This is a genomic window from Thermincola ferriacetica (assembly GCF_001263415.1).
Lineage (GTDB): Bacteria > Bacillota > Thermincolia > Thermincolales > Thermincolaceae > Thermincola > Thermincola ferriacetica.
Genome location: NZ_LGTE01000004.1, coordinates 113,764 through 156,513, shown reverse-complemented (window position 1 = coordinate 156,513; position 42,750 = coordinate 113,764). Strand labels below are relative to the sequence as shown.

The 42,750-nt window shown below is 45.0% G+C and carries 42 protein-coding genes and 2 pseudogenes (1 of these 44 only partly in view); 40 read left to right on the top strand and 4 right to left on the bottom strand.

Annotated features, from left to right (window positions below; translation table 11 throughout):
* The first annotated feature begins 367 nt into the window (after positions 1–367).
* From larE to Tfer_RS15905, 15 genes and pseudogenes are all read left to right on the top strand, one after another.
* Positions 368–1,174 carry an ATP-dependent sacrificial sulfur transferase LarE gene (gene larE, locus Tfer_RS04870; RefSeq protein ID WP_052217142.1) on the top strand — a complete coding sequence of 269 codons (807 nt, stop codon included), beginning with the start codon at positions 368–370 and terminating at the stop codon, positions 1,172–1,174.
* A gap of 19 nt (positions 1,175–1,193) precedes the next feature.
* A pseudogene (gene larB, locus Tfer_RS04865) lies at positions 1,194–1,795 on the top strand (nickel pincer cofactor biosynthesis protein LarB); the annotation flags it as partial.
* Positions 1,796–2,025: 230 nt separating this feature from the next.
* Positions 2,026–2,412, top strand: coding sequence for a MerR family transcriptional regulator (locus Tfer_RS04860; protein WP_052217138.1), 387 nt, complete (start codon positions 2,026–2,028; stop codon positions 2,410–2,412).
* A 117-nt stretch (positions 2,413–2,529) separates the two neighbouring features.
* Positions 2,530–3,381, top strand: coding sequence for an aldo/keto reductase (locus Tfer_RS04855; protein WP_052217137.1), 852 nt, complete (start codon positions 2,530–2,532; stop codon positions 3,379–3,381).
* Between the two features lie 46 nt (positions 3,382–3,427).
* A complete protein-coding gene (locus Tfer_RS04850; protein ID WP_052217136.1) occupies positions 3,428–3,958 on the top strand; it encodes a flavodoxin in 531 nt (176 codons plus the stop codon).
* A 132-nt stretch (positions 3,959–4,090) separates the two neighbouring features.
* Positions 4,091–4,589: pseudogene (locus Tfer_RS15910) on the top strand (PEP-utilizing enzyme); the annotation flags it as partial.
* 263 nt (positions 4,590–4,852) lie between these two features.
* Positions 4,853–5,332: a DUF2975 domain-containing protein gene (locus tag Tfer_RS04845; RefSeq protein WP_052217141.1), complete on the top strand. Its 480-nt coding sequence runs from the start codon at positions 4,853–4,855 to the stop codon at positions 5,330–5,332.
* Between the two features lie 10 nt (positions 5,333–5,342).
* The gene (locus tag Tfer_RS04840) at positions 5,343–5,549 is read left to right on the top strand and encodes a helix-turn-helix domain-containing protein (protein ID WP_052217135.1); all 207 of its coding nucleotides are present in this window, start codon (positions 5,343–5,345) and stop codon (positions 5,547–5,549) included.
* Positions 5,550–5,632: 83 nt separating this feature from the next.
* Positions 5,633–6,877 (top strand): hypothetical protein, encoded by a 1,245-nt coding sequence (locus Tfer_RS04835; protein WP_052217134.1) that lies wholly within the window; start codon positions 5,633–5,635, stop codon positions 6,875–6,877.
* 336 nt (positions 6,878–7,213) lie between these two features.
* Complete coding sequence (locus tag Tfer_RS16880) at positions 7,214–7,525, top strand: AbrB/MazE/SpoVT family DNA-binding domain-containing protein (protein WP_242843551.1); 312 nt, start codon at positions 7,214–7,216, stop codon at positions 7,523–7,525.
* A 162-nt stretch (positions 7,526–7,687) separates the two neighbouring features.
* On the top strand, positions 7,688–7,882 hold the full coding sequence (locus tag Tfer_RS04825; RefSeq protein WP_052217133.1) for a hypothetical protein: 195 nt from the start codon (positions 7,688–7,690) through the stop codon (positions 7,880–7,882).
* Between the two features lie 61 nt (positions 7,883–7,943).
* Complete coding sequence (locus Tfer_RS04820) at positions 7,944–8,273, top strand: nucleotidyltransferase domain-containing protein (protein ID WP_052217132.1); 330 nt, start codon at positions 7,944–7,946, stop codon at positions 8,271–8,273.
* Positions 8,263–8,676, top strand: a complete 414-nt coding sequence (locus Tfer_RS04815) for a HEPN domain-containing protein (RefSeq protein WP_052217131.1) — start codon at positions 8,263–8,265, stop codon at positions 8,674–8,676. Before Tfer_RS04820 ends, Tfer_RS04815 begins: the two co-directional genes overlap by 11 nt.
* A gap of 206 nt (positions 8,677–8,882) precedes the next feature.
* Positions 8,883–9,002 carry a DUF6431 domain-containing protein gene (locus Tfer_RS17265; protein WP_427916552.1) on the top strand — a complete coding sequence of 40 codons (120 nt, stop codon included), beginning with the start codon at positions 8,883–8,885 and terminating at the stop codon, positions 9,000–9,002.
* 73 nt (positions 9,003–9,075) lie between these two features.
* The gene (locus Tfer_RS15905) at positions 9,076–9,321 is read left to right on the top strand and encodes a nucleotidyltransferase family protein (protein WP_083436787.1); all 246 of its coding nucleotides are present in this window, start codon (positions 9,076–9,078) and stop codon (positions 9,319–9,321) included.
* Here Tfer_RS15905 and Tfer_RS04810 read toward each other — a convergent pair.
* Positions 9,270–10,529 (bottom strand): stalk domain-containing protein, encoded by a 1,260-nt coding sequence (locus Tfer_RS04810; protein ID WP_083436786.1) that lies wholly within the window; start codon positions 10,527–10,529, stop codon positions 9,270–9,272. The two genes, Tfer_RS15905 and Tfer_RS04810, sit on opposite strands and share 52 nt — an antisense overlap.
* Before the next feature lie 382 nt (positions 10,530–10,911).
* Between Tfer_RS04810 and rfbB the strand changes: the two genes are divergently transcribed.
* The gene (gene rfbB / locus Tfer_RS04805) at positions 10,912–11,955 is read left to right on the top strand and encodes a dTDP-glucose 4,6-dehydratase (RefSeq protein ID WP_052217129.1); all 1,044 of its coding nucleotides are present in this window, start codon (positions 10,912–10,914) and stop codon (positions 11,953–11,955) included.
* A gap of 89 nt (positions 11,956–12,044) precedes the next feature.
* Positions 12,045–12,179 (top strand): hypothetical protein, encoded by a 135-nt coding sequence (locus Tfer_RS17095; protein ID WP_282432053.1) that lies wholly within the window; start codon positions 12,045–12,047, stop codon positions 12,177–12,179.
* 216 nt (positions 12,180–12,395) lie between these two features.
* Here Tfer_RS17095 and Tfer_RS04800 read toward each other — a convergent pair whose 3' ends face one another.
* Both Tfer_RS04800 and cls read right to left on the bottom strand, forming a co-directional pair.
* Positions 12,396–14,834, bottom strand: a complete 2,439-nt coding sequence (locus tag Tfer_RS04800; protein ID WP_052217128.1) for a glycogen/starch/alpha-glucan phosphorylase — start codon at positions 14,832–14,834, stop codon at positions 12,396–12,398.
* A gap of 94 nt (positions 14,835–14,928) precedes the next feature.
* Positions 14,929–16,413: a cardiolipin synthase gene (gene cls, locus Tfer_RS04795; RefSeq protein WP_052217127.1), complete on the bottom strand. Its 1,485-nt coding sequence runs from the start codon at positions 16,411–16,413 to the stop codon at positions 14,929–14,931.
* A gap of 328 nt (positions 16,414–16,741) precedes the next feature.
* Here cls and Tfer_RS04790 point away from each other — a divergent pair, with 328 nt between their 5' ends.
* Positions 16,742–17,188: an Hsp20/alpha crystallin family protein gene (locus Tfer_RS04790; protein ID WP_052217126.1), complete on the top strand. Its 447-nt coding sequence runs from the start codon at positions 16,742–16,744 to the stop codon at positions 17,186–17,188.
* 200 nt (positions 17,189–17,388) lie between these two features.
* Complete coding sequence (locus Tfer_RS04785; protein ID WP_052217125.1) at positions 17,389–17,814, top strand: universal stress protein; 426 nt, start codon at positions 17,389–17,391, stop codon at positions 17,812–17,814.
* Positions 17,815–17,826: 12 nt separating this feature from the next.
* On the opposite strand, the gene Tfer_RS04780 is transcribed toward Tfer_RS04785, so the two are convergent.
* Entirely contained in the window at positions 17,827–19,017 is a 1,191-nt protein-coding gene (locus Tfer_RS04780; protein ID WP_052217124.1) for a M24 family metallopeptidase, read from the bottom strand.
* A gap of 440 nt (positions 19,018–19,457) precedes the next feature.
* On the opposite strand from Tfer_RS04780, the gene Tfer_RS04775 reads away from it, so the two are divergent.
* The 21 genes from Tfer_RS04775 to Tfer_RS04680 all read left to right on the top strand — a co-directional run.
* Positions 19,458–20,168, top strand: a complete 711-nt coding sequence (locus Tfer_RS04775) for a type 1 glutamine amidotransferase (RefSeq protein ID WP_052217123.1) — start codon at positions 19,458–19,460, stop codon at positions 20,166–20,168.
* A 134-nt stretch (positions 20,169–20,302) separates the two neighbouring features.
* Positions 20,303–20,455 (top strand): hypothetical protein, encoded by a 153-nt coding sequence (locus tag Tfer_RS16495; protein WP_013119799.1) that lies wholly within the window; start codon positions 20,303–20,305, stop codon positions 20,453–20,455.
* Entirely contained in the window at positions 20,424–20,900 is a 477-nt protein-coding gene (locus Tfer_RS04770; RefSeq protein ID WP_242843550.1) for a putative toxin-antitoxin system toxin component, PIN family, read from the top strand. Before Tfer_RS16495 ends, Tfer_RS04770 begins: the two co-directional genes overlap by 32 nt.
* 200 nt (positions 20,901–21,100) lie before the next feature.
* The gene (locus Tfer_RS04765) at positions 21,101–21,754 is read left to right on the top strand and encodes an HlyD family secretion protein (protein ID WP_052217121.1); all 654 of its coding nucleotides are present in this window, start codon (positions 21,101–21,103) and stop codon (positions 21,752–21,754) included.
* A gap of 10 nt (positions 21,755–21,764) precedes the next feature.
* A complete protein-coding gene (locus Tfer_RS04760; RefSeq protein WP_052217120.1) occupies positions 21,765–23,345 on the top strand; it encodes a DHA2 family efflux MFS transporter permease subunit in 1,581 nt (526 codons plus the stop codon).
* Between the two features lie 14 nt (positions 23,346–23,359).
* The gene (locus Tfer_RS04755) at positions 23,360–23,836 is read left to right on the top strand and encodes a MarR family winged helix-turn-helix transcriptional regulator (RefSeq protein WP_052217119.1); all 477 of its coding nucleotides are present in this window, start codon (positions 23,360–23,362) and stop codon (positions 23,834–23,836) included.
* Between the two features lie 70 nt (positions 23,837–23,906).
* Positions 23,907–24,599: an AzlC family ABC transporter permease gene (locus Tfer_RS04750; protein ID WP_052217118.1), complete on the top strand. Its 693-nt coding sequence runs from the start codon at positions 23,907–23,909 to the stop codon at positions 24,597–24,599.
* Complete coding sequence (locus Tfer_RS04745) at positions 24,569–24,889, top strand: AzlD domain-containing protein (protein WP_052217117.1); 321 nt, start codon at positions 24,569–24,571, stop codon at positions 24,887–24,889. Before Tfer_RS04750 ends, Tfer_RS04745 begins: the two co-directional genes overlap by 31 nt.
* A 127-nt stretch (positions 24,890–25,016) precedes the next feature.
* Entirely contained in the window at positions 25,017–25,325 is a 309-nt protein-coding gene (locus Tfer_RS04740; protein ID WP_152908972.1) for a phasin family protein, read from the top strand.
* Positions 25,326–25,364: 39 nt separating this feature from the next.
* Positions 25,365–26,939: an ABC1 kinase family protein gene (locus tag Tfer_RS04735; protein ID WP_242843549.1), complete on the top strand. Its 1,575-nt coding sequence runs from the start codon at positions 25,365–25,367 to the stop codon at positions 26,937–26,939.
* A 186-nt stretch (positions 26,940–27,125) separates the two neighbouring features.
* Positions 27,126–27,872, top strand: a complete 747-nt coding sequence (locus tag Tfer_RS04730) for an ABC transporter ATP-binding protein (RefSeq protein WP_052217114.1) — start codon at positions 27,126–27,128, stop codon at positions 27,870–27,872.
* Entirely contained in the window at positions 27,856–28,773 is a 918-nt protein-coding gene (locus tag Tfer_RS04725) for a SufB/SufD family protein (protein ID WP_052217113.1), read from the top strand. The genes Tfer_RS04730 and Tfer_RS04725 overlap by 17 nt, the downstream gene beginning before the upstream one ends.
* A 376-nt stretch (positions 28,774–29,149) precedes the next feature.
* Positions 29,150–31,042 (top strand): molecular chaperone DnaK, encoded by a 1,893-nt coding sequence (gene dnaK, locus Tfer_RS04720; RefSeq protein ID WP_052217112.1) that lies wholly within the window; start codon positions 29,150–29,152, stop codon positions 31,040–31,042.
* 92 nt (positions 31,043–31,134) lie between these two features.
* Complete coding sequence (locus Tfer_RS04715) at positions 31,135–32,127, top strand: DnaJ C-terminal domain-containing protein (RefSeq protein WP_052217111.1); 993 nt, start codon at positions 31,135–31,137, stop codon at positions 32,125–32,127.
* Entirely contained in the window at positions 32,120–32,416 is a 297-nt protein-coding gene (locus Tfer_RS04710; RefSeq protein ID WP_052217110.1) for a chaperone modulator CbpM, read from the top strand. Before Tfer_RS04715 ends, Tfer_RS04710 begins: the two co-directional genes overlap by 8 nt.
* Before the next feature lie 36 nt (positions 32,417–32,452).
* A complete protein-coding gene (clpB, locus tag Tfer_RS04705; protein WP_052217109.1) occupies positions 32,453–35,059 on the top strand; it encodes an ATP-dependent chaperone ClpB in 2,607 nt (868 codons plus the stop codon).
* A gap of 275 nt (positions 35,060–35,334) precedes the next feature.
* Entirely contained in the window at positions 35,335–36,012 is a 678-nt protein-coding gene (uppS, locus tag Tfer_RS04700) for a polyprenyl diphosphate synthase (RefSeq protein ID WP_052217108.1), read from the top strand.
* Positions 36,013–36,121: 109 nt separating this feature from the next.
* Positions 36,122–36,772, top strand: a complete 651-nt coding sequence (locus Tfer_RS04695; protein ID WP_052217107.1) for a cytochrome c3 family protein — start codon at positions 36,122–36,124, stop codon at positions 36,770–36,772.
* Positions 36,773–36,914: 142 nt separating this feature from the next.
* A complete protein-coding gene (locus Tfer_RS04690) occupies positions 36,915–38,591 on the top strand; it encodes an FAD-dependent oxidoreductase (protein ID WP_052217106.1) in 1,677 nt (558 codons plus the stop codon).
* 435 nt (positions 38,592–39,026) lie between these two features.
* The gene (locus Tfer_RS04685) at positions 39,027–39,671 is read left to right on the top strand and encodes a TetR/AcrR family transcriptional regulator (protein WP_242843553.1); all 645 of its coding nucleotides are present in this window, start codon (positions 39,027–39,029) and stop codon (positions 39,669–39,671) included.
* Positions 39,672–39,718: 47 nt separating this feature from the next.
* On the top strand, positions 39,719–42,750 hold the 5' portion of the coding sequence (locus Tfer_RS04680) for an efflux RND transporter permease subunit (protein ID WP_052217104.1). Its footprint extends 100 nt past the window's final position; only the first 3,032 of its 3,132 coding nucleotides appear in the window; it begins with the start codon at positions 39,719–39,721; its stop codon lies beyond the right edge, outside the window.

Sequence of the window (42,750 nt, the reverse complement as noted above, 5' to 3'; positions counted from 1 at the left end):
AACATCTGCAGCGGTTTTAAGATTACGTTCCTTAATCAACTGCCTGATTTGGTCATCTGTAAAAAAATCCATTTACTAACTCCCCATTGAAAAAATTATATTATGCTCAGGGGGTTTACACAAAATATTTTACACCCTCGTAAATTTAGGAAGTGGTGCTTACCACTTCCTTTATTCTGCCAAACTTTTCTTGCACAGCTATTTTCAAAAAGGGCCAAAAGAGTGTTGACATGGAGTTAACTCCATGTGCGATCCTCTACTCGGGAGGTTAAGGGGAAGGTAAAGTTATTAAATTAGGAAAGAGGAAGACTTAGTGAGGCAAAATATGTTAAGCAGGCTGGCAATTGAAAAGGAAAGGGAGATTAAAATGAATCTTACTGAAAAATTAGATATCTTAAAAGAAAACCTTAGAAATATGGAAAGTCTGGTTGTTGCCTTTTCAGGTGGTGTAGACAGTACATTTCTCCTCAAGGTTGCCTATGATGAACTCAAGGAAAATGTTTTGGCAGTGACTGCCCGCTCATCTACGTATCCTGAAAGGGAATACAGGGAAGCTGTCAGCTTTATTGAAAAGCTAGGTGCCAGACATATGGTCATCATGCCTGAGGAGCTGGACATTGACGGCTTCTCCAAAAATCCCGTAAACCGCTGTTATTACTGCAAGAAAGAACTGTTTTCTAAGATACGGGATATTGCTATGGAAAACGGCATTAAATATATCGCTGACGGTTCTAATGTAGATGACATGGGAGATTATAGGCCCGGTATAATGGCTGTGAAGGAACTGGAAGTAGTAAGCCCCTTGAGAGAAGCCGGAATGACTAAGGAGGATATACGTATACTTTCGAAAGAGATGAATCTTCCAACCTGGGACAAACCGGCCTTTGCATGCTTGTCATCAAGGTTTTCATATGGACAGGAAATAACAAGAGAGAAGCTTGAAATGGTGGATAAAGCAGAACAATTCTTGCTGGATGAAGGCTTTAAACAGGTGAGGGTGCGTCATCATGGAGAAATAGCCAGAATAGAGGTTGCTGCAGGAGAGCGTATAAAATTCTTTAATGAGGAGCTTATGGACAGGGTTTATGCTGAATTCAGGAAGATAGGCTTTAGCTATACGGCTCTTGATTTGAAGGGCTACAGGACCGGAAGTATGAATGAAACAATACTCTAATATAAGAGAGGTGCTTATTATGGATGGAGATGCCCTTAAGAAACTTCTCGAAAATGTGAAAGAAGGCCGTATGGGTTGGATTTGCAAAAGTTGACCATCACAGAAATATCCGTAACGGTTACCCCGAAGTCATATTCTGCGAGGATAAAACCTGTTGATCAGATAAAGTCAATTGTTCTAAAGCTCATGGAGCGCAATAACAATATACTTGCCACCAGGGCCGGGAAGGAAGTATATGAAGGTATACTGGAAGTGACCAGTGATGCGGTTTATTATGAAGCCGCCAGGATTGTTGTAGTAAAAAGAAGGGATATAGTTGTTACCGATAAAATTATAGCGGTTGTAACTGCCGGAACCTCGGATATTCCTGTGGCGGAAGAGGCTGCAATCACTGCCGAGACCCTCGGCAACAGAGTGGACAGGCTCTACGATGTTGGAGTTGCGGGTATACACCGCCTGCTTACCAATACCGACCACCTTATGCGGGCAAATGTGCTTATTGTTGTGGCCGGAATGGAGGGCGCCTTGGCCAGCGTTGTCGGTGGACTGGTAGACAAGCCTGTTATTGCCGTGCCAACCAGTGTGGGATATGGAGCGAATTTCGGAGGGCTTTCGGCACTTCCATGCTCAACAGCTATGCCTGTACCGGCAGTGATGGAGATGATGATCAAAAAGATTTTGATAACATTGTTAATGGAGAAATAAATATGCAAAAAAAATTCAAAAATGAAACAGGCAGTTAAATTTTTTGGCAATTAAACAATGTGCAGGGCACAGCTACTTATTTAATAACTCTTGACTTGGAGCTAACTCCAGGTGTTATGATATCGGTTGTCAGGAGGTGAAATCACATGACGATTGCAGAAGTAAGTGAAAAATTTGGTATTTCACAGGATACACTCCGCTATTATGAACGCATCGGACTAATTCCACGTGTGAACCGCAATAAAAGCGGAATCAGGGATTATACTGAAGAAGACTGTAAGTGGGTCGAGTTTATCATATGTATGCGGAATGCAGGTCTTCCAATTGAAGTATTGATTGAGTATGTCGAGCTGTTTCAACAGGGTGATGCGACCATTGAGGCCAGAAAAGAACTCTTAATCGAGCAGCGTAAGCTGTTAATTGCAAGAATGGAAGATATGCAGAAAACACTGGAACGCCTGAATTATAAAATTGCAGTATATGAACAGGTAGTAGTTGAAAAAGAAAAAGAACTAAAGAGATCGGAAAATTAATTTTATGGGCAAAAAGTATTGGCGCTGTCTGCCAGTCCGAGGGAAGGCGGAAATTCTGAGTAAAGTGGGTAATGAGCATCAAGCTATGCAGCTTGTAAAATCAAAGGAGGATTTTTAATGCAAAACGTAATTTTGAACAATGGTGTCGCGATGCCTATTTTGGGCTTTGGCGTTTATCAGATCAACGACGCAAAGGAATGCGAACAGTGTGTTTATGACGCGCTCATGGCAGGCTATCGTTTGATTGATACCGCTGCCGCTTATCTAAACGAAGAAGCGGTTGGCAGAGCAATCAAACGGAGCGGCGTACCGAGAGAGGAACTGTTTATTACGACTAAGCTCTGGATTCAGGACGCCGGTTGTGAAAGAACGAAGAAAGCTTTTGAGAAATCGCTGAAAAGATTGCAATTGGATTATTTGGATTTGTATTTAATTCATCAGCCGTTTGGCGATGTATATGGTTCTTGGCGTGCTATGGAGGAACTGTATCGTGAGGGGAAAATTAGGGCGATTGGGGTTAGTAACTTTCCGATGGATCGTTTGGTGGATTTGATTGTTCATAATGAAGTGGTTCCTGCCGTAAATCAGGTTGAAACAAATCCATTCTGTCAGCAAATAGAAAGTGCTAAACTGATGAAAGAGTACAATGTACAAATCGAGTCCTGGGCTCCTTTTGCGGAAGGAAGAAATAATTTGTTCCAGAACGAAGTTTTGGTATCACTGTCGGAAAAGTATAACAAATCAGTTGCCCAGGTGGTTTTACGCTGGTTGACGCAAAGAGGAGTGGTTGCGATTCCAAAGTCTGTTCACAAAGAAAGAATTATTGAAAACTTCAATATTTTTGACTTTGAGTTAAGCCAGGACGATATGGAAAGAATTGCAACATTGGATACGAAAAAAAGCTGCTTCTTTTCACATAACGATCCGGAAATCGTGAAATGGCTTAGTAACGTTAAATTTGATATTTAATAGGAAGAATAAAAAAGATGCTTGATTAGAAAGGAAGGGATTAGAAATGGCAAATTCAAAAAGCCTTATCGCTTATTTTTCACGCAAAGGAAATAATTATGTGGGAGGTAGTATTGTAAACCTGCCAATTGGAAACACAGAAGTAATAGCAAAGAAAATACAGGAATTAACAGGAAGCGACATGTTCCAAATTAAAACAGTAAAATCTTATCCGGAAGATTATACGGAAACAACAAATGTAGCACAGGAAGAAAAGAGGGAAAACGCCAGACCTGAGCTTAAAGAAATAGTAGAAGATATGGATTCTTATGATGTGATTTATATCGGGTATCCGAATTGGTGGGGAACGATGCCGATGGCGGTATTTACGTTTTTAGAGTCCTATGATTTTTCAGGAAAGACTATTGTTCCATTTTGCACACATGAAGGTAGTGGAATGGGAAGTAGTGAGCGCGATATCAAGAAAATTTGTCCGAATGCAAAGGTGCTGCCTGGTTTAGCGATTCGAGGCGGCAGTGTTAACAGAGCAGACAAGGATGTTGCAAACTGGCTTAAAAAACTTGATTTGATACCATAAACGAAAAGGGGAAATAGAATTGGAAAAACGTAAATTGGGAAACAGCGGCCTTGAGGTTTGTAGCCCCAAAAAAGTTCTCCCCAAATAAAAAATTTCTTCCAGAATAAGAATTATAGGAGAACAACGAACAGAGATGTATACTATTTCACTTTTGAAGAACTTCGCGAAGTTGTACGCACAATTAAACTGGACTACCAGATCATAAGCCTTCGAAAAGACGAATACAAATTATATGAAAAACTAACTCCCCCGCGTGTTATCACATCTGATGGTGAAATCATTTCAGGTGAGTACAAACGAGAAAATCTCCCAGCTGAAGCTATTGTAGGTCTACCTGTTTCTTCCGGAATTATAGAGGGACGAGCACGTGTCATCTTAAACATGGAAGATGCTGATCTAGAAGCTGTAGATATATTAGTCACATCTTTTACTGACCCTAGCTGGACGCCATTGTTTGTATTCATAAAAGGCCTGGTTACTGAAGTTGGTGGACTGATGACCCCATGGGGCAGTTATCGCACGTGAATATGGCTTACCAGCAGTTGTCGGAGTAGAAAATGCTACCAAACTGATAAAAGATGGGCAAAGAATTCGCGTAAACGGAACAGAAGGATATGTAGAAATCTTATAATGGGGAAGATGATAAGCAATTAATTAAGGGTGGCGTAAGCCACTTTTTTACATAATGAAATAGTCAATGTAAATATATCTTGGAATTCAGGGTATTTCGGGGTATTGAGGCCGTGATTAAGGCAGGATGCTAAAAATTTGTTCCCTCAGGTTAATGGTTTGGGGGAATTTTTTTATTTAATAAAACACGATAATAATTTATTGACAAACGATAAAAATTTATTAAAATCAAAGTATAATACTATAATTAGCGAGGTGCTTTTAATGAAACGAGAAACACTCTTTTTAAAGATAGCTGTTGTCCTTATGGGACTTCCTGTCCTTGCTTTGTGTATATTTGTGTTACCCAGGATAGCTGAATATTTCGCGGAATTAAATCCAAATCTAGATTTTTTGCAATATCCCTTTTTAATTGGGTTATATTTAACAGCTTTAGTATTTTTCTATGCATTATATCAATCTGTCAAACTTTTAAGGTATATTGACAAGAACCAGGCGTTTTCGGAACTATCTGTAAAGGCTTTAAAGAACATCAAATATTGTGCCATCACTATTGGTGCCTTATATGTGGTATTTATGCCACTTTTATATCTCATGGCTGAGGCAGACGATGCCCCAGGTATTATACTAATCGGAATGGTCATTATTTTTGGTTGCATGGTAATTGCAGTCTTTGCTGCTGTTCTTCAAAAGCTATTAAAAAATGCCATAGACATAAAATCAGAAAATGATTTAACGATATGAGGTGAATAATATGGCAATTATCATCAATATTGATGTGATGCTGGCTAAAAGGAAAATGAGCGTTACAGAACTTTCGGACAGAGTTGGAATAACAATGGCTAATCTTTCTATATTGAAAAATGGAAAGGCAAAAGCAATAAGGTTTTCAACTTTGGAAGCAATTTGCAAGGCTTTGGACTGTCAGCCTGGAGATATTTTGGAATACAAAAGTGATTAAGACAATCAAGGATTATAAAGTTTGAATAATAAACATTGGATGAGAGTAGGACTTAATATGAAATTATCAGGGGAGGTATAATCATGGACATTAGCAATCTGATTATTGAAAATATTGCTAACCCCCATGAGCTGGAGAGACTGTTTAGGAAAGACCCTGAAGCTTTTAAAAAGTCATTCTCACACGCCTGGGAACAAAACCCTGATTCGCAGGTTCTTGCCGTTTGGTATGAAAGATTGCATTTCAAGGAGACGGCAAATACAGCAAAAGCTTTCTGGCTTCAGAAAGATTTTTTATCCATGGGAATTTTAGCGATTCTGGCCGGCATAAGCACCAGGATAATTTTACATTTTGCCGAACAGCAGGCAATAGCCCCTATTAACCTTGTTTTTGGCATAATTCCCTTTATTGCCGCCTATTTTGTAAACAATAATACCCCCAAAAAAAATATTCTTTACGCCCTTGCATCGTTATTCCTAATCTCCGGATTTTATCTTAATATGCTGCCCCTGGAGCATAAAGACAGTATTATCCTGGCTTATATGCATCTCCCCGTTTTCTTATGGGTATTATTGGGGCTTGCATTTACAGGAAATGAATATGGTTTAGGCAGTAGAAGATTAGCTTATCTTAAGTTTAATGGGGAATTCTTAATTCTCTACGTCATTATGGCAATCAGCGGGATGCTGCTGACAGCATTAACCACGCAGTTATTTAGGTTTGTCGGCATGGATATAGAGCAATTCTATTTTAAAAATGTCGTTGTATTTGGTGCTGCGGCTCTCGCTGTTGTGGCTTCATACCTGGTATCAAGGAACCTTAAACTTGCTAAAAATATTGCGCCATATATAGCCAAAATTTTTAGTCCTCTTGTACTGGCTACATTGCTGGTCTATCTTATAATGGTTATTTGGGTCGGAAAAAATCCATTCTTGGACCGCAATTTCCTCCTAGCCTTCAACGGCATACTCCTTAGTGTATTGGCCATCACCATATTCTCCATTACCGAAAGCGGCGCAGACGAGATCAGGAACATTTCTGATTATATAAATTTTGCCCTGATTGTTCTTGCTCTTGTCATTGACAGTGTGGCTTTATCAGCTATAGTGTTCAGGCTTTCTTCTTATGGGATTTCGCCCAACAGACTTGCTGTTTTGGGCGTAAACATACTTATCTGGGCCAATCTAATTTGGATTATGATCTCCTATATGCGTTTTCTGAAAAACAAAACCGGGCTTTCAACGATCCAAGATGCCGTTACTAAGTATTTGCCGGTCTACGGACTTTGGGCAGCTTTTGTTACATTTACTTTTCCTTTAATTTTTTAGGTTCTAGAAAGAATCCAATGGGAGTTTGCTGCCATAAGATCGTTCAGGAAGCAATAAATAAAGGATTGGCAATGAAATGATTGAAATAATGCAAGATGCCGAATACACTGGAATTGACTGTGGTAACATATCCAGTGTTTTCTTTTGCTTGCTTTTTACAGTCCCAAGCATATAGAATGCGTGGGGCTGATAGAGAAAAATTGAATTGTAAATATTATTATTAATGAGTATAATAAAGTTAGAAATTTAAACTTTACTACCTGGAGTTGATTAAAATGCTTGTTGAATTTAAACAGAAATCACAAGTTACAATACCCAGTGAACTGGTTAAAAAAATTGAACCTCCGTCCTGGTGACAAGCTCGAAGTTGTTGAGCAGGATGGCCGCCTTATTATTACTCCGGTTGTTGTTATTCCCAGAGACCAGATGTGGTTTTATTCAAAAGAATGGCAGCAGGGTGAAGCGCGGGTGAATGAAGACATAAAGGAAGGAAAAGTCAGGACCGCCTCTTCCAAAGCAGAACTATTCCACCACAGCCAGCGGTTGCAGGTGCTCAAAGCCATAGACAAGGTTTCAGACAACCCCTTGCCGCAGAACGAAGGGGGATACGGCAAACCAGGTTATTGTGCTATCTGCAAGGGCAGATGACGAGGTTTACCTATTGGCACAGAAAAGAACAGATAAATAGCAGGAAATGAACGATGAAACGTCCGGAAAAGCCGGGCGTTTTTACTTTGAAAGGAGGACTTTTATGAGCTGATTGGCAGGCCCATTAGCAAACTCGACCTTGATAACATCAGCATCAAGGACTTGCGTACCATTATTTTTGCCGGTCTGTTTCACGAGGACAAAAACCCGTCTCCGGAAACGGTAGGAGAACTGAGTGGCAAGTTTTCGGATATCAACAGCGTAGCTGAGAAGCAGGGTGAAGCCATTCTTACTGCCTTTGGAATTTTTAACAATCCTACCGGCAGGGACAGCTTTTTAAGTAAAAATATTCTGTGAAAATATATTAAGAGCATGATTTTAGAACCAATAAATAGTATAATATAATCAGGTGATGTATATGGAACAAATAATAAATTATATTGAATTGAATAAGATAGTGGATACTCTGCAGGAAAACATCCGTCCTAAAAAAATATACCTGTTTGGTTCCTATGCTTATGGCCAGCCGGATAAGGAAAGCGATATTGATCTTTGCATTATTACTGATGATAACGGTAAAAGAAAGATAGAGGTTTTAAGAGAGGCAAGGCGGGCTTTGACATCTATTGTTTCGCAGCCTATAGATCTTTTAGTCTATAGAAATGAAGAATTTGAAGAACGGGCACGTCTTTCCACTACCTTAGAGTATAAAATTATGAATGAAGGGATTATGCTCTATGAACAATAGGGAAATTGCCAAGGAATGGTTTCTCTATGCTGCCAAGGACCTTCAATCGGCTGTTTACCTTCAAGGTATGCGGCCTGTTCCAGTGGAAATTATCTGCTACCACTGCCAGCAGAGGGCTGAAAAGTATCTTAAAGGGTATATTGCATTAAACGGTGGAGGAATTCAGAAGATTCACGATCTTGTTGCCCTTAATAGAATATGTAGGAACTATGATTTAAGCTTTGCCGAAATCCAAGACGACTGCTTGAACCTAACTGATTATGGGGTACAAGCCCGTTACCCCTTTAATCTAGAACTTAATGAAATGGATATGCTGCTGGCATTGAAAAGTGCGGAGCGGATTCGGGATTTTGTTAAACAGAAAGCAAAGGATATTAACCTGGGTATCCAAACAGGCGGCTGATTGTTATGTTAGCGGACTTAAACCTAAATTTTATCTGACCACAGTGAAAAGCTGTGGTTTTTATATTTTCCCCTATTTGAAGTTGGGAGCAGTTTTTTAAAAATAACGATTTCTGTCTGTTTATTAAGTATCGAGCCCAAGGTCGAATAGGTAAAACTGTATTTTTGGGGGGAATTAAAGGAGCTATGACCGGCATGTACATATAGATGACACAGTACAATGGATCCAGCATTTATCGGGTAAAGTGCCAATTGTGTGGGAGGACCAATGCTGTAATTCCGGATTTCATAAGGCCGTACAAGCATTATTCAGAGCACAGGAGTTAATCGGAGGCAGGGTTGTTGTGGGGCATTGCTCAAAAGAAAACACAGTGAGTGAAGCATTGCGTAGCAAGGCTTTATGGGTTTTTTTGGGCTGCCGGAACGTGTCTTGATAGCTATTGTTAGCGAATTACAAAAGAGAGAAAATGTAACCCGGACGGTCATCTTAGGCTCCCGCGCCCGGAGGGATTATAAATATAATTCCGATATTGACTTGGCTGTCTACTGTGAAGGAAACCTGCCCGCCGGGCTGCGGTCGGAGATATATATCAATTATTTCCCCCTATTCCCGGCTTCCGGGAATTTAAATTTGTCCGCAGGCTGAATAGGGGAATTTATATCAACTGTTTCCAATATCCCTGATTTTTCATTTCCACTACGTATAAAGCTTACCTCGCAGCCAAAAGATTCAGCAATAAATCTTAAAGGTATGTACATGGTGCCGTTTATGATTTTAGGTTCTAAAGGCATATCAATTTCTTTGCCATTAACTTTAGCGACCTTACTACCAACCGTTACCTCTATACTTACGTCTGCAGCCTTGACAGTGATGGCACGTTTATCTGGGTCCCAATCACCTAACTCGCCCTTTATTGAATCTATAAATTTGCGAAGTGGCACAGCATAAACTCCACCGTCTTTGATCGGTGCGGGGTCATATTGCTGCTTATTGCCGTTAATCTTCACAACCGTCTTCAACGGAGGTGAAATTTTCTGTTCAAACTCAACCGGTATTTGGTCTTGAATGATGACCGGGGTCCCCTTTGGGATGTTGTAGTATAACCATTTCGAATCTTCAAGTGACAACCTTACACATCCGTGGGAAGCCTGACTGCCGAGTTTTTTTGCTTCCGCTTGAATCAATTTTCCATGCTTATCAAAAGGTACACTGTGGAAAAGGTATCCATGGTTAAACCTTATCCAGTTCCATCCTCCCTGGCCGTATTTCGGACTGTAAAAAGACTTTCCTCGGCTACCGATTAAGTATGTACCTGTTGGAGTCCCCGCCCCTATTTTAGCAATTCCGGTTGAAACAATGCAGGATTTTACTAATGAATTGTTCTTGTAAATGTAGATTTTTTGCTCACTTATGACTACAAGTATTCCCCAGTCCTGCCTTGGATGGACAGTCTTCAACAAATTTTTGGGGATATAACCTTCAACTATTTTTCCAGTATCATAATCTCTTGCTCTAACAAAACTGTAATCTTTACCTGAACGGAGAACTTCGATACCTGTCAAACTTCCATATATTTTTCCAACTGTTTTGGATCTTTTGTTAGGCTGCACTTTAACCTTAACAAAAGAATTTTCTCCGTTATTAACCACGACCATGGTTTTTGGAAATGACGGTGCAGGCAAAACACCGGTTTCATTACTTGGTAGTTTCTCGAATTTTTGCCGAGACGGTGAGGGGGCATAAATCGCATCAGTCAGAGATTCTTCGGAATCTGGGGAGGAAGCCCAAGCCGATACCCCGTAGAATGAAAATATCATGATTATTAGCGAGAAACCTATAATTATTCTTTTCACGTTTACGTACCTCAATGAAGCCTTTGTTACGACGGTCTTGCTTTTATGACTCGGTCATGCTTTTTTATTCATTTTTCTGCGTGTACATTATTAAATACTTCCAATTTGTAAGAAATCGTTCCAGGACGGACACAGTGGGTGTAGTTTTAAAGACATGCTAGCAAAGCCAATTATCCGAAAAAAACAGGCTGGCGGTAACTGATTATACCTGATTTTCATTAAAAATTAAACAGGTACGTGGGAAAAAGCCCCCGGTGTAGACAGGAATTCTGGAACGAATGTTAAATATTTTCAGGAAAGGGCACACAGTCTAAAGGTGAACAAATAAAAACTATGGGCGCTTAAAGTTATTGATTACAATTTAAAATAAAGGAGCGATAAAATGAAAATACTGGTGACGGGCGGAGCGGGGTTTATCGGGTCAAATTTCCTGAATCTGTTTGTACCCAGGTACCCTGACTGCCGATTTATAAACCTCGACAAGCTGACATACGCGGCTAATCTGCTGAACTTAAAAAATATTCAGGCCAAGCAAAATTATGTGTTTGTGCGCGGTGATATAGCCGATTATTCGACCGTGGCTGCCGTATTTGAAAAATACGAACCGGACATAGTTGTCCATTTTGCTGCGGAAAGCCACGTGGACAGAAGCATCCTGGGGCCGGCTGATTTTATTAACACCAATATTTTAGGCACTTTTAATTTATTGGAAGCCTGTCGTAAATACTGGGGAGACCGGCCGGGGAAACTGTTTCACCACGTAAGTACCGACGAGGTATACGGTTCGCTGGGTGAAACAGGATATTTTACGGAAGAAACCCGATATGACCCCAGTAGCCCTTATTCGGCTTCCAAGGCTTCCAGCGACCATTTGGTCAGGGCTTATCACCGTACCTATGGCTTGCCTGTTAAGGTAACGAACTGTTCCAATAATTACGGACCTTACCAATTTCCCGAAAAACTTATTCCCCTGATGATTTTACATGCCTTGGAAGGAAAAAGTTTACCTGTCTACGGCACCGGCGAAAACGTGCGGGACTGGCTTTTTGTAGAGGACCACTGCGAGGCTATCTGGACGGTCATAGAGAAGGGGAATGTTGGAGAGACATATAATATTGGCGGTAATAACCAGTGGAAAAATATTGATATAGTACACAAGATATGCGACCTGCTTGGCGAAAAGCTGGACAAAGACCCGCAGGAATTCAAAAAGCTCATTACTTTTGTCAAAGACAGGCCCGGTCATGACCTGCGCTATGCCATTGATGCAACAAAGATCAGAGACCAATTAGGCTGGAAACCGCGGGAAACCTTTGAAACCGGATTAAACAAAACCATCGACTGGTATCTGCACAATAAAGATTGGGTAGAAAGTGTGAAAACAGGTGACTACAAAAAATGGCTCGAGATGAACTATGGGACGTAAGGAGGTTAAATGTTTCCTACGCTCTGATACGTCTATTGGAAGGTTGGGTAAGGGGGAGTAAGAGGCCGCTGTTGAGGTAAAACAATAAGTTGCGACTTGGTGGAGGGCGGGTAGACAGTGTTAACGACAGTGAGGGCTTGAAATCGCTGTTTCCGGCACGGACGCCGGAAACCCGGCCACGAGCCATGGACGGCGATTTGGCCGGGGTCAGAGATTTCAACTGAACGGAGTTTTACACTGTCTCCGCCCGTAACCTCGGAGCAACGGTTGTTTTACTTCCACAGCGGCAGTTTCTTTTTTGTAGCACAGCGCCCTTTGCCATTTTCGAACATGCGGGAACTTTCTGCCTTCCTGTCTGTGGTTTGCGGGTGTAGTCGCTTCTTAACGGTAGCATGAGAACCCACCCACCTCTCCATGTAAAAACCTGGCGGGGAACCCTATCACCTAGGATTTGTAATTATTTCCGGTTTAATCTTCCAGATTTGGGTGGCATATTCGGTGATTGTCCTGTCGCTGGAGAATTTACCTGAGTGAGCAATGTTGACTAGAGACATTTTCTGCCATTTATATTTATCCCTGAAGGTTTTATCCACCTCTAACTGAGTATCGGCATATGAAGCAAAATCCTTTAATACGAAGAAGGGATCATTGTTATGAGTTAGATCATCATAAAGGATGCGGAATTCTTCGCCGGCTACCGGGAAAAAACCGTTAACCAACTGGTCCACAACGGTTTTTACCCTTGAGTCTTTGGCATAAACATCCCATGAACAGTAGCCGCCGTTGTGATAATAGTTGGCCACTTCTTCTGCCGTAAGGCCAAAGATAAAAATGTTGTCGCGGCCTACCACCTCGCAAATTTCAATATTCGCGCCATCCATAGTGCCAATAGTAACGGCGCCGTTCATCATAAATTTCATATTGCCCGTGCCCGAGGCCTCTTTGCCGGCGGTGGAAATTTGTTCGCTTAAATCGGCTGCCGGGAAAATCATTTCGGCCAGGGTAACCCGGTAATTCTCCAGGAATATGACTTTGATTTTATCTTTTATGCGCTTATCATTGTTGATCATTGAGGCCAGGGTATTAATCAGTTTGATAGTGGTTTTAGCATGAACGTAACTGGGCGAGGCCTTGGCGCCAAAGATAAAGGTTCGGGGTACAATGTCCAAATCGGGGTTTTCACGGAGCCGGTTGTAAAGGTCCATAATATGCAGTACATTTAATAACTGTCTCTTATAGGCGTGCATTCGTTTAACCTGTACATCAAAGATTGAATAAAGGTCTACGCTGATGTTGTATTTATCTTTGATATACTTGGCTAACTGCGCTTTATTACGCTGTTTGATTTGGGCCAATTTGTCGAGGAAAGCTGTGTCATTCCTGTATTTTTCCAGACTAATCAGGTCAATGGGGTATTTAATCCAGTTAGCGCCAATGGTTTCAGAAATTAAGTTGGCCAGGGCCGGGTTTGCTTTAAGCAGCCACCTCCTATGTGTGACGCCATTGGTTTTATTATTGAACTTGTGGGGGTAAACCTCATAAAAGTTCTTCATTTCTTGATTCTTCAGGATTTCCGTATGTATTTTAGATACGCCGTTAATACTATGACTTCCAACGATAGCCAGGTGGGCCATTTTGACCTGGCCGTCGGCTATAATAGCCATTTTGTGAATTCTGTCCCAGTCTCCGGGATATTTGTTCCACAGTTCCCGGCAGAACCGTTCATTGATTTCGTGGACGATCATGTAAATCCTGGGCAGTAAGTTCCGGAACATATCGACGGGCCATTTTTCCAGGGCTTCAGTCAAAATTGTATGGTTGGTATATGAGATGGTTTTGACGGTTATATCCCAGGCTTCATCCCAGCCCATACCTTCTTCGTCTATCAGTATACGCATTAGTTCCGGGATAGCCAGGACGGGGTGGGTATCATTAACATGAATTGCTATTTTTTTGTGGAAGCATTTCAGCGAACCATGGTATTTTTTATAGCGGCGAACAATACATTGCAGTCCGGCTGAAACGAAAAAATACTGTTGCTTCAGGCGTAGTTCCCGGCCTTTGTAATGGCTTTCATCGGGGTAGAGTATCTGTGAAATGGATTCCACCGAAGACCTGTATTCTACCGCCTTGACATAATCACCGCGACTGAAAGAAGAAAAATCAAAATCTTTAATGGCCGGCTCAGCGCTCCACAACCGCAGGGTATTAACGGTATTGCGTTCGTAACCGATAATAGGTGTGTCATAAGGCACTGCAATTATCGGCTCATAGTTTTCATGGATAAAGACTGTCCTGCCGTCTTGCTCTTCCACCCGGACATTTCCGTAGAACCGGACTTCCACGGCATTATCGGCCTTCCGGATTTCCCACACGTTGCCGTCCCTTAACCAGTTATCCGGCAGTTCCACCTGATAACCGTCCACAATTCTTTGCTCAAAAAAACCATATTTATACCGGATACCACAGCCATGTCCGGGAAGGCTCAGGGAGGCCAGGGAATCAAGAAAACAAGCTGCCAGGCGGCCGAGACCGCCGTTTCCGAGACCGGCATCAGGTTCTATGTTTTCCAGTAAGTTTAAATCTATGCCTAATTCTTTTAATGCTTCTTCACACATCTTTTTTGCCGACAGGTTAATCAGATTTGCCCCGAGCAGCCTGCCCAACAAGAATTCCATGGAAAAGTAGTAGACTTGTTTTACTTCTTTTTTTCGATACTGTTTATTTGTCTGCGCCCAGTACTTGGCGATGTGATCCCGAATCATGCTGCCTAAAGCGTTATATTTGTCCAGGTCGGATGCTTCATCGAGGCACTCGCCATATAGGGTGTGCAGTTTTTCCAGAAAAGCCTGTTTAAATTCTTCTTTATTTTTAAACATGGATCACCTCAACAACACCTTCCGTTTAGAAATAATATATTAAACAATATTAAACAAAAATGAAAGAATTCCTGTCTAATATTGTTTTCTCTTGTCATAATAGAGGGGAAAGCAAACGGGCCGCTGACTGGCGAATTCTGGCCGGCAAAGGTTTATCCGCCACATCGGACATTTGCAGTTTGAGCGATTTTGCCAGGTCCGCCTCAAAGTCAGCATCTATTTTTTCTACTAAAGTCTTATTATATAACATGGCATTTACTTCAAAATTTATTTGAAAACTGCGCATGTCTAAATTGGCGGAACCCAGAGAGGCCACCTCGCCGTCCACAGAAATAATCTTTGCGTGTATGAATCCAGGCTGGTAAAGGTATATCTCGATACCGGCTTCCATCAATTCTTCGAAATAACTTTGGGAGGCCCACTGTACTATTTTATGGTCCGGTTTGCCGGGTAAAATGATTTTTATATTTACGCCGCTGAGAGCAGATGTTTTTAGGGCCAGCAAAATTCCTTCATCCGGGATAAGATATGGGGTTGTGATTTTGATGGAATGTTCAGCAGCATTAATCATGGCGAAGTAAGACTGGCGTATTGCTTCCCAGTCAGAGTCGGGACCACTGGCTGCTATCTGGATGACTTTGCCTTTTGCCGGGTCAATTCCCGGACACGGTTCTTCAGGGAAATAGGTTGGGTTAGACAGCCTTTCCCCACTTACAAACTCCCAGTCCAGCAGGAAGATAACCTGCAGAAAATGGACAGCAGTACCTTCCAGTTTCAGGTGCGTATCCCGCCATTTGCCCAATTTGGGATGGCAGCCGAGATACTCATCGCCAATATTCAGGCCGCCAAGAAACCCCACTTTACCGTCGATTACGGTTATTTTTCGATGATTACGGTAATTTAACTTATTGTTGATAAAAGGCAGGGCAACGGGTAAAAAGGGTTCTATCTGAACACCGCTGTCACGGAGATCGCTGATATACTTTTTGGAAAGCTTCCAACTTCCTACGGCATCGTAAATTACCCTGACTTTTACGCCGCTTTTGGCTTTGCTGATTAATAGATTCTTTAGTTGATTTCCGATATTGTCGTCACGGATTATGTAATATTCCAGGTGTATATGATCCTGGGCTTTTTCCATTTCCGCAAACATGGCGGCAAAGGCTTCCTGGCCGTCAGACAGGACCTGGGCCCGGTTCCTCCTTGTGAAGGGCGCATGGGCATTGTTAAGCAGCAGGCTGATTAGCTGCTTTTTACTGCCCAGGGCTTCTACGGCTGCTTCCCGGTTGCTGTTTATACACTCGATCTGGCGGCGGACTATTTCACGCAAATGGTTCATTTCGTTGATATATTTGGTTCGAATTAGTTTGCGTTTGCGCCGGTTTTGTCCGAACATGAAGTAAAAAATAAACCCTAGGATAGGAAAAACGTTGATCACGGCCAGCCAGGCAATGGTTTTATAAGGGTTGCGCCGTTCCATAAAAATCAGGATACTGACTATGATGATGAGGATTGTCGAGGAGAAGGAATAGACCCATAATATTTTTTCACCGTATGCCGACCAAAAAGTTCCCAACATTTATTGGCCTCCTGTATTTGAACGCTCATAGTTCTTACAATATATAGTAACAGAAAAAAATGCCAAACAAAAGTATGTATTGCCGGACGGAATTCTATGCAAAACTGGAATTCACAGGGCTCATATGCAAAATTGTTTAAAAAAGGAAGCATTTAAAAGGTCTTGGTAAAAAAAATGCGTTTTGTTAAGGTATCCAAAATTGTTTGATTATTTCAATTTCAGTTTGCCCTTAACTGTATAAAATTGTATTTGAATTTAAAAAATAATGATGTTATATATTAATTAAAGGTCAGGGAAGGTCAAAATAAAAATATGGAGGTGTTGCTGTATGTTTGGTTTGACTCCTTACAGAAGACACGGAGTACAGAGAAGACCGGGAGATATCTTTGACTTGGAGGGGGTGTTTGAAAACTTTTTCCACGATCATTTTTGGCCCGCTTTTTATACCGGCGGTCAGATGAGGGTGGACATTAAGGAAAATGATAAAGAATATGTTGTGGAAGCGGAACTTCCAGGGGTGAAAAAAGATGAAATTAACGTGGAACTAAATGAAGACAGGCTTACTATAGCAGTGGAAAGAAAAGAAGAAACCAATGAAGAGAAAGAAAACTATATCCGCAAAGAAAGAAGATACGGTTCCATGGTAAGGAGTTTCTATGTGCCGAATATTTTAAACGACCAGGTAAGCGCAAAATTTGAAAACGGGGTATTGTCCATTGTACTGCCCAAGAGAGAACCTGGGAAAAACAAGGGTAACAGGATCGAGATTAAATAACATTGTATATAATCTTAAAGACTGGTAAAGTTTGTCAGGAAGAGGCCGCGTTGTTTCCGGTATCCTTATAAAGGTCGGGAACCAACGGGCCTTTTTTTGTTGAAAATTTTGCTAAGCAGAAGGTACAGCGTCCCGGCGGGTCGAAGTAATGGAGTACCGAAAAAATTCCTGCGGGAAAAAGGGTGAAGGGGGAATTCACTGTGTTTAAAAAAATTTTGGTACCTGTTGACGGATCGGGATGCTCCTTTAAAGCTCTCCAAAAGGCCGCGGCCATAGCGGAAAAGTTTGCCGGTGAATTAACGGTTATGCACGTAACTGTAATCCCTCCGGTTTTGATATCGGGTTTCGGAACGGAGATGGTCGTGCCCCAGCCGGTAATAGCCAACCTGGAGAAAGAAGCTAATGAAATTTTACGCAAAGCCCGGGAGTTGCTTGGGTCTCTGCCCTGTAATACTGTGGTCAAGAGTGGACATCCGGCCGGGGAAATATTGAAGGAAGCTCAAAACAGCTATGACCTTATTGTCATTGGCAGCAGGGGCATGGGAGAAATCAAAGGATTCCTGCTGGGTAGTGTCAGTGACCGGGTCGCTCATCATGCCAAGTGTCCGGTAATGATTGTACATTAAGTGTTTTAAGCCCTAATCAATCCTCACTAATTCGTCCGGCGTTACAGTAATCCGTTCCGCGCCCTGTTCGGTAATCGCAAAAGTATTCTCTATTCCTACAACCCCTTTGCCAGGAAAAACAAACTTAGGTTCAATGGCAATAACCATGCCCGGTTGCAGCCTTGCATCGAGGCCCTTTGCCAACACAGGCAGTTCATCCAGTTCCAGTCCGACCCCGTGGCCCAGGAAACGGGCCTGATCCGGCGCATATCCCATATAATTTTCAGCGAAACCCGCTTTGGCCGCCATAGCCAGGGACAGTTCATGCAGGTCACTGCCGTTGGCGCCCGGTTTCATTTGCTCAACTACCGCCGCCTGGATTTCCAGGGCCAGGTCAAAGGCTTTTTGCAGTTTTTCCGGCAGGGGTCCAATAGAAAAGATCCGTGTTTGGTCCGTAATGTAACCGTCCCATAAGCCTACATAATCTATAGATATGGGTTCGCCGGCCTTAATCTTTTTCCACCCGGCCCCCTGGGGATGGGCGGGAGTCAGCCCGGGGCCTCCTGTAGGCCCGTCAAAGGCTGACGGTACCGCGCCCGATTCTCCTGACAACAGGTGGCCGAAATAAGGGCTTTGGTTAAAAGCGTGCATGCTGATGTACCCCATATGTCCGGCAGTTCTTGCCATGCCTTCAATTTGGGCGGCCAGTTCTATTTCTGCCATGCCTTCCTTTATTAACCCGGGAATCTGCCTGTATATCTTGTCCATATTGCTTGCTGAAGTACGCAGTAAATTAATTTCATATTCCGATTTTATTTGCCTTATCTCCCTGATCAGACCGGAGACGTTTGTAAACCGTACACCGGGGAATATTTGCTGGAAAAATAAATAAGTGCTGGCGGGCAAGCTATCCATCTCGAGGCCCAGGGTGGCCGGGGATTTGCAGCCCAGCTCGGCCAGTTGGGCGGGTATTTTTTTCAGGCTGACCAACTGCATGATATTTTCCAGGGCCGATTCTTTTTTAGCCCTGCTGAAGCTTTTTTTAACCAATAATACCGGTGCTCCTTCAGCAGGAACGAACAGGTACGCATTTTGGGCTGTGCCGGAAAAATAGAATAAATTTGCGGATTTAACGATCAAGGCACCGTCAATGTCTTTTTCTCTTAGTAGAGTTTGCAGCTTGGTAATTCTGTTGAACAATTCCTTTTGTGGAGTATATAACATTAATCCTCAACCTCCCGTAAACAAACAAAATTATATTCTTTATTCGTTATCAGAACCAAAAAACCTTTAAAATAATTATACATTTGGATTTGGCAGTTTCCGTTGGCACTTTAATGGTGAAGCAACCTTTGCTCAGAAGCTGTGGGCGAAAACCGTTTACCACAGAGAATTTATTACATATTTTCTTGCGGCATACTTTGTGGTTTTAAAAAATCACCACAGAGGGCGCGGAGAACACAGAGGAAATACTGAGATAAGAGTAAACAGGACAATTACAAAGAAATTATTTGAAATTACCTTCAGTTTGTAAGCAAATTTTGAGGTTAGCTTGATAGACGGGGACCCCCCAAAAAGCCGGAGGAAAAAGCCTCCCCTTTGCAAAGTATCGGTATGGTGGGAAAGGAATTTATGTTATAATCAGACAATGAGGGGGAATAAGCATGAGAATACATTACTTGCAGCACGTGCCCTTTGAGGATTTAGCCAATATTGAAGTGTGGGCTGGAGAAAAAGGCCATGAAGTATCGGTAACAAGATTGTATATGGACGAAACTTTACCGGCCCTTGACCGGTTTGAATGGCTAATCGTGATGGGTGGACCGATGAACATTTATGAAGAAGTTGAATATCCCTGGTTAATTAATGAAAAAGAGTTTATAAGAAATGCCATTAATGCCGGCAAATTTGTGATGGGTATATGCCTTGGAGCACAATTGATAGCTGATGTTTTGGGGGGAAAAGTAATTCGGAACGAGTACAAGGAGATAGGTTGGTTTCCGGTAAGAAAAATCCCCGAAGCAAGCAATTCCGGGTTATTTGACGGCCTTAGCGACGAGTTTGTCGCTTTTCACTGGCATGGGGATACCTTTACCATTCCGCCGGGAGCAGTCAGGCTTGCAGAAAGTGCGGCCTGTCAGAACCAGGCTTTTGAATATAAAGGCAGGGTTCTGGGGTTACAGTTTCACCTGGAAACTTCAAAGGCAAGCATAGAAAAACTGATTGAGCACTGTAATGGGGAATTGGTTGAAGAAAAGTATATTCAAAGCGCAGCCAAAATGTTGTCCGAGACTGAGAATTTGGAAAAAATAAAAAAACAACTGGCAATATTACTTAATAACATTGAAAAGAAGATCAAGTTACCAAAATCATGACAACAATTGGCATTTTAATTTTATTGGCGAATACTATGTATTGAATTGAAGAGTTTATTTGGAGATGGTATAATATGGTTAGACAAAGAAGAAGTACTCTTAATCGGAAATTTACCTCAAAAGGAGGTATAAGAATGAATACTTTACTTAAAGAAAAGGAACCAAACAAACTGTTTGCCATGGCTAACATGAGGCAACTCATTCAAAATTCAATGAAACAAAAAGGACTGACTTCAAACGAAGCGAGGAAATCTCTTGGTATCAAAAGGTATGAGAAACAAACCTAGAGTTGTAATTGATACTAATATTTTCGTTAAGTCATGGTTCGACGGTGATGAGGTTTGTAATGAAATACTAAGCTTGGTTGATAATAATAAAATAAAGCTTCTATTCTCTCAAGAAACAATTGGCGAGCTTTTTTATATAGTCAAAAAATTCAGTGTTAAAAATATGAGTAGTAAACGTCCTCGGCTGCGACTTCTTTTTTTGCTGAGCGAGGTATTCTATGAAGCTGACTCAGTTAACACAATTGATACTGAATGTCCAAAGTTAAACGATAAATATGATGAAATGTTTTTGAAGTGTGCCCTTGAAGGGAACGCGGACTATCTAATAACAGATGATTTCAAAAGTGGTTTGCATTCAGTGGAAGGATTTAGAGTTAAAATTGTTAGTTCCGAAGATTTTATGAAAATTTATAAAAAGATAAAATGTTCTGTTAAAGATCTCTAAGAATTAGAGGTCTTATTATTATGCCGGGAATAAAAAATGGCGAGATGCTTAAATATTATGCGTTGTCAATGCCCGGATGATGCGGGCAATGTTATTTTAAAATAATTTTTTTTATGTTATAATTGTTCGCATAAGAACAATAAGTATGCTAACAAATATGAACAATAATTGGAATGGAAAGGGAAGAGGGGAGAGATTGGATGAACGGGAAAAGGAAAGTTATTATTTTTTCAGTCCTGATCTTGATGTTGGCGGCGATGGCCGGCGTGGGCGGATATTACTGGTATGAAAACACTTATTATGTCACCACGGAGGATGCCAGGGTTACCGGCGATCTGGTGCGGGTCAGCCCCCAAATAGCGGCCAAATTAAAGGAGTTTAATGTAGAAGAGGGCCAGATGGTACATAAGGACCAGATTTTGGGACAGCAGGAGGCTACCAACCTGCCTGATGCCAACCTGGAAATGGCGAACATCAGAGCTCCCATTACCGGTATTGTGCTGAAAAAACAGGGGACTGTCGGTGAGGTGGTGGCTCCGGGACAGATGTTAGCCATGCTGGTAGACCCGGCTAAACTTTATATCAGCGCCAATATAGATGAGACAAAGGTGGCCCGGATAAAAGAAGGGCAAAAGGCGGACATCAAAATTGATGAATACGGAGACCGGAATTTTACGGGCCGGGTTGTTTCAATAGGACAGGCCACAACGGCGACTTTTTCCCTCCTTCCGTCGTCCACAGGAGGCAATTTTACTAAAGTGGTACAAAAGGTCCCGGTGAAAATTCAGCTTGAACAGCATGATGTAACCCTTAAGCCGGGAACCAGCGCCGTTGTAAAAATCCGGGTTAGGTAGGGGTGGGCGTATGAACGCTGCAGCCGGTCATACGAATGCCGGTCATCAGGATAATCTTTATAAATGGCTGGCTCTCATCGTTGTTGTCGTCGGTACTTTTATGGCCATCCTTGACACCAGTATCGTCAATATTGCCATTCCCAAGATGATGAATGTTTTCGGGGTCTCCACCGACCAGATACAGTGGGTCATCACCGCTTATATGTTAACTATGGGGCCGGTTATCCCGCTTACCGGGTACCTGAGTGATACCTTCGGGACCAAGAAAATGTATATTTGGGCCCTGGGCGCCTTTACCGTCGGTTCGGCTCTGTGCGGTTTTGCCTGGAGCAACTCGGCCATGATTGTCGCGCGGATTATCCAGGCTTTGGGCGGTGGCATGATTATGCCCATAAGTATGTCTATCATCTACCAGGTTATTCCTGCCAAAGAACGGGGTATGGCTTTGGGCATCTGGGGTATAGCAGCCATGGCTGCCCCGGCTATCGGCCCTACGCTGAGCGGGTATATAGTAGAGCATTTGAATTGGCGCCTGATTTTTACCATTAACATTCCCGTGGGTATTATTGGCGTAATCCTGGCGGGCCTGTTGCTTAAGGAATCGCCGCGCAAACCTTCCAGGGGATTTGATTACCTGGGGTTTGTATCATCTACTGTTGGCTTAGTGAGTATACTATATGTGCTTGGTGAAGGTTCAACCATAGACTGGAACGAATTTAAAAACGTTTTTCTGCTGGTGCTGGGTATTTTCAGCCTGATGCTCTTTGCGGCCAATGAGCTAACCCGCGACGATCCCCTGCTGGACCTGCGGGTTTTAAAGATATGGCCTTATACGCTGAGCATTATCATATCGAGTATTACCAACATTGCCCTTTTTGGGGGAGTTTTTTTACTGCCCCTGTTTTTTCAGAACCTGCAGGGTTATTCTGCTATGCAGACAGGCTTGATCATGTTTCCTGGGGCTGTAGCCACAGGAATAATGATGCCGGTCGGGGGAAAACTCTTTGACAAGTTTGGGGCCAAACCTGTGGTTATTCCCGGCCTGCTGATTTTGATGCTGTCCACTTATCAATTGTCCCGGCTTACCCTGGATACAAATTCTCATACGGTTATGTGGCTGATGGCCGTGCGGGGAGTGGGGCTGGGCCTGGCCATGATGCCTATTACAACAGCGGGAATGAACTCGGTCCCTTCGCATTTGGTGGCCCGGGCATCGGCCCTGCAAAATGTTATACGGCAGGTGGCCGGTTCTGTGGGCATAACCATTCTGACAACCATCATGACAAACCGGCAGGCTGTTAATTACATCAGATTGGCGGAACAAGTATCGTACTTTGACGCTAACAGCGTGGAGTTATTTGGCCGTATACAGGGATGGTTAAGTCAACAGGGTGTGCCTGCCGGAGAAGCCCAGGGTATATCTGTAAGTACCGTATTCGGTTTGGTAGCAAAAGAGGCTGCTGTGCAGGCAATCAACGATACCCTGTTTGTGACAGTTCTGATTATATTGGTTACTATCCCGCTGGCCCTGCTGATGCGCGGCAAAAAAAGCAGCAAACAGAAGGATGAACACCTGGTAATGTTTGAATAGGTGGTGTACGGCAAATGGAAGACAAAATCAGAGACTATGCTGAGGAAATTAAGAGTCTGTTCAGAAGCCTGTTAAAGAATTTTCGCTGCCAGATGCTGGAACAGATCAGCGACTATGGCTTTACCGTGCCCCAGCTAATGTTGATGCAGGAACTGTATAATTACCCCGAGATCACCCTGAAGGAACTGAGCGAGCGGATGGGCCTGGCCAAAAGCACTGTATCCGGTATAGTGGACAGGCTGGAACAGCAGGGTGCAGTGACCAGGTTGCGAGATACCGGCGACCGAAGAACAGTCAAGATATCCCTTACACCCAGGATGCTGGAAATAAAGGAATCTATGAATATGATCAAGCATAATTACCTGGCCGGCTTGCTGGAAGGGGTGGACAGAGAAGAAATAGAAAAAATTATATATGGGTTAAAGCGCCTGAATTCTTTGATGGAATCGAAATCTAAAAGATTTAACAATATTGACATTGAACCGAAATAAAGGATGTGTTAAGATATCTATTATATTATGCAAAATTGTATTACGCAAAATCCGGAGATGAGAAAAAGCAATGAGTAGAGCAACTTTTTTGGCCGGAGGTAAAAAGGCCTTACCGATTATGCTTGGATATACGCCTTTGGGGATTGCCTTTGGTGTTATAGCCCGGGAAAAAGGGCTCGATGTTTTGCAGACGACATTAATGTCACTGACATCTTTTACCGGCTCGGGGCAGTTTGTTGCCGTGGGAATGCTGGGGGCCGGAGCAAGCATTCCAGCAATTTTGCTGACCAACTTTCTGGTAAACCTGCGTTACTTACTCTTTAGCGCTTCTATGGCCCCTTATGTGAAAAAAATGCCTACCTGGGTCCAGTCTATTCTGGCTTTTGGCATCACTGACGAAACCTTTACATTGAATATGGCCCAGTTTGATAAACAGGAAGCTGACCGTGATTTTATGCTCGGAGTCAACTTTTTTTCGCACCTGTCCTGGATAACCAACTCGGCAATCGGGGCTGCGTTGGGGAACATCATACCAGATATGGACCGGTTCGGTGTTAATTTTGCCCTGCCGGCTATGTTTATTGCCCTGCTGGTGATGCAGGTGAAAAACAGAATAAATTTATGGGTAGCCGTAATATCCGGGTTGTTATCTTTAACTATAGCATTGTTTACTGACAGCAGTGTCAATATTATTATTGCCACGGTTATGGCGGCGGCGATAGGGGTGGTTTTATGTCGGGACAGGCAAAAATCTACCTTTTAATACTGGGGATGTGGGTAGTAAATTATCTACCCCGCCTGCTGCCCATGGTCATCCTCAGCAAAATGAAAATTCCGCAGCCGGTCATTGACTGGTTGGGATTTATTCCGGCGGCTGTATTAGCAGCTATAATTGTACCCTCTGTTGTCATGCCCGATGGACAGATGAACGTTTCCTTACATAATGATTTCCTCATTACATCAATTCCTGCTTTTCTGATAGCTATAAAAACGCGGAATATGGTCTGGACCCTCGTTACCGGCATGTTTGTAATGGCATTAGTGGCGAAATAATGTCTGGCCCGGTGGGGAAGGCTATTAAGGAAGCTTTTATGGCAGCTTTGCCTGCAGCTTGCTGTATATTGGTATTTTTGTTATTATCAAGTTAAGGATTGCAAATTTTATTTCAGGGGGTATGACCATGGAAAAAACTCTAAAAAACCTGTTGCTGGCCGGTATCGGTACTATTGCCTACGGATATGAAAAAGGCGCTGCCGTTATAGAGGAACTGGTAAAAAAAGGGGAAATTTCCATAGAACAGGGCAAAGAATTAAATGCTGAACTGAAAAAGAAACTAAGCAAAACTGCTGCTGCCGGTTCCGAGGCTTACAGCGAGCTGTTGGCGGGTTTAAACCTGGTGTCGAAAAAAGAATTTGCGGAATTCAAAGCCGGGGTGGAAAAGGAACTTACCGAGCTGAAAGAAATGATTAAGAACCTGGAAAATAAGTAAACGAGCGCTATGGATACTAATAATCAAAGAGCCGGTCAATTGAAAAGTGAAAAACAGAGGCTGAAAGAGATTGTTTCGGTTTTTTTAAAACACGGTTTGAAAAATGGGATTGCAAATCCCGTACAGTTGAGGTTGGCGCTGGAAGAACTGGGGCCAACTTTTATTAAAATCGGGCAAATGCTGTCCATGCGTCCCGATATTATACCCCAGGCCTACATCAAAGAGTTTCAGAAACTGCAGGATGACGTAAAACCTGAACGTTACGAAGTTATCAGAGAAATAATCGAACACGAATTAAAAAGGCCTATAGAAGAACTGTTTCTGTCTTTTGCAGAAGAACCTATTGCCTGTGCCTCGCTTGCCGTTGTTCACCCGGCGGTCCTGAAAAACGGGGACCGGGTGGTGGTCAAGATTCAGCGCCCGGGGGCAAGGGAGACAATGCTGAAAGACATTGCCCTGCTCCGACGGATAACCCGCTTTATCAAGTATGCTCCACAGGCAGAGGTGCTGGATTTGGACGAAGCCGCCGGCGAACTTTGGCGGGCGGCAAATAAAGAGCTGGACTTTCAGCAGGAAGCGCACAACATTAAAAAATTCTACGAGTATAACCGGGATGTGGCTTATATCACCTGCCCGAGGGTTTTTGAAGAATATACTACCCGGGAAGTCCTGGTTATGGAACGGGTGGAAGGTATCCCCATTGCCCATCTGGAACAGCTTGCGGCAGAGGGTTATGATTTACGTGATGTGGCCGTAAAACTGGCCGATAATTATCTAAAACAGATTTTTGAAGACGGTTTTTTCCATGCCGATCCCCATCCCGGCAATATCCTGGTCAGGGAAGGTAAAATTGTCTATCTGGATTTTGGCATGATGGGCGTTCTGGACAAGAGTTTGCTTGAAAAATTCAATTCCTTGATTTACGGTATAGCTACAGGCAATGTGGAGGCCATGCAGAAGGACGTTCTACGCATTGGCATAAAAAAAGGATCCATCGATACCCGCAAATTATATTCAGACATAGAACAGATATACAATAATTACATTGTAACTTCTCTACATGAAATAGATGTGCCGCAGATGATGGAAGAGATTTTTAAGGCCTGCCGGAAAAACAATATCGCCATACCTGCGGACCTGGTGATGATGGCCAAGGGGCTGGTGACCATTGAGGGGCTGGTGGCCAGGCTGGCGCCCGAAATCAATATTATGGATTTGGCCTTGCCTTACGCCAGGCGTTATATTTTAAGCAAGCGGAATATAAAGCAGGACCTGACCCGGCAGTTAGAAAATTTCTATACCCTGACCAAATCAGGGGCCAAACTCCCTGTTAGGCTCCTTGAGCTTATCAACGGCGCCCTGGCGGGGAAAATTCGGGTGCAGATGGAACATACCAACCTGGATGAAGCGCTGAATAAATTAAATAAAATGGTGAACCGGTTGGTTTTTGGCCTGGTCCTTTCGTCTCTGGTGATTGGTTCTTCCATTGTAATTAATGCCAACGTGGGGCCAAAGATTTACGGCATTTCCGTGTTCGGCCTGGTAGGCTTTCTTGGCGCGGCCGTGATGGGAACCTGGCTGTTGATTTCGATCTTATATTCGGGAAAGATGTAGCGCCGGCTATAAAATAGCCGGCTTTTTCTAAGCTCCTAATCAATAGCCGGATCCAATTGTTGTAGAATCCTGCCCAAAATTATTTGTACTTTTTTATCCCGGCAGGAGGATAAATGTGGGTGGACAAAGAAAAATACCCCTGTAGTTTTTGGATTTAAACCAGGAATCCGTCAGGAGGGAATATTGGTGCTGGAAATAAAGAACTTATCGTTAACAGTAGAGGGGGATAAGGGACAGGTTCAGATTCTCAAAGACATTAACCTGACCCTGGAAGATAACCGCCTTTATGTTTTTACCGGTCCGAACGGTGGGGGTAAGTCCTCCCTGGCCAAGGCCATCATGGGGATATACAGGCCCACGTCGGGGAAAATCCTTTTCAATGGCCAGGATATAACAGACTTGAGTGTCTATGAGCGGGCCAGGCTTGGTATCGGTTACGCTTTCCAACAGCCACCCCGCTTTAAGGGCATTACGGTGGGTGAATTGTTGCAGATAGCAGCCGGCAGGGACATAAAAGGCTGCAGTTATCTGGCTGATGTGGGACTTTGCGCTCACGACTATGTGGACAGGGAAATGGATGCCAGTCTGTCGGGGGGTGAATTAAAACGCATCGAAATTGCCACCCTGCTGGCGAGGAATTTGAAAGTGGCAGTATACGATGAGCCGGAAGCAGGTATTGATTTGTGGAGTTTCAGTAAGTTGACGGAGACCTTTAAAAACGTGCATACCAAGTATGATACTACCCTGGTAATTATTTCGCACCAGGAACGGATTCTAAGCCTGGCCGATGAGATTATCCTGATTGCCGACGGGACCGTGAAAGAAAAGGGCAGCAAGGATGAACTCTGGCCGCTCATGATGAATGATATTGGATTCACTTACTTCAGAGACTGTACCGAAAGGGATGAGAACGTCGATGAATGCATTAGATAGCCACTTATTGAAGACAATAGCCGATTTGCATTCTATACCCCAGGGCGCTTACAACATCCGAAAAAATGGTACGGGTATCAGCCGCAACAGCACGGCCAATATAGAAATCAGACCGAAAGAGGACAAGCCGGGGATTGATATCATTGTCAAACCGGGAACCAGGGGGGAAAGTGTGCATATTCCTGTTATCATTACCAATGAAGGACTGGAAGATGTGGTATATAATACCTTTGACATTGGTGAAGGGGCCGATGTGGTGGTAGTGGCCGGCTGCGGCATTCATAACCCGGGCGAAAGTAAGGCTGAACATAACGGCATTCACGACTTTATCATCCGCAAGGGTGCCCGGATGCGTTACATAGAAAAGCACTATGGCGAGGGTGAGGGCAAAGGGGAAAAAATCCTCAATCCGGTAACCATTATTGAAATTGAAGAGGGTGGCTATGCCGAGTTGGAACTGGTGCAGATCAGGGGTGTTGACAGCACCAGGAGAGAGACTAAAGCCAGGCTTCACAAAGATGCTCACCTTTTGGTCACAGAACGCATGCTTACCCACGGGCAGCAGTTAGCCGAATCCAATATACTGGTAGAACTCATTGGCCAGGATGCATCTACCCAGGTCATATCCCGTTCAGTAGCCCAGGACAATTCCAGGCAGATTTTCTACCCGCGAGTGGTAGGGTTTAACAGGTGCCGCGCTCACGTACAGTGCGACTCGATTATCATGCACCAGGCCCACGTCCGGTCTGTGCCTGAAATAGCAGCCAATCATCCTGACGCCCAGTTGGTACATGAAGCGGCTATCGGAAAAATAGCGGGCGAGCAGTTAATCAAGCTTATGTCGCTGGGACTAACGGAAGCGGAAGCTGAAGAAACAATTCTCCAAGGATTTTTAAAGTAGGCAGCCAAGGGGCTATCCTCAAATGACTTAAGGATAGCTCCTTTTTATTTATGGATAAATTCATCAAAATTATATGAGATATGAGTAATGTATGAAATAACAAGAAAAGAAACGTAAGAAGATGACAGAAAAATCCAACAAGGTCAAATAAGGTCAAAAGGCAAAATTTGGCCGCAAAACCGTTTACCAGCGAAGTTGCAATCAAAGCAATATTACCGGATAATAAAAGTCAAGAAAGGTCAAAGTCAATAAAGGTCAGGTGAGGGTCGGGGCTTTAAATCATCAGCTTGTACATAAAATTCAACGTTTTACCGGAAAAAGCTTATAATTTGACCCACTCAAGTTTAAAATTTTGTTTAAAAAAGGAGGTTTTTGTATGGGTAAAGCTTTTGGTATAGACTTAGGGACCACCAACTCGGTGGTAGCCGTGATTGAAGGGGGCAAACCCACAGTTATTGCCAATGCCGAGGGGGCCAGGACTACCCCTTCCGTTGTTGCCTTTAAGCAAGACGGCGAAAGGCTGGTTGGCCAGTTGGCCCGTCGCCAGGCCGTATTAAATCCTGAAAATACTCTTTACTCTGTAAAACGTTTTATTGGCCGTCGCTATTCTGAGGTATCCGGCGAAAGGGAGATGGTCCCTTATAAAGTGGTAGCCGGTCCCAACGATGCCGTGAGGTTTGACATCAGGGGCAAGACGTACGCGCCGGAAGAAGTATCTGCGGCAGTGCTCCGCAAACTGGTCGATGACGCATCCAGCTACCTCGGGGAAAAGGTAACGGACGCCGTCATTACCGTACCTGCATACTTCAATGATGCCCAGCGGCAGGCCACTAAGGATGCCGGCAAAATTGCGGGTCTGAACGTATTGCGAATTATCAACGAGCCTACGGCTGCGGCCTTGGCTTACGGATTGGACAAAAAAGAAAATAAGACCATTATGGTCTTTGACCTGGGCGGTGGAACCTTTGACGTTTCCATCCTGGAGGTTGGCGATGGTGTGTTTGAGGTAAAAGCCACCAACGGGGATACCCACCTGGGCGGTGATAACTTTGACAAGGCCATAGTGGATTGGATGGCGGAGGAATTCAAAAAGGATTACGGTATCGACCTGCGCAAAGACAAGCAGGCCTTGCAGCGGCTGACGGAAGCGGCAGAAAAGGCTAAAATTGAGCTTTCGGCTACAACGGAGACCCACATCAATCTACCTTTTATTACCGCCGATGCTTCCGGGCCCAAACACCTGGACTTAAAGCTCACCAGGGCAAAATTTGACGAACTGACCCATGACCTGGTTGAACGTTGCCGCGGCCCGGTAAAAGCGGCTTTAAACGATGCGAAGCTGACGGAAAAAGACATTGATGAAGTGATACTGGTTGGCGGTTCTACCAGGATACCTGCTGTACAAAAATTGGTGCGTGAGTTGTCGGGCGGCAAGGACCCGAACCAGAGCGTTAATCCCGATGAGGTGGTTGCATGCGGCGCTGCCATTCAGGCCGGTGTCCTGGCTGGAGAAGTAAAGGATGTGCTGCTGCTGGATGTGACTCCTCTTTCCCTTGGGGTAGAGACAATGGGCGGCGTAATGACCAGGCTCATAGAACGTAATACCACTATTCCTGTGCGCCGCAGCGAGATTTTTAGTACTGCTGAGGATAACCAGACTTCTGTGGACATTCATGTCCTGCAGGGTGAAAGGGAAATGGCCCGCGACAACAGGTCTTTAGGGCAGTTTAAACTGGACGGAATTCCGCCCGCGCCACGGGGAATCCCACAGATTGAGGTAACCTTCGACATTGATGCCAATGGCATTCTAAAAGTAAGCGCCCGTGATAAAACGACGGGAAAAGAACAAACTATAACTATTAACGGGTCCACCAGCCTCGAGCAGAGCGAAATTGACCGGATGATCCGGGAGGCAGAATTACATGCTGCGGAAGACAGGAAACGGAAGCAGGAGGCAGAGACCAGAAACGAGGCTGATGCTCTGGCTTACCAGGTAGACCGGCAGCTTAAAGAATTGGGCGATAAAGCGCCTTTAGCAGACAAAGCGCGTATTGAAGAATTGATCAGTAGTATTAGAACTGCTACCAGGGAAAATGCTCCGATAGAAAGTATTCGTCGATTGATGAACGAACTTCGGCAAGCAGCTACAGGCCTGGCCCAGGCCGCCTATGGAGCAGGCGCTACAGCGGCCGGATGCGGCGCTGGAACTTGCGGTGACCGGAAACCCGGTGGAGATGATATAGTGGATGTTGAATTTGAAGAAAAATAACTATAGCAATTCCTGAACCGGGGGACGGGAGGTTATAGCTCTTATTCCTATCGGACCCGGAAGGCCTTAAAAAAAGGTAGGTGAAAGCTTATATGGGTGTTTCTTACCAGGACTACTACAAAATACTGGGCGTCAGCCGTGATGCCACCGACAGGGAAATAAAGGCCGCTTACCGAAAGCTGGCGCGGAAATGGCACCCCGATTTACATACGGGTAAAGATAAAGCCGAGGCAGAGGAGAAATTTAAGCAGATAAATGAAGCTTACGAAGTATTAAAAGACCCGGAAAAGAGGGCCAAGTATGATCGGTTGGGGGCCAATTGGCAGGACGGACAGGATTTCCGCCCGCCGCCTGACATGGAGGGCTTCCACTTTTACAGTACGGATGATGTCAGCGGTTTCAGCGATTTCTTTGAAATGCTCTTCGGCGGCGGAGCGCCCTTTAAACGGGCCCGGGCTGCCCGCCGTGGGCCTGTCCGGGGACAGGACGTGGAAAGTGAGTTGGAGCTTACCCTGGAAGAAGCTTACCGGGGTGGGGAAAAGACTATCCAGCTATCAACCGGTGAAATTTGTCCTGCCTGCGGGGGGACGGGGGTTGCCTTTGATTCCTTTTGCAACCGTTGCGGCGGCGTAGGGGTGACCAACACGACCAGGACCCTGGCGGTAAAGGTCCCGCCCGGGGTGAAAGACGGCAGCCGCATCAGGCTGAAGGGGCAGGGCGGTGAAGGCCTTAATGGCGGTGGCAGAGGTGATTTGTACCTGAAAATACGGCTTCTTCCTCACCCCAGGTTTACAGTTAACGGCAGCGACATTGAAACAGAAGTGACTTTGCGTCCTGAACAGGCAGTATTGGGCGCCCAAGTAAAAGTTCCTACCCTGGACGGCCTGGTTAGCGTTAAAGTTCCTCCCGGTACCAGAACCGGGCATAAACTGCGTTTGCGCGGAAAAGGCCTGCCTGCCGGGGAAGGACGCGGAGATGAGTATGTACGCATAAGAATAGACATACCGGACCGGCTTACTCCGCAAGAAGAGCAGCTTTACCGGCAGTTAGCCGCCCTGAGGGAAGGGGTGTCAATCAATGGATAAGTTTTACATTCGGATTTTCCGCCACACCCTGTCTGTTGATGATGAAGATACCTGGATAGATATCGCTGAGCTCGATATACATCCTGAAATCATGTACAAATTGGCCGAGTTAGGTATAGTTGAGGTGCGCCGGGGCCAGATACCGGCCTGCCAGGTAATGCGCGCGCATAAAATACTGCGACTGCGCCGGGACCTCGGTGTCAACCTGCCGGGAGCGGCAATTATACTTGATTTGCTGGAGCAGGTTGAAGAGCTGCAGGATGAAATAGAACGACTGAAAAGGAGGTGAATACCCGGGAGACCGCATGGTCCTCCGGGATAATCCATGGATTTGCATCGCTACACGCAAAAATCGAGAGAAGCTTTAGCGGGAGCCCAGCAATTGGCGGCTCAAAGGCATCACCAGGAAGTAACGGGCAAGCACCTGCTGGCCGTCCTGCTTACCCAGGAAGGAGGTATGGCGCCCAGGTTCCTCGAACATGCGGGAGTAAACGTAGGGGCGTTGGCTGCCGGTGTTGAGGGACTGCTAAAAAAAATACCGGTGGTTACAGGCTATGAAGGTTCTTTATATGCCGGATCCGGTTTCACCCGCACCCTTGCCCGGGCTGAGCAGGAAGCACGGGATATGAAAGACGATTATGTCAGTGTTGAACACCTTTTGCTGGCCCTGTTGGAAGACGGTGAACCTGAGCTTAAAGAAGTGCTGCGGCGGAATGGATTAACGAGGGAAAACCTATTGCATTCCCTGCGCTCCATACGGGGTAATCAGCGAGTGACGGGAGAAAATCCCGAAGAAACCTACGAAGCCCTGGAAAAATACGGCCGGGATTTGACCAAGCTGGCGCGGCAGGGGAAATTGGACCCTGTCATAGGTAGAGATGAAGAGATCCGCCGGGTTATTGAAATTCTCTCGCGGCGGACGAAAAACAATCCTGTCCTGATAGGGGAACCGGGCGTTGGTAAAACGGCCATCGTCGAGGGGCTGGCCCGCCGTATAGTGGCCGGGGACGTACCCGAAGGTTTAAAGGATAAAGTTTTGATTGGCCTGGATATGGGCGCCCTGATTGCCGGGGCCAAGTACCGAGGAGAATTTGAAGAGCGTTTAAAGGCAGTGCTTAAGGAAGTACAGGAATCCAACGGTAAAATCATCTTATTTATAGACGAATTACATACCGTTGTAGGGGCCGGGGCAGCCGAAGGAGCCGTTGATGCCGGGAACCTCTTAAAACCCATGCTGGCCCGCGGTGAACTGCGGACCATTGGCGCCACTACTCTGGACGAATACAGGAAACATGTAGAAAAAGACGCAGCCCTGGAAAGGCGTTTTCAGCCGGTACTGGTCAACCCGCCTTCCGTGGAAGATACCATTTCCATTTTGCGGGGTCTTAAGGAGCGCTATGAAGTACACCACGGGGTACGCATCAAAGACAGCGCCATTGTAGCGGCGGCAGTCCTGTCTGACCGGTATATTTCAGACCGGTTCCTGCCTGACAAAGCCATAGACTTAATGGATGAGGCGGCAGCCCGGATCAGAACGGAAATCGACAGTTTGCCCACTGAACTGGATGAAATAACCCGCCGTATCATGCAGATGGAAATCGAAGAAGCGGCTCTGAGCAAGGAAAAAGACGAAGCGTCCCAGGAAAGATTGGAAAAGTTAAGAAGCCAGCTGGCCGAACTGCGCAGTGAGGCCGATGCCATGAAGGCCCAGTGGGAGGTGGAAAAACAGGCCATCAGCCGGTTGCGGGGGATTAAGAAAGAAATAGAGGAAACCAGACAGGAAATTGAGCGGGCAGAAAGAGAATACGACCTGAACCGGCTGGCTGAATTAAGATACGGCAAATTGGCCAACCTGGAACGCCAGTTAAAAGAAGAAGAGGAAACCCTGGCCGGTAAGCAGAAACATGGTATGCTGTTGAAGGAAGAGGTGGACGAGGAAGATATTGCCCGTGTGGTCAGCCGTTGGACCGGTATACCGGTAAGCAGGCTGATGGCCGGGGAAAAAGAAAAACTCATTCACCTTGACGAGGAACTGCACAAACGGGTTGTCGGACAGGATGAAGCTGTCCGGGTCGTGGCAGATGCTGTCTTACGTGCCCGGGCCGGTATTAAGGACCCTAACCGACCGATTGGCAGTTTCATTTTCCTCGGCCCGACGGGAGTGGGCAAGACGGAATTGGCACGGGCCCTGGCCCAGGCCCTTTTCGATGATGAACGCAACATGATCCGGCTTGATATGTCTGAGTACATGGAGAAACACACGGTGGCCAGGTTAATCGGCGCCCCGCCCGGTTATGTCGGTTACGAAGAAGGCGGGCAGCTTACTGAGGCTGTCCGGCGCAAGCCTTATTCTGTCGTTTTACTTGACGAAATTGAAAAGGCTCATAACGATGTTTTCAACGTGTTGCTACAATTACTGGACGACGGGCGCCTGACCGACGGCCAGGGGCGGACGGTAAATTTCCAGAACACCGTGGTAATCATGACCTCTAACCTGGGCAGCCAGGAGATTCTCGCACAACGGGAGCGTGGCGGCGATTACGAACAGATGAAGGAAAGTGTGCTGGGTATATTGCGACAGTACTTCCGCCCCGAATTCCTGAACCGGGTTGATGAAATCGTTGTCTTCCATGCTTTAAAACAGGAGCAGGTGAAAGAGATTGCCCGCCTGCTGATGGAAAAGTTAGCGGCGCGTGTCTATGCAGGCGCCGGCGTTAAACTGGAATGGACGGAAAATGCCCTTACTTACCTGGCAGATAAGGGTTATGAACCTTCTTACGGAGCCAGGCCGTTAAAACGCCTAATTCAGCAGGAAGTGGAAACGCCATTGAGCCGTATGCTGGTAAAAGGGGAAATTTCTGATAAAGAGACCGTTGTCCTGCAGGCCGAAAACGGCGTTTTGACCTTTACCAAAAAAGCTGAATCGAAGTAAACAAAGAGAGCGCAGTTTCTTTTTAACTGCGCTCTCCGGTGTTCATATTTAGAAAAATTTGCTTTGAGGTAAAATTGTGGATAAACTCAAAGCATGATTTCCGGGTATCAACAAAAGTTTCCTTGAGTTTTCGATAGAAACTTTTGTTTTTTTGAGCCTTGGGATAAATGAATAGATTTCTGCAAAAAATAATATAAACAAAATGAAAAGCTTAATGTCCACTAACTAAACAATAAAGCCAGTTATTGTTTAAAAATCTAATTAGGAGTGACATAATGACCATACCAGTGTTTAAACGCCTGCCCAGACACATTGGGGTAATTCCGGACGGTAACAGGAGATGGGCAGAAAAAAACGGCCTGCCCAAGGAAGCCGGTTACAGTTGGGGAATAGCTCCCGGTTTTTATCTATATGAGCTGGCCAGTGAATTAGGCATCGAAGAAATGACCTTTTATGGTTTTACGCACGATAATACGAAACGTCCTGTTGTGCAAAAAAGGGCTTTTCAAAAAGCCTGCGTTGATGCTGTATTTAAATTGCTGGAAAAGGATGCTGCCTTACTGGTAGTAGGTAATACCGAATCCCCTGCGTTTCCAAGGGAACTGCTTCCTTTTACCAAAAAACGCGTAAACATAGGCAAGGGAGGGATGCGGGTAAATTTCCTGGTCAATTACGGGTGGCATTGGGACCTGTACCATGGCATGAAAGCGGCTTTGCCCCGGAAATCCGCTGCTAAGCACGTATTTCACCAGTCACTGGCTTCCGCTGACATTTCCCGCATTGACCTTGTAATCAGGTGGGGGGGCAGGCGCCGGTTAAGCGGTTTTTTACCCGTGCAAACCATTTATGCGGATTTTTTTATAGTGGACGATTTGTGGCCGGACTTTAAACCTGAGCATTTTTATAATGCTCTGCGCTGGTACGAGATTCAGGACATTACCCTGGGAGGGTAAAGGTAACCTGGCAACCATTGGCTGGTTGCTTGCAGGACCAATTTAAACAAGACAGGAATTTTGTACATAAAAGAGGGGAAACTAAGAAAAAACCCAGAGGAGGAATTGTATGCATCGACGGGTATTTTTCGCGGTTTCCTTATTTTTTATTCTTACGGCCCTTTTGACCGGCTGTTCAGCCAACAAAGAACAGAAAAAACCTTTAAACCGGTCTAACACCAAAACTTATTCCACTTTATATGCCGAGGCTGCCGACAACCCGCACACCAATGGGTGCGTTTCCTGCCATAAGAAAACTGCCGATGTAGACCGGTCTCTGCCAGTTTATGTGCAGCGGATCGAGGGCCATCCGGAAGTTAAGCAGGGAGCCGTCAGCGCATGCTATAACTGCCACGAGGCACAAAAAAATTATGAGCTGTACAAAAAGTTTTACCGGCGCATTCACCGGGCCCACTGGATGAGCGAGATTTTTTATACAAAAGCCAAGGGACGCTGTGCTTCCTGCCATTCAGTTGAGAAAAACGGGGTCTCTGGCATCAAGGATTATCCTTTGGCGGGCTACCGTTCCGGATTAAGCGATAAGGGTATTTCACAGAACGGAAAGCAGGCGCCGGCAAAGGATCAGGGGCAAAACAAGAACCGGCAACAAAAAGAGGAATGGAAGTCCTCTGAGCAGGAAAAGAAAGATAAAGGCCAAGAAAGTAATGAACAGCAGGCGCCCGGGACCCAACCGCAGACCCAACCTACGCCGGGTCCCTGATGACTTGTTAAAAAGGTGCAAACAATGTTTTTGCACCTGTTTTTCATATAAATTGAAGTGATTGCAGATACAATTGCCCGATTATGATAGGAAATACCAACATGCCAATGAAATAAAGTTATAAACCATTGGGGGGTCCAAGTTGAGTGAAAAAGTAGTTGTTATCGGCGGTGTTGCGGCTGGAGCAAGCGCTGCGGCAAAAGCCCGCAGGACTGATGAGTTTAGTAAAATTATAATTTTCGAGCGGGGCCCTTATGTTTCTTTTGCCAACTGCGGCTTGCCCTATTACCTGGGAGGCGAAATAAAAGAGCGCGATGAACTTTTTCTTGTCACGCCGGAACGTTTCAAAGAGCGCTTTAACATTGATGTTTTTGTTAACCATGAAGTTGTGAAAATACACAGGGACCGCAAAACCGTAGAAGTTATAAATCATAAGAGCGGGGAGCGGTTTGAAGAAAGTTATACCAAACTGATGATCGCCACAGGAGGAATTCCTGTAAGACCTCCCCTGGAGGGAGCCGATTTAAAAAATATCCATTCCCTGTGGACTGTTCCTGATGTGGATGCAGTTAAAACTCTGGTGGACAGCGGAAGAGTCAGACATGCTGTAATTATGGGGGGCGGTTTTGTTGGCATAGAAACTGCAGAAGCGCTCTTGCAGAAAGGAATACAGGTTACAATTGTGGAAAAGGGCAACCAACTGCTTTCACCATGGGACCCTGAAATGGCAGGGCTGGTGGCGCAGCAATTACGCAGAATGGGAGCAAATGTAAGGTTGGATGTAGGTATCCGGAGGTTTTTGGGGGCGAAAACCGTTGAGACGGTAGAGCTGATGGACAGTACTCGGTTACCGGCTGATTTGGTTATTATTTCTGCCGGTGTGCAGCCGGAACTTGATTTGGTCGTTGGTGCCGGCCTGGAGCTGGGGGTTACCGGGGGAGTCCTGGTGAATTCCAGAATGCAGACAAGTGATCCGGATATTTATGCCGGCGGGGATATTGTGGAGTCTACTCATTTCATCACCGGGCAAAAGGTCAGGGTTCCGCTGGCCGGTCCTGCTAACAAGCAGGGGCGGGTTGCCGGGGCCAACATGGTGGGCGGGAATATGGAATTTCGCGGAGTTATCAATACCTCCATAATTAAAGTCGGTCCTATGACAGCGGCGCGCACCGGTCTCAACGAAAAAGAAGCCAGGGAAGCGGGACTTGACTACTACACAACCTTTACGGTATCGCCTGACCACGCCGGTTATTATCCGGGTGCGGAACCCATGATAGTGAAGCTGATAGTGGAAAAACTGTCCGGCCGGCTTTTAGGCGGCCAGGTAGTTGGTACTAGGGGGATTGACAAGAGAATCGATATACTGGCGACGGCTATTTACGGGAAAATGACTGTTTTTGACCTGGAAAACCTGGATCTGGCTTATGCGCCACCTTTTTCTTCTGCCAAAGACCCGTGCATCATGGCCGGGTTCGTAGCGGCAAATGTGGCCAGGGGTGAACTGCAAACCGTTACCGGCATGGAAGTCCTTGAGCGGCTTGCGGAAGGCCGGGATGTGCAGATTCTGGATGTACGGACCCCGGATGAATATACAAGGGGACACATTCCGGGGGCAGTTAACATTCCTGTTGACCAGTTCAGAAACCGTCTCCATGAAATCGATAAAACGAAGGAAAAAATACTGTACTGCGGGATAGGTTACCGATCCTATTTGGCTTACAAAATTTTAGAACACCATGGGTTTAAAAATATAAAAAATCTGGGGGCCGGCTACCACGGGTGGAAAATGGTTGAGGGGCTGAGGAACAGGAAACAATGACCCAAGATTTCGGGAGTGTCCCATAAGGAAGTGGGGCAGTTGCTTTACTTTTGACCGTAAGTTCAGGGAGTGGCAGATATGTTCCGGAACGACGAGTCTGATATCCACTTATCGGCGATCCGCGTATGCGGGAGCCGGTAAGCTGACTTGTTGCCGTCGTGGAGGAATATGTCTGCCGCTTCCTATGCTTTCACAGCGGGGCCCATTTACTTACGGTTATGGGATATTCTTTTGCACTTTGTTTTACAAAAATACAGGAATTTTTTCAATTGACGGTATGAAAAAGGAAGGAGTAAAATATTATTGCAATAAATTTATAATGATTACAAAATTATAATTTACATAAAAATATAGTAATTATAAGTATTAACAATAATCCGGTAGAAACGGGACAGTGATTTAAAATTGCGTGGGAGGGTGATATGAGTGTGTGAAATGACAAGACGGGAGAGAAAAAAAGAAGCCACTCGTTTAAAAATTATGGAGACGGCCATCAGGCTTTTCAAAAAACGTGGTTTTGAACAGACTACGATGAACCGGATTTCTGAGGAAGCAGATGTAGCTCTGGGGACGTTATATAATTATTTTCCTTCCAAAGAAGCCATTGTCGGGGCTTATGTCGGTTGGGTGGTCGCAGATTACCGGGAAAAGAATTGGCCGCGGGTTATGGAATTACCCAGTACATACGAACGTTTTCAATTTGTCTTGTTAATTATAGCCCATTGGCATGAAGAAAACAAGGAACTTTCAGAAATATATATTTCCGACTTAAGAAATTTTTATTATGGGCCTAATTGGGAACCTGTGCCAAAAGACGGACTGGAAGAAGGTTTTACGGATATCTTTAAAATGGGCCAGGAAAAAGGTGATGTAACGGATAGATTTTCTTCGCAAACCATGGCCCGGCAGCTATTGGGAGCGCTGTATTCGGCTACTCTGCACTGGCTGGCGGAATCTGACGGGGAGCCGCTGAAAGACAGATATTTGGAAGTCCTTGATCTGTTTTTTAAGGGATGTGGGAGAAACGACGGTGTTGTTAGCGTAAGTAATTTGGAAGTTTTATATTATATGTTTTTTTAACTTTTTTAGCTTTTTGGGAGGAGTTTAGCGTTTTTGGGGGGAGTTAAGTGAAGGTTACGGAACTGGCTATAAAAAAACCTGTGGCCATGACTATGATCATCATGTTTTTTGTGGTCCTGGGTTTGTTTTCCTATACTAAGCTGGGGGCAGACCTGTTTCCCAAAGCTAATATGCCTTTTGTTACAATTACCTCCATCTATCCCGGCGCCGGGACTGAAGAAATGGAGAGCCAAGTTGTTGACCCTATCGAGGAACAGGTTTCATCCATCAGTGGTTTGAAAAAAGTTGCTTCTTACATAAATGAGGGTGTGGCCACTACTGTCCTGGAATTTACCATGAGCACCGATGCTGATGTGGCGGTTAATGATACGCAAAAAGCTGTAGATGCTGTTTTGATTAAGCTGCCCAGAGACATGGACAAGCCGCTCGTGCAGAAGGTTGATTTAAATGCGGAACCTGTCATAACTATTGCTGTTTCGGGGGAGCGGTCGCTGAATGAAATTTACGAGATTGCCAGGGATAAAATAAAAGACCGGTTGGAATCAGTACCCGGTGTAGCTACAGTAAACATCGTAGGTGGGCAGGAAAGAGAAATCCTCGTTGAGGTTGACCGGAACAGGTTAGCTGCCTACGGTCTTTCCGTCAACCAGGTGATCCAGAGATTAAGCCTGGAAAACCATAATGTGCCCAGTGGCAAAATCAAACAAACCGACAGGAACTACAATATCAGGTTGTTGGGCGAGTTTACAGAGCTAAGAGAAATTGAGGACCTGTTGATTCCGCTGCCAACTGGGGGAACAATTCCGCTGAAGGATATTGCCAAGGTGTCTGATACTTTTAAAGAGATGGAACGCTTAAGCCGGCTGAATAAAAAAGAGGCTGTGGCTATTCTGGTGCAGAAGCAGAGTGATGCCAGTATTGTGGATACCGCCGAAGGTATCCGCAAGGAATTGGAAAGCATTAAAAAAGATGTGCCCGGCGATATAAAAATCGTTATCTCAGACGATACCTCAACTTTTATCACCAATTCTCTTGCCGATACCAAGAGAACCCTGGTAGAAGGCGTTGTAATGACGGGCATTGTTCTGTTGTTCTTCCTGCGGGAATGGCGGTCGCTGGTAATTGTCATGCTGGCCATTCCTACTTCCATTATTGCCACTTTTATGATGATGTACTTTTTCGGCTTCACCTTCAACATGCTGTCGTTGATGGGTTTATCTCTTTGTGTGGGCATTCTGGTTGATGATTCCATAGTAGTCCTGGAAAATATACACCGGCACCTGCAGATGGGGAAAAACGCTGAACAGGCAGCAATAGACGGCCGGGGAGAAATAGGCATGGCAGCAGTGGCAATAACTCTATCCGATGTGGTGGTATTTGGCCCGATTGCTTTTATGACCGGTATGGTGGGTCAGATGTTCCGCCAGTTTGGTTTGACTGTAGTAGTGGCAACCCTGTTTTCCCTTTTTGTTTCCTTTACCCTGACACCGATGTTGGCAGCCAAATTTTACAAGAACCACAGCGGCGATAAGGAGGAGAAAAGAACAAACAGGTTGTGGGCCTGGGTCGGCGTAAAAACTAATGCCCTGGGTCATCGGGTGGTCAGCTTTTACCGGAGTCTCTTGAAATGGTCTCTGCAGCACAGGCTGAAGGTTCTTCTGGTAGTAGTTGCAGGCATTGCGGCCAGTATTTCACTGCTTTTTACCGGTGCCATAGGCGGAGAGTTTATTTCCAATACTGACCAGAGCAAGTTTTCCATTGTATTGGAACTGACGCCGGGTACGCCGTTACAGAAGACTGATCAGGTTGTAAAAGAATTTGAAGACAGGCTGGCCAAAATACCTGAGGTGGAATCCTATTTTTCCATGGTCGGTTTGGGGGGAGGGGCTGTTGCCCCCGGCAATGCTTCTCACCGGGCCAAGATATATGTGAATCTGGTGGCCAAAAACAAACGGGACAAAACGGTCTGGCAGATTGTAGATGAAGTCAGAAAGTGGGACAACCTGTTCCCGGGTGTGGAAATGAAGGTGGCCGAGGCTGCCTTGCCGGGCATGGCCTATATGGAAGCGCCTATTATTATTGAACTTTCGGGCCCTGATTCAGATACTCTGGTCAGGCTGGCCGGCCAAATGAAAGAAATTACGGAAAAGACACCGGGCACCCTGGAAGTAAAAAGCTCCTGGGAAGAAAATGGACAGCCGGAAATTCAGGTCAAGGTGAACAGGGAAAAGGCTGCCCTCTACGGACTTTCGGCCGGAGAAATAGCCCAGGCTCTCAGAGCGGCTATGGCCGGCGAGGTGGCTACCCAGTACAGGGAAAAGGGTAAAGAATATGATATTACGGTACAGTTAACTGACATTGACAGAAATAACGTGGAAGAACTGGGTAATACAACTGTTACCAATTACCGGGGTGAGACGGTTCTGTTAAAACAGGTGGCAGACCTGTCCTACGGAGAAGGCCCCACGCAGATCCGGCATAAAAACCGGCAGCGGATGATTGCTATAACCTGTAATTATAAAGGCGCTTCCCTGGCCGAAATCCGAAAATCTCTCGATGCCGGTTTTGCCAAACTGGATTTGCCGCCGGGTTTCAAAATTGAGTATGACGGTGATATCAAGCAGATGGATGATTCCAATGCTGATTTGATTCAGGCACTGGTCCTGTCCCTGATCCTGGTTTACATGATCCTGACAATTTTGTATGAATCATTTCTTACGCCCTTTATCCGTATGCTGTCATTGCCCTGTGGTATTATCGGGGCTATGATAGCTCTGGCCATAACCGGAACCAACCTGGATATGATGTCTCTCATCGGTATTATTATGCTGGACGGTTTAGCCGCCAAAAACGGTACTCTGCTTATTGACTATACCAATACCCTGATGGAAAGGGGCCTTTCCCTGCGGGATGCCCTGCTGGAGGCGGGAACAACCAGATTGCGTCCTATATTTATGACATCGGTAACCATGATCTTCGGTATGCTACCAACAGCCCTGGCTTTTGCCGAAGGTTCGGAAATCAGGAAAGGCATGGGTATTGTTTTGGTAGGCGGCTTGATTACCTCCACCATATTGAC

Excerpts from the sequence above, each read along its gene's own strand:
- larE (WP_052217142.1), top strand. The coding sequence starts at position 368 with ATGAATCTTACTGAAAAATTAGATATCTTAAAAGAAAACCTTAGAAAT.
- Tfer_RS04860 (WP_052217138.1), top strand. The coding sequence starts at position 2,026 with ATGACGATTGCAGAAGTAAGTGAAAAATTTGGTATTTCACAGGATACA.
- Tfer_RS04855 (WP_052217137.1), top strand. The coding sequence starts at position 2,530 with ATGCAAAACGTAATTTTGAACAATGGTGTCGCGATGCCTATTTTGGGC.
- Tfer_RS04850 (WP_052217136.1), top strand. The coding sequence starts at position 3,428 with ATGGCAAATTCAAAAAGCCTTATCGCTTATTTTTCACGCAAAGGAAAT.
- Tfer_RS04845 (WP_052217141.1), top strand. The coding sequence starts at position 4,853 with ATGAAACGAGAAACACTCTTTTTAAAGATAGCTGTTGTCCTTATGGGA.
- Tfer_RS04840 (WP_052217135.1), top strand. The coding sequence starts at position 5,343 with ATGGCAATTATCATCAATATTGATGTGATGCTGGCTAAAAGGAAAATG.
- Tfer_RS04835 (WP_052217134.1), top strand. The coding sequence starts at position 5,633 with ATGGACATTAGCAATCTGATTATTGAAAATATTGCTAACCCCCATGAG.
- Tfer_RS04820 (WP_052217132.1), top strand. The coding sequence starts at position 7,944 with ATGGAACAAATAATAAATTATATTGAATTGAATAAGATAGTGGATACT.
- Tfer_RS04815 (WP_052217131.1), top strand. The coding sequence starts at position 8,263 with ATGAACAATAGGGAAATTGCCAAGGAATGGTTTCTCTATGCTGCCAAG.
- Tfer_RS17265 (WP_427916552.1), top strand. The coding sequence starts at position 8,883 with ATGACACAGTACAATGGATCCAGCATTTATCGGGTAAAGTGCCAATTG.
- Tfer_RS15905 (WP_083436787.1), top strand. The coding sequence starts at position 9,076 with ATGGGTTTTTTTGGGCTGCCGGAACGTGTCTTGATAGCTATTGTTAGC.
- rfbB (WP_052217129.1), top strand. The coding sequence starts at position 10,912 with ATGAAAATACTGGTGACGGGCGGAGCGGGGTTTATCGGGTCAAATTTC.
- Tfer_RS04800 (WP_052217128.1), bottom strand. The coding sequence starts at position 14,834 with ATGTTTAAAAATAAAGAAGAATTTAAACAGGCTTTTCTGGAAAAACTG.
- cls (WP_052217127.1), bottom strand. The coding sequence starts at position 16,413 with ATGTTGGGAACTTTTTGGTCGGCATACGGTGAAAAAATATTATGGGTC.
- Tfer_RS04790 (WP_052217126.1), top strand. The coding sequence starts at position 16,742 with ATGTTTGGTTTGACTCCTTACAGAAGACACGGAGTACAGAGAAGACCG.
- Tfer_RS04780 (WP_052217124.1), bottom strand. The coding sequence starts at position 19,017 with ATGTTATATACTCCACAAAAGGAATTGTTCAACAGAATTACCAAGCTG.
- Tfer_RS04775 (WP_052217123.1), top strand. The coding sequence starts at position 19,458 with ATGAGAATACATTACTTGCAGCACGTGCCCTTTGAGGATTTAGCCAAT.
- Tfer_RS16495 (WP_013119799.1), top strand. The coding sequence starts at position 20,303 with ATGAATACTTTACTTAAAGAAAAGGAACCAAACAAACTGTTTGCCATG.
- Tfer_RS04765 (WP_052217121.1), top strand. The coding sequence starts at position 21,101 with ATGAACGGGAAAAGGAAAGTTATTATTTTTTCAGTCCTGATCTTGATG.
- Tfer_RS04760 (WP_052217120.1), top strand. The coding sequence starts at position 21,765 with ATGAACGCTGCAGCCGGTCATACGAATGCCGGTCATCAGGATAATCTT.
- Tfer_RS04755 (WP_052217119.1), top strand. The coding sequence starts at position 23,360 with ATGGAAGACAAAATCAGAGACTATGCTGAGGAAATTAAGAGTCTGTTC.
- Tfer_RS04750 (WP_052217118.1), top strand. The coding sequence starts at position 23,907 with ATGAGTAGAGCAACTTTTTTGGCCGGAGGTAAAAAGGCCTTACCGATT.
- Tfer_RS04745 (WP_052217117.1), top strand. The coding sequence starts at position 24,569 with ATGTCGGGACAGGCAAAAATCTACCTTTTAATACTGGGGATGTGGGTA.
- Tfer_RS04740 (WP_152908972.1), top strand. The coding sequence starts at position 25,017 with ATGGAAAAAACTCTAAAAAACCTGTTGCTGGCCGGTATCGGTACTATT.
- Tfer_RS04725 (WP_052217113.1), top strand. The coding sequence starts at position 27,856 with ATGAATGCATTAGATAGCCACTTATTGAAGACAATAGCCGATTTGCAT.
- dnaK (WP_052217112.1), top strand. The coding sequence starts at position 29,150 with ATGGGTAAAGCTTTTGGTATAGACTTAGGGACCACCAACTCGGTGGTA.
- Tfer_RS04715 (WP_052217111.1), top strand. The coding sequence starts at position 31,135 with ATGGGTGTTTCTTACCAGGACTACTACAAAATACTGGGCGTCAGCCGT.
- Tfer_RS04710 (WP_052217110.1), top strand. The coding sequence starts at position 32,120 with ATGGATAAGTTTTACATTCGGATTTTCCGCCACACCCTGTCTGTTGAT.
- clpB (WP_052217109.1), top strand. The coding sequence starts at position 32,453 with ATGGATTTGCATCGCTACACGCAAAAATCGAGAGAAGCTTTAGCGGGA.
- uppS (WP_052217108.1), top strand. The coding sequence starts at position 35,335 with ATGACCATACCAGTGTTTAAACGCCTGCCCAGACACATTGGGGTAATT.
- Tfer_RS04695 (WP_052217107.1), top strand. The coding sequence starts at position 36,122 with ATGCATCGACGGGTATTTTTCGCGGTTTCCTTATTTTTTATTCTTACG.
- Tfer_RS04685 (WP_242843553.1), top strand. The coding sequence starts at position 39,027 with ATGACAAGACGGGAGAGAAAAAAAGAAGCCACTCGTTTAAAAATTATG.